The sequence below is a fragment of the Bradyrhizobium sp. SZCCHNRI3043 genome, assembly GCF_032377735.1.
Classification (GTDB): domain Bacteria; phylum Pseudomonadota; class Alphaproteobacteria; order Rhizobiales; family Xanthobacteraceae; genus Bradyrhizobium.
This window is the reverse complement of record NZ_JAUHID010000001.1, coordinates 692349-750019: the sequence shown is the minus strand read 5'-3', so window position 1 is coordinate 750019 and position 57671 is coordinate 692349. Positions and strand designations below refer to the sequence as shown.

Sequence of the window (57671 nt, the reverse complement as noted above, 5' to 3'; positions counted from 1 at the left end):
AGGCGGTGATGGCCGGATCCTTCTGCCGCAGCGAACCTGCGGCGGAGTTGCGCGGGTTGGCGAAGATGGTGTCGCCCGCTTCCTTCTGGCGCTCGTTGAGCGCGAGGAAGGCCTGCTTGGTCATGTAGACCTCGCCGCGCACTTCGCAGATGTCGGGCAGGTTGCGGCCGTGCAGCTTGTGCGGCACGTCCTTCAGGGTGCGGATGTTGGCGGTGACATCCTCGCCCTCGGCGCCGTCACCGCGGGTCGCGGCGGTGACCAGCTCGCCGCCTTCATAGCGTAGCGACATCGACAGCCCGTCGATCTTCGGCTCGGCCGAGAAATCGATGCGATCGTCGGCAAGCTTGAGGAAGCGCGCGATGCGGCCGACGAAGTCGCGCACGTCCTCCTCGGCGAAGGCGTTGTCGAGCGACAGCATCGGCACCGCGTGCCGCACTTTCTTGAACCGGCCGGAGGGAGCCGCGCCGACCTTCTGTGACGGAGACTCGCTGCTGACGAGCTCAGGGAAACGCTTCTCGATCGCATTGAAACGGCGACGCAGCTCGTCATAGGCGGCGTCCGAGATCTTCGGCGCGTCATCCTGATAATAGAGCCTGTCGTGGGTCTCGAGCTCCAGCGCCAGCCGCTTCCATTCCACCTTGGCCTGGGCCTTGGTGAGATCGGCAACGTCGACGGGCTGCTTCGGTTTTGCTGTCTTGGGCATGCTGCGTACTGTCTGCTCGTCATGGCGGGACGGCCCGAAGGCCGCCCCGAAACGACGGTTTACACAATGCGCACGCCGGAGCCAAAAGCGTTCGGCCCGATCCCTCGGCTTATGCCGCCGCAGCCTCCAGCAGCCGGTCGGCGGCGGCGCGGGCTTCGGCGGTGACCTCGGCGCCGGCCAGCATGCGGGCGATCTCCTCGCGGCGGTGCAGGGTGGCGAGCGTATTGACCCGGGTGACGACGCGCTTGCCGCGGTCGAGCGCATCCTTGGAGATCAACAAATGCTGGTCCGCCCGCGCCGCGACCTGCGGCGCATGGGTCACGGCCATCACCTGAACCCCGTGCGCGAGCCGCGCCAGCCGGGCGCCGATGGCATCGGCGACCGCGCCGCCAACGCCGGTGTCGATCTCGTCGAACACCAAGGTCGGCGCCGAGCCGCGGTCGGACAGCACGACCTTGAGCGCCAGCAGGAACCGCGACAGCTCGCCGCCCGAGGCGACCTTCATCATCGGGCCCGGCCGCGTGCCCGGATTGGTCTGCACCCAGAACTCGACGCGGTCGATGCCCTCCGGCCCCGGCGCCTCGGCGTCGCTGTCGACCTGGGTCATGAACTTGGCGCGTTCGAGCTTGAGCGGGGCGAGTTCGGCATGGACGGCCCGGTTCAGCTTCTCCGCCGACTTGGTCCGCGCCGCCGACAGCTTGGCCGCCGCCGCGGCATAGCGCGCATCAGCCGCCGCCGCCGCCGCTTCCAGCTTCTTCAACTGCTCGGCGCCGGCATCGATCAGGATCACATCGGCGGCATATTTGGCAGCCAAAGCAGCCAGACCGTCCACCGGCGTCGAATATTTGCGCGCGGCCGCGCGCAGCGCGAACAGCCGCTCCTCGATGCGCTCCAGCTCCAGCGGATCGAAATCGGTGGCCGCGAGCGCCACCGTCAGATGCTGATCGGCCTCCTCCAGGGCGTTGATCGCCGAATCGATAGCCCTCACCGCTGGATCGACCAGCGCGGGCGAGCTGACCGCGCGTCGCTCCAGCCGGCGGACCGCCGCAGCCAGCGCGGCAATCGGCGACTGGTTGCCGCTGACGGCATCCTGCGCGTCACGCAGATCGCCTGCGATCTTCTCGCCCTGCATCATGGCGGTGCGGCGGGCGGCGAGCTGCGTCTCCTCGCCCTCCTTTGGCGCCAGCTTCTTCAGCTCGTCCGAGGCATGCCGCAGATAATCGGCCTCGCGGGCCGCGCGCTCCATGCTCGCACGATGCTCATCGAGCGCCGTGACCGCGGTCCGGCGGGCCGCCCAGAGCGCCTCGACCGCGGCGACATCCTTCTCCAGGCCCGCAAAGGCATCCAGCAGCCGGCGGTGGGTGGCGGCATCGACCAGCGCACGTTCGTCATGCTGGCCGTGGATCTCGACCAGGGTGGCGCCGATCGCTTTCAGCGTCTGCACGCTGACCGACTGGTCGTTGATGAAGGCGCGGGTGCGGCCGTCGCCGTATTGAACGCGGCGCAGGATCATCTCGCCATCGGCATCCAGGCCGTTGGCGGCGAGGATCCTGGCGGCGGGATGATCCTTGCCGATCTCGAACACGGCCGTGACCTGCCCCTGGTCGGCGCCGTGGCGCACCAGGCTGGCGTCGCCGCGGCCGCCGAGAGCGAGAGCAAAGGCGTCGAGCAGGATCGACTTGCCGGCACCGGTCTCGCCGGTCAGCACCGCAAGTCCATGGGAAAATTCGAGATCGAGTCGTTCGATCAGGACGATGTCACGGATCGACAGTCGCGCCAGCATGGAACCGAAGTCCTTCGTAACGGGGCGGAACGCCCCTGAGCGAACGACTCAATGCTAGCAGCAAATAGAGAACAAAACAAGAATACAGAACAAAGCCAGACCGACCAGCCGATTTGGCCGACCGCTCAGCCCAGGCCCAGCTTCTTGAAGGCCCGAGAGATGTAGGAGCCCTTGTTCTCCTCGGGCTCGACGCCGCCCGACTTCACGAGATTGTAGGCGTCCTTATACCACTTGCTGTCGGGGAAATTGTGCCCGAGCACAGCCGCCGCCGTCTGGGCTTCGCCGACGATGCCGATCGTCATGTAGGCCTCGGTCAGGCGATACAGCGCTTCCTCGACGTGCCGCGTGGTCTGATACTGCGTCACCACCGCCTTGAAGCGGTTGATGGCGGCCGTGTAGTCGCGCTTCTGCATGTAATAGCGGCCGACATCCATCTCCTTGCCGGCGAGCTGGTCGCGGGCGCCCTCCATCTTGGCCTTGGCATTGGTGGCGTATTCGGAGGTCGGATATTTGCGTACCACCTCTTCGAGTGAGGCAATGGCCTTCTCGGTGCGGCCCTGATCGCGGCTGATGTCCGGGATCTGGTCGTAATGCGACGCGGCGATCAGGTATTGCGCATAGGCCGCGTCCGGGCTGCCCGGATGCAACGTCACGTAACGGGTGGCAGCGCCGATGCAGCCGTCGTAGTCGCCGGCCTGATAGGACGCGTAGGCCGACATCAGCAGCGATTTGCGGGCCCAGTCGGAATAAGGATGCTGGCGATCGACCTCCTCGAACTTCTTGGTCGCGCCTTTGACGTCCTTCTTCTCGTTCATCAGGAACAAGCCCTCATTGTAGAGCTTGTCCGCGGGCTCATCGACGAAGGTGTCGTCCTTGGCCAGGAATTTGTCCCAGAGTCCGCCGGTGCCGCAGCCGCTCAACAACGGCGCCAGCAGGATCAGCGACGCGGCGAGGCGGAGCCGGCCGATGCTTGCTGCGGGATGACGGAGGTCGCGCGTGAGACGCTGTATCGACATGCTTCTTTGGAACCCGATGCCTGTGATCTGATCTACGCCGCGCACCATGAAGGTCGCTTCATGACCGCGAAGGAAGAGCCCCGCCAGTGGCACGCATCACGCGGCCCCGGCCTCTCTAGCCGAAAACACTTCATCAACCAACCGCATAGGAAGCCAATCCGCCCGGATTAAGGCAAGATCGAGGCTGCCGCCGTGCATCATGGTTATCGCTGAAGAAGCCGCGGGAAAACCTGGAAATGCCGACAGCCCGTCCATGAGGAAGGATGCGGTCGGCAACAATCAATGACAAAAAATTCAGCGTACGAGATCTGCAGCCGAGCAAATACCGACAGCAGAATCGTGTTGCCCCATCGCGCCCCACGAGGGACGCTATCCGTTCGCTCGAGCCTCGCAGCAGGCGCTCAGGACACGTCCGGACCGTAGGCCGGGGCGACCATGCCACCGACCATGCCACCGACGGCGTCCGCGGCCACGCGGGGACGCCGCACGGTCTCGCCTTCGACGATCCGCCAGGCGGTGCGATCGGCCATCAGAGCGGTCAGGACCGCGTGGTTGAGCTTGTGACCGCCACGGACCGAACGATAGGTTCCGAGCATCGGCAGGCCGGCCAGCGCCAGATCACCGATCGCGTCCAGCACCTTGTGGCGGACGCATTCGTCCGCGTAGCGCAGACCTTCGGGATTGAGCAGACGGTCCTCGTCGAACACCAGCGTGTTGTCGAAGGAGGAGCCGAGCGCGAAACCGGCGCTCCACAGCCGCGACACGTCGCTCATGCAGCCGAAGGTACGGGCGCGGGCGATCTCGCGGCGGAAGCGCTCGGGATTGAGTTCGAAATGATAGGCTTGGCGGCCGATCACGGGATTGGTGAAATCGATCTCGGCTTCGACCCGGAAGCCGGAGTTGTTGGGACGCAGCTCGCCCGTCGAGGCACCCATGGTCACCTGGACCGGCTTGAGCACCTGAATGTAACGCCGTGGAGCCGACTGATTGACGATCCCGGCCTGGTCAATGGCAGCGACGAACGGCGCAGCGCTACCGTCCATGATCGGTACCTCGGGGCCGTCGACCTCGATCAGGGCGTTGTCGACGCCCATGCCGCGCAACGCGGCGAGAACATGCTCGGCGGTCGAGACCAACGGGCCGTTGCGGTCACCGAGCACCGTCGCGAGCTCGGTCGCGATCACCGAACCGAAGGAGGCCTGGACCTCGCGGTCGGCCCCATCGAGGCCGGTGCGGAGGAACACGATCCCCGCATCGATCGGCGCCGGGCCAATCGTCAGGCTGACAGGCGCACCAGAGTGGACGCCTACACCGGTGACGGTGGCTTGCGAACGAAGCGTTGTTTGCCGGCTGAATTTCATCGACGATCGCCCAAGACCCCGCCTGACCCTTCATCGGTCGCCCCTCGCGAACCGACTCACTTTCAGGCATCCCCAAGTCACGGCAGAACTTAACGAGAGCCCCAAAGAGCGCCAACTCACGCTTCTTTACGGATTGTTACCCCATCTCTGCCGTATTCGCGCCAACCCTTAACCAAACTGGAACGTGGCCTTAACCCTCCTGGTTCCCGATCCAAACACCGAAAGAATAATTAATCATTTAAAATCAGTTAGTTGAAGGGAGATCAGCGCGCGCCGCGAGACCAAAAAAAGGGCCCGGCTCTCGCGAGCCGGGCCTGTTCAGCACCGTCAGGGCTGTAACAATTCTCAGGTTGCCTGCCGGCGGAGGAAAGCCGGGATATCCAAATGGTCGTCTCCCTGTGGCGCCGGGGACACAGGCGCGGGACGGCCATGGACATCCAGCCCCTGCGGCGCGGGACGGCGGGCATACTCCGAGACGGGCGATTCGTGGCTCGCAACCTGCTGAGCAACGTTCCGCTGCGGCTTCCGTTCCGGCAGGGGCGGCATCTGCGGCATGGCAGGACCCGCGGTCCGCACCGGCAGCAGAGGTTCGGCGTCCTCGTCCCGGCGGCCGAGACCGACATTTGCGAGACGCTGCAGCAGCGACATCCGGGTCTTCTGCGGATGCTCGTCGCCCTCGTCGCCCCTCGCCTGACGAATCTCGGCCTGGGCCGGCATCGGCAGGTCCTCGAACTTCGGCATGCGCGGCGCGCGAACCGGAACCCGCTCGGCGGCCTGCGGAATGAAGGTCTCGGGCAAGGCCGCCGGCTCGATCGGAGCCGCGCGCTGCGCCTCGGGCTCCGGGAACAGCGACGGCTTCTGTGCAATCGGGCGCACCGTCACATCGCCATAGGACGCTGCCTGCGCCGGGGCAGCCGACGGACCGGGCTCGCTTGCCATCGCGGCCGCGACGGCGGCCAGCGTATCGCGCTCGAGATTCGGCGCCGGACGCGGCGCAGGCGCCATCGGCGCGGGTGCCGGAGCGGCGACGGCCGGAGCCTGCGACGCCTGCTGCTCGAGCTTGGCGGCGCGTTCAGCCAGGCGCTGATTGTCGGCGCGCAGGCGCGCGGTCAGATCGGCGAGGCGGCTTTCAGGAAGACCCGCAACAGCGGTCGGGGCGGCGGCAATCGGAGCGACAGCCGCCGCCGGCTGTGAGGTCGTAACGTTCCGGTTGAACTGCGCCTGCTCGATGCCGGTGGCAACCACCGACACCCGGATCAGGCCGTCCAGCGATTCGTCGAAGGTGGCGCCGACGATGATGTTGGCGTCCTGGTCGACCTCCTCGCGGATGCGGGTCGCGGCTTCGTCGACCTCGAACAGCGTGAGGTCCTTGCCGCCGGTGATCGAGATCAGGAGACCACGGGCGCCCTTCATCGAGGAATCGTCGATCAGCGGGTTCGCGATCGCGGCCTCGGCCGCGGTCAGCGCGCGCTTGTCCCCGGAGGCCTCGCCGGTGCCCATCATCGCCTTACCCATCTCACGCATGACGGCGCGGACGTCGGCGAAGTCGAGGTTGATCAGGCCTTCCTTGACCATCAGGTCGGTGATGCAGGCGACGCCGGAATAGAGCACCTGGTCGGCCATCGCGAAGGCGTCCGCGAAGGTGGTCTTCTCGTTGGCGACCCGGAACAGGTTCTGGTTCGGGATGATCAGCAGCGTGTCGACGACCTTGTGCAGCTCCGAGATGCCCGATTCTGCGGTGCGCATGCGGCGCGCGCCTTCGAAGTGGAACGGCTTGGTGACGACGCCCACGGTGAGGATGTTCATCTCGCGCGCGGTCTTGGCGATGACCGGAGCTGCACCGGTGCCGGTTCCGCCGCCCATGCCGGCGGTCACGAACACCATGTTGGCGCCCGAAAGGTGATCGCGGATCTCGTCGATCACCTCCTGTGCGGCGGCGGCGCCGACATCCGGCTGCGAGCCGGCGCCGAGGCCCTGGGTCACCTGCGTGCCCATCTGGATGATGCGCTGCGCCTTGGACATGGTCAGCGCCTGCGCGTCAGTATTGGCGACGACGAAGTCGACGCCCTGAAGGCCAGCCGTGATCATGTTGTTGACGGCGTTGCCGCCCGCGCCGCCGACCCCGAACACGGTGATCCGGGGCTTCAGCTCGTGGATATCAGGAGGGGTAATAGTGAGTGCCATGATTGCCTCTCGATCACGCGCGGGTGGGTTCGCCCCGGCCGCCGGCCGCGGTTGGTGTTGTTGGAAATCGCATGGGATGGAAACCGGTCATCAGAAGCCCTCGCGTAGCCATCGTCCGACCTTTCCGAAGTAGCCGTCGGTTCCTGTCCCGACCTGCCGCGTATGCCGCGGTTCGACATGTTCGAGGTGCGCGTATTGCGGATAGACCAGCAGCCCCGTCGGCACCGCGAAGGCGGCGTTCTTGGCCTCGTTGGGAAGACGGCCGAAGCCAAGCGGGCGGCCGACACGCACCGGGCGGTCGAGGATCCGGGTCGCAAGCTCGACCAGCCCCGTCAGCTGGGAGGCGCCTCCGCTGAGGACGACGCGCGCCTTGGGTTCTGCCGCAAAGGGCGAATCCTTCAGCCGGTCGCGGACCATTTCAAAAATCTCCTCTGCGCGGTGCCTGACGATGTTCGCGATGGTGGCGCGGGACACGATCTGCGGAACATCCCGCTCGTTGTCACCGGCCGTCGGAACAGACATCAACTCACGCGCGTCGGACCCGCCAGTCAGCACCGTGCCATATAACGTCTTGATTCGCTCGGCATCTGCAATGCACGCTGATAGTCCGCGCGCAAGATCCATGGTCACGTGGTGCCCGCCGAGCGCAAAACCGGAGGCATGGACGAAGCGGCCGCCGGAATATATCGCGATCGTCGTGGTGCCCGCCCCCATCTCGACCACGGCAGCGCCGAGATCGGCCTCGTCGTCGGTCAGCACCGACAACCCGGCAACATACGGGCTTGCCGCCATGGCCTCGACGTTGAGATGGCAACGTTCCACCACGAGCATCAGGTTCTTGGCCACGGTGGCGTCGGTCGTGACCACGTTCATGTCGACGCCGAACTGCCGCGCCAGCATGCCGCGGGGGTCGCGGATGCCCTTCACGCCATCGAGCGTGTAGCCGACGGGCAAGGCATGCAGCACCGCGCGCCCGTCGCCGGTGGCGTGATGCATGCCGGTTGAGGTCACGCGGCTGACATCGGCCTGGGTCACGGCGCCGCCGCGAATGTCCGAGGTGGCCTCGATCAGATGGCCCATGACGCGGCCGCCGGCGACCGGCAGCAGCACGGACTCGACCCGCACCCTGGCCATGCGCTCGGCCAGCGCGACCGCCTGCCGCACGGCCTGCTCGCATTCGACGGGATCGACGACGGCGCCGGCCTTGACGCCGCGCGACTGGATCTGGCTGTAGCCGATCAGCTCGACCGTGTGGGTGCGGCCGCGCAGCGCGTCGCTGGGCGGCGCCGGCTTCAGCCGCGCGATCATGCAGGCGATCTTGCTGGTGCCGACATCGAGAGAGGCCACAAGCGCGGTGCGCTTCTGGCCCATCGGGCGCGTCTTCGGAGTCTGGCGATCGAAGCCGGTCATGCGTCACCGGCCTTCTTCTTGGACTTCTTGTCCTTGAACAGCTCGTCGTGCGCCTTCGCTGCGTCCTCGGACAGTTGCACCGTCAGGCGGTCCGGCAGCCGCAAGTCGATGGCGACGATGTCGCGTGAGAACAGCCGATCGTCCTGATCGAGCTGGGTCAGGGTGGCGAGCGCGTTGCCGACATCGTGCTCGGGCAGGCGAATGTCGAGGCCGTCCTTGGTACGCAGGTTCCAGCGCCGCTCGCCGACGAACACGGCGGCCTTGGTGACGGCGCGCACCTGCGGGTAGCGGGCGAGCAGCGCCAGGAAATCGCGCGCGCGGCTCTCGGCCCCCTTGCCGACCACCAACGGCAGCGTCAGGAAACGGCGCGAGACATATTGCTCGAGCACGGCGCCGTCATCGGCGATGACCGAGAGGCGGCCCTCCTGCTGCCAGAGCGCGAACGCCTTGCGCTCGACGACGTCGATCTGCAGTTGGTTCGGAAAGAACTTCTGCACCGTGGCGTCGGCGATCCAGGGGTTGGCCTTGAGCCTGTCGCGCACGGCGGCGGCATCGAGGAACAGCAGCGAGGAGCGGCCGGTGACGCCGCCGACGGCGAGGATCTCGTCCTGAGTGAGCTGCCTGCGGCCATTGATCGCCACGGCCGTGATGCGGAAGCCGGCCGCATTGGCCAGCGCATTGCGGGTGTCGGACAGGGCCGCGCTGACGTCCTGGGCGTGGCCGCCCTTGACGATGCCGAGCCAGACGCTGCCGAACAAGAGCACCACGGTCGCCACGGTGCCGAGCCGGCGCGGCAGATAGCGCTCGACGAGCTCGACCACGCGCGGCGGCGCCTCACGCTCGACCATCGGCGCGAGCGCGGCCTGCATCGGCGCAAGATCTCTTCGGGTCGACCGCCGGCCCAGAGGTTGCTTCGTGTATCCCCGCGCGAAGCGGACACGCGGAAGGCGGGCCGAGACATACTCGCGCAGCAGGATTGCCGCGCCAAGGGCAGCGGCTTTCAGGTTCGCTTGAGGCCTCTGCGATCGAGCGAGGCGTCCTGCACCATCCATTGCACGAGCTCATCAAACTGTTGCGCCCGCAGATACTCGCGGACCCGCGCCTGCGCTCCCGGCCGGCCGGACACTGGTGACGTCACGACCCGGCAGCCGAGCACCACTGAGGCGCCAGCGTTAACCTTCGGACGTCCTGGTAAACAAAAAGTAAAATCGATCCGGAGAGACGAATTTTTTCTCCGATTTATGAGGACCTTGCCTGGAATTCTTAAGCATTTTACAGGTTACAGGAACCATCGGGGGACGCCGGGCCGGGGGACCTCCGGTGCGTCTACCGCACGTTTGATCGGCGACTGCGCCCCTCGGCCAAGGCGATCTGCTGATTGAGGAAATCGACGAAGGCGATGCCCTGTGCCGCGAGCGCCTTGGGATACAGCGAGGCCGCGGTCAGCCCGGGCAGCGTGTTGGTCTCGAGATAGACGGGGCCATTGGCCGAGACGATGAAGTCGGTGCGCGAATAGCCGCCGCAGGACAGCGCGCGATGCGCCTTGATCGCCTCCGTCTGCAGCGCGGCCGTCACCTCCGGACTGAAGCGGCCGGGACAGATTTCCTTCGTCGCCGCGGCGAGGTACTTCGCGAAATAGTCGAAGGCGCCGTCTGCGGGGAGGATCTCGATCGGCGGCAGCGCGATCAGCGCGCCATCGGATTGTTCGAGCACGCCGCAGGTCGCCTCCGTCCCGGTGACGAAGGGCTCGATCAGATACTCCTCGGTCGCGGCTGCCGCTTTGACGGCAACGAGGTCCTGGCTGGCGTTGACGAAGATCAGCCCGAAGCTCGATCCATCCTTCACCGGCTTGGCGATCAGCCTGCCGTAGCGCGCCAGCGCCGCTTCGGCGTCATCGAGCGCGACGCCCTCGGCCGCCGTCACCCCGCCGAGCACGGCGAAGCGCTTCGCCGCGACCTTGTCGAAGGCGAGGTGCGAGGCGGCCGAGCTCGAGCCGGTGAACGGCACGCCGCGAAGCTCGCACATCAGTTGAAGCTCGCCATTCTCCGCCCGGCCACCGTGGAGACCGAGCACCAGAACCCGATCCTCGGCCCTGGCGCGATCGAGAGCCTCGGAGAGCGTCCCGATCCGGGGGCCATCGGCGGTGAACGGCTCCTCGAACGGCTTCGCATGCGCGACCAGCGCCGTGCCGCTCGCCTGATGCACCGTGTCGTCGGCCTCCCAGAACCAGAGGTCAGCCTCGGGCAGCGCGGCATGCAGCGCCTTGGTGCTGGCGACCGAGACGAGGCGCTCCTTGTTGGAGCCGCCGAACAAAATCGTGGTGCGCATCAATGTCTTCTCGGTTGATCTCACAACCGCAGTCGCGATTGCGCTGACGTCACTTGAGCAAGCGGGGCGATCAGCTCGCCTTGACTCCGATCCGCTTGATCTCCCACTGCAGCTCGATGCCCGAACTCGCCTTGACCCGCGCACGCACGGTCTCGCCGAGCGTCTCGATGTCCTCGGCCGTGGCATCGCCGGTGTTGATCAGGAAGTTGCAGTGCATTTCGGAAACCTGGGCGCCGCCGACCTTGAGGCCGCGGCAGCCCGCGGAATCGACCAGCTTCCAGGCGGAATGTCCGGGCGGATTCTTGAAGGTCGAGCCGCCGGTCTTCTCGCGGATCGGCTGCGCCGTCTCACGATGCGCCTGCACCTCGGCCATGCGCGCCCGGATCGCCTCCGGCGCCGACGGCGTGCCGCGGAAGCGCGCTGCCGTGAAGATCAGCGACGGATCGGCGCCGCTCGCGCGGTAGGTGAACTTCATCTCGGCATTGTTGAAGAGACGGGTCTCCCCGCTGCGGTCGATCGCAATCGCCTCGACCAGGATGTCCTTGGTCTCGCCGCCATTGGCGCCGGCATTCATCCGCAACGCGCCGCCGATCGTGCCGGGGATGCCGAACAGGAATTCGAGGCCGGCGAGATTGGCGGAGGCTGCGACCTCGGCCACGCGCTTGTCGAGCGCAGCCGTGCCGGCCGTAACGATGTCGCCTTCCGCCTTGACCTCACCGAACGCGCGCGGCGCCAAGCGGATGACGATGCCGGGCACCCCGCCGTCGCGCACGATGAGGTTGGAACCGACGCCAATGACGGTGACCGGCAGATCGGCTGGAAGCCGCCTCAGGAAATAAGTGAGGTCGTTGGCATCGGCCGGCGTGAACAACACCTGCGCCGGACCGCCGACGCGAAACCATGTGAACGGCGCCAGGGTCTCATTGGCCAGCAGCCGCCCGCGCAGCTCCGGCATGACGGCTTTGAGGTCGGGGGTGATGTCGGGGAAGGTCATGCGGCCGCTCTCGCATCGTGCCCCGACATCGTCAGGGTCGGCACGCACTCTCCGTTCCCTGCCCCCTCGTGGGGGAGGGTCAGGGAGGGGGGTGAGCCCCAGGCGCCGGCGTGCGTGGTACGCCCCCCCTCTCCACCTCTCCCCCACAAGGGGGGAGAGAGCAGAGCGTACCGTGTGGCAGGGACCCGCTTCGTCAAGCTCACCTGGTCACCCCAGCGCCTTGAGCTCGTTGGGAAGCGCGTAGGCCCATTGCGTGATGTTGCCGGCGCCGAGGCAGACGACGAGATCGCCCGGCTTGGCGAGGCCCTTGACGATGCCGGCGAGGTCCGCGGCCTTCGGCAGCGGCACCACGTCGCGATGGCCGTGGGCGCGTAGGCCAAGCACGAAATGATCACGGTCGATGCCCTCGATCGGCGCCTCACCAGCCGGATAGACATCGGCGACGACGACGGCGTCGGCGTCGTTGAAGCAGGTGCAGAACTCCTCGAACAGCGACTGCAGCCTTGTGTAGCGATGCGGCTGCACCACGGCGATGATCTTGCCGTTGGTGGATTCGCGCGCCGCCTTCAGCACGGCCGCGATCTCGACCGGGTGATGGCCGTAATCGTCGATCACGGTCACGCCATTCCATTCGCCGGTGCGGGTGAAACGGCGCTTGACGCCGCCGAAGCCGGCAATCGCCTTGCGGATCGCCTCGTCGGACAGGCCAAGCTCCCGCGCGACCGCGATCGCCGCCGTTGCATTCGAGGCGTTGTGCCGGCCGGGCATCGGCAGCGCGATGTCGGCAATCTCGTGCGTCGCGCCGCTCTTGCGATTGCGGAACACCACCTTGAAGCGGGAGCCGCCGCCCATCGGCGTGAGATCGACGAGGCGCACATCGGCCTGCGGGTTGACGCCGTAGGTGATGATCCGGCGGTCCTCGATCTTGCCGACCAACGTTTGCACCACCGGGTGATCGATGCACATCACGGCAAAGCCGTAGAACGGCACGTTCTCGACGAAGGTGCGGAACGCCTCCTGCACGGCGTCGAAGGTCTTGAAGTGATCGAGATGCTCGGGATCGACATTGGTGACGATGGCGACATCCGCCGGCAGCTTCAGGAAGGTGCCGTCGCTCTCGTCCGCCTCGACCACCATCCACTCGCCGCCGCCGAGCCGCGCATTGGTGCCGTAGGCATTGATGATGCCGCCATTGATGACGGTCGGATCGAGCCCGCCGGCATCGAGCAGCGCCGCGACCATCGAGGTGGTCGTGGTCTTGCCGTGGGTGCCGGCGATCGCGACGCAGCTCTTCAGCCGCATCAACTCGGCCAGCATCTCGGCGCGGCGGACGACGGGGATGCGCTGGGCGCGCGCCGCCATCAGCTCCGGATTGTCGCGCTTGATCGCAGTGGAGACGACGACCACGTCCGCGCCGGCGACGTTCTCGGCCTTGTGCCCGACGCTGACGGTGATGCCCTTCTCGCGCAGGCGTGCGACGTTCGCATTGTCCGAGGCGTCCGAACCCTGCACCGTGTAGCCGAGATTGCACAGCACCTCGGCGATGCCGCTCATGCCGATGCCGCCGATCCCGACGAAGTGGATGGGTCCGATCTCGCGCGGCAGTCTCATGGGGCGTCTCGTCTCAAGGGTTCCGGGCGCCCGGCGGAGGGGCGCGACCGCGAATCATCAGCCCTTCTTGCAAGACATGACTGGCCTGGACAAGTCCGCCCCGGCCGTAAACATCGCCAAATTCGCAGGCGCCCGCCCGATTTTGGCCGATTTTGGCAGCTTCGCGGCCGCGATGGGCGAGCAGTTCCCGCCGGGGATGCCCGCTTCACAAATTGTTAAGCGCGATCCCACGCAAACCCGTCCCAACGGGATACCTGCAATTTTTGCGCGTTCACCGCGTCAGTTCGCGTGGCATGGGTAGTGCCGCGGCCGGCGTGCCGGTCGCGCATCTTTCAACTCTTGATGGAGAATCCCCGCCGATGTGCTCGCTGTGTGAAACGCACCCTCCCGTATTGTCCCGCCGTCGGCTGCTCGGCGGCGGCGCAGTGCTGGCTGCCGCGGCGCTCGGCGCGCTTCCGGCGTTTGCGAAGGAAGCCAAGCAGACGAGCGACATCGCAACACCCCCCAACGCGATCTCGCCGGACGACGCGATGAAGCGCATCGTCGATGGCAACGCGCGCTACGTCGCCGGCAATCTCGACAACAAGGATTTCTCGGCCGGCCGCGCGGCGCGCGCCGCGGCACAGTACCCGATCGCCGCGATCGTGAGCTGCGCCGATGCACGGGTCGCGCCGGAGCTGGTGTTCGATCAGGGGCCCGGTGAGCTGTTCGTGGTCCGGGTCGCCGGCAATTTCGTCAACGACGACGGTCTCGCCAGCCTCGAATATGGCGTCAAGTTCCTCGGCACGCCTCTCGTGCTGGTGCTTGGTCACAGCGGCTGCGGCGCCATCGATGCCACGATCAAGGTGCTCAAGGACGGCACCAAGCTGCCTGGCCACCTGCCCGCCCTGATCAATGCGCTCAAACCCGGCGTCGAGGCCGCGATCGCGAAGAAGCCGCAGGACCTGCTGGCCGAGGCCACCGCGGAGAACGTGCGCAACAATGTCCGGCGCCTGTCGACCGCCAAGCCGATCGTCGGCCGCATGGTCGCCGAGGGCAAGGTGAAGATCGTCGGCGGCATCTATGACATCGGCTCCGGCCGGGTCACGATGATCTGACGCGTCAAGCTGGCCGCAGCGCGCGATCCGCACGCGCGGCTGCGGCCGCGAGCCAGCACACCTGGTGGCAGAACCAGGCCTCCACGGAAGCCACGAAATCCGGCATCAGCGTCAGATGCCGGCGCCCGTCGCCAAAGCGCAGCAGACCGCGCTCCTCCATTGTCGCCAGCAGATTGCGGATATGGGAGCGCGAGACGCCCAGCGAGGTCGCAAGCTCCGCCGTCGAAATCTCGACGGCCTCGCGCCCAGCGGCGGAACGGGCGACGAGTGTCAGCGCCAGATGGATGCCGCTGTCGTGCTCGTCGGTCCAGGCGAGATCGGGAAATCCCGTCAGGGGCCGGTTGTCGCGGCAGAGCCAGCTCGCACATTGCCGGATCGTCTCCGCGTAGAACGCGGCGTCGTCCTGCAGACGAAGGCTCAGTCCGTCGGCATGCGTCAACAGCGCGTGGCAATCCAGATGCATGGCAAGCCAGCCTCGCAGACCCTCGAGGATGACGGCGCCTGGCACCAGATAGCGGATGCGGGCGTCCCCGGGATCGCGCTCGACGGTCACCAGCGACAGACCGCGCAACAGCGCGACGAACGCCGCCGTCTGCCGCGGTCCCGGCAGCCGCATCTGCAGGCGCGTCAGGGTCGGCCGCTCGGCCGACTTGCGCGCCGACATGTGCATCATCACGATGTGCGCAGCAATTTCCGTCGGGGCGCGCTGACCGAACAGCTTGATCATCAGGCGCTGACCGCGCAGGGGCGCAATCAGCTGATCGCAAAATCCGACGAACACGGGCACGAAGGACGGATGGCGTCGCAAACGCATCGGATGATCATCCGCCGCGATGGCGCCCTGGTCAGCGATCCGGTTCGTCATCGCATCACCGCGCACTCGATCAACTAGAGCGCCGCCGTCCTGATCACGAGGTCGGCCAGCCGCTCGGCGGCATCGAGCCGCCCGGCCGCGCGCGCAGCCTGGGCCATCGCTGCGAGACGCGTGGGCTCGGCGGCGAGCGCCGAGATCTCGGAGGCCAGCCTGTCGGAGATGAATTCGCTCTGCACGATCCGGATCGCGGCGTTCGCGTCCGAGAGCACGCCGGCATTGGCAAACTGGTCCTGGTCGATAGCGCCCGGCAGCGGCACCAGGATCGAAGGACGGCCGATCGCGGCGAGCTCGGCGACGGTACCGGCGCCGGAACGCGAGATCACGAGGTGATTGGCAGCAAGCCGCGCCGGCAGGTCGGTGAAGAAGGGTTGCAGGTCGGCATTGATCTTGAGCCGGTCATAGACCGCGCGCACCCGCACCATGTCCTCCTGCCGCACCTGCTGGGTCAGCACCAGTCGGTCCCAGAGGGCCGGCTCCAGCCGCTCGATCGCGCCGGGCACGATGTCGCTCATGATGCGCGCGCCCTGGCTGCCGCCGACGACGAGCAGCCGCAACGGGCCCGAAGTCTCCGGCGCCACATAGGGCATGGCCGCCGCTTCGAGGATGGCAGGACGCATCGGCGTGCCGACCGTGGTGGTCTTCGCCGAAAGCGCCGGATCGCGGTCGAGCACGCCAGGCAGCGACGTCGCGATCGCCTTCACATGCGCGGACAGGAAACGGTTGGCGCGGCCGAGCACGGCGTTGGCGTCGTGGATCAGGCTGGGCACGCCGGCGAGCCGCGCCGCCAGCAGCGGCGGCACGGTCGGATAGCCGCCGAAGCCGATCACGGCCGCGGGCTTGAGCCGCCGCATCAGGTTGAAGGCCGCGATGGTGCCGCTGCCGAGCAGCAGCGCGGTGCGGGCCAGCGCCAACGGCGAACGGCTGCGCACGGTCTCGCTCGGCACCACGTCGATCATGTCCGGGGTGAACAGGCCGCTGTATCGCAGCGCGCGCTCATCGGTGACGAGACGGACGCGATAGCCGCGCCTGATCAGCTCGACACCGAGCGCTTCAGCAGGAAACAGATGGCCGCCGGTGCCGCCGGCCGCGAGCAGAATGAGAGGCGCGGTTGAGGTCATGCGCTTGTTTACAGGCAATGTGCGGTCATTGCGAGCCAGGCGGCCTAGGCGTAATTGCGCAGCGCGCCGGCTGCGTCGCCGGCCTCGACCTCCATCCGCGGCCGCTGTCGGGTCAGCGCCAGCATCATGCCGACGCCATAGGCCAGCGACACGATCGAGGAGCCACCGTAGGAGATGAAGGGCAAGGTCATGCCCTTGGCCGGGATCAGCTGCAGGTTGACTGAGATGTTGATGGCCGCCTGGATGCCGAACAGGATCGCCAGACCCGAGGCCGCGAAGCGCGCAAAGCCGTCCTCGGTCGCATAGGCGCGCGACAGCGTGCGGATCACGATGAAGGCGAACAGCGCGACCAGCGCCAGACAGAGGATGATGCCGAACTCCTCGGCGGCGACCGCGAACACGAAATCGGTGTGGCTGTCCGGCAGGCTGCGCTTGGCGATGCCCTCGCCCGGCCCCAGCCCGAACCAGCCGCCGTTGGAGAACGCCTCCATCGCGGTGTCGACCTGGAAGGTGTCGCCCGATGCCGGGTTCATGAAGCGCTTGATGCGGCCGGCGACGTGCGGGACCAGCAGATAGGCGCCGAACAGACCAGCGGCCGCGGCGCCGGCGAGGCCCGCGACCCAGATCATGCGCATGCCGGCGATGAAGAACAGCGAGCCCCAGACCATCAGGACCAGCATGGTCTGGCCGAAATCCGGCTCCATCACCAAGAGCGACACGAGCATCATCAGCAGCACCAGCGCCATCGTGGTCGCCGGCATGTCGGGCCGCCGCGCCGATTCCGAGAACAGCCAGGCGGAAACCACGACGAAGGCCGGCTTCGCGGCCTCGGACGCCTGGATGTTGACGCCGATCAGCGTGATCCAGCGCCGCGAGCCCTTCACCTCCGGCCCGATCGCGAGCGTCAGCACGATCAGCACGATGGCGACCGCGAACACCACCAGCGCGCTGCGCCGGATCTGGCGCGGCGACAGGAAGGAGACGCCGATCAGCACGATGAAGGACGGCAGCAGGAACAGGACGTGGCGGTTGAAGAAGTGAAACGGATCGAGCCCGATCCGGGTCGCGACCGGAGGGCTGGCCGCCAGCGACAGGATCACCCCGCACAGCATCAAGGCGAGGATGGCGCCGAGCAGCGGGCGGTCCACCGTCCACCACCAGTCGGACAGCGGATTGCGTTCTTCACGGGAGAGCATCGGGCGTCCACCTGAGGCCTTAAGGAATCAGACCATTGGCGCCCAGGATGGTTATTGAAGGGTTAAGGATTCCTCCGCTGTCGTCCCGGACAAGCCGTGACGCGCCAGCGCGTCGCGGCGCCGATCCGGGACCCATACGCCGCGGCCATCGTGAACGGACAAAATGCCAACGACCCGCGTGCCTCAAACCGCTTCATGGGGGTATGGGTCCCGGCGTTCGCCGGGACGACACCGGTGTGTGCTGCTGCAGATGCGCGTCGTATCGTTCAAGCGTCCGGCCTGCTGAGCAAACACCGTCATCCTCCGCGCAGAGGAGAATCCAACACACCGTACCGTCGCGATGAAGCTACGCCACCGGGTTCACGCCCGGCAGAGCCTGCACCAGCTCGCGGAAGCGCGTGCCGCGGATCTCGAAGTTGCGGAATTGGTCGAACGAAGCGCAGGCCGGCGACAGCAGGACCACGGCCTCCTTCAGGCCGGAGGCTTCAGCGTCTGCAGCCGCCTGCGCCACCGCGATCTCCAGCGTGCCGGACATCTCGTGCGCCACCTTGTCACCGAGCGTGCCGGCGAACTCCGCGGCCGCCTCGCCGATCAGATAGGCCTTGCGGATGCGCGGGAAGAAGCCTGCGAGGCTGGTGATGCCGCCGGCCTTGGACTTGCCGCCGGCGATCCAGAAGATGTCGGCAAAAGACGACAGCGCATGCGCGGTCGCATCCGCATTGGTGCCCTTGGAGTCGTTGACGAACAGCACGTTGGCTCGGCGGCCGACCTGCTCCATGCGATGCGCCAGGCCGGGAAAGCTGCGCAGCCCCTGCTGCAGGACGTCCTCCTTGACACCGAGCGCGAGCGCAGTCGCCGCCGCGCAGGCCGCATTCTGCGCATTGTGCTGGCCGCGCAGCGAGCCGATGCCACCGAGCCGCACAACCTCGCTGCGCGCCCCGCCTGAGCTGCGCAGGATGGTCTCGTGCTCGACATACAGCCCGTCAGCCAGCGGATTTTTGACCGAGATGCGCACGACGCGCTTGCCGGCCTGGTCGAGCCGGTCGGCGATCGCGCGCGAAAAACCGTCGTCGACGCCGACGATCGCGGTGCCTTGCGGCTTCACGCCGGCGACGAGGCGCTCCTTCACGGCCGCGTAGTTCTCGATCGTGCCGTGACGGTCGAGATGGTCCTCGCTGACGTTGATCAGGATGCCGACGCTCGGATCGAGCGAGGGCGTCAGGTCGATCTGGTAGGAGGACATCTCGATGACGTGGACGCGGCCCATGCGCGGCGGCTCGAGCGACAGGATCGCGGTGCCGATATTGCCGCCCATCTGGGTGTCGTAGCCGGCGACCCGCATCAGATGCGCGATCAGCGCGGTCGTGGTCGACTTGCCGTTGGTGCCGGTGATCGCGACGAACGGCGCATCCGGCGCGTGCCGCCTGCGCTCGCGACAGAACAGCTCGATGTCGCCGATCACCTCGACGCCGGCCTCGCGTGCCCTGAGCACGCTCCAATGCGGCACGGGATGGGTCAGCGGCACGCCCGGCGCCAGCACCAGCGCGGCGAAGTTCGCCCAGGAGACGGTGCGCAGATCGGCGGTGATGAAACCCGCCTTCGCCGCTTCCGTCATCCGATCGGCGCCGTCGTCGGCCGCGATCACTTCGGCGCCGCCGGCCCGCAGGGCATGACACGAAGCCAGCCCCGAGCCGCCGAGTCCGAACACAGCGACGGTCTTGCCGGCGAATGAGGTGACGGGGATCATGGGAAGAACTCCGTCGTTCCGGACACCGCGCAGCGCTGATCCGCAATCTCGGGATTCCGGGTTCGCGCTGCGCGCGCCCCGGAATGACAATCCATGGCATACGGACCCATCAGCGCAGCTTCAGGGTGGAGAGACCGACGAGCGCCAGCATCACCGAGATGATCCAGAACCGGATCACGATCTGCGGCTCGGTCCAGCCGAGCTGCTCGAAATGATGGTGGATCGGCGCCATCCTGAAGATGCGCTTGCCGGTCAGCTTGAACGACGCGACCTGCACGATCACCGACACTGCTTCCAGCACGAACAGGCCGCCGATCACCGCCAGCACGATCTCGTGCTTCACGGCGACCGCGATCGAGCCGAGCATCCCGCCGAGCGCGAGCGAGCCGGTGTCGCCCATGAAGATCGAGGCGGGCGGCGCGTTGAACCAGAGGAAGCCTAAGCCCGCGCCCAACACCGCGCCGCAGAGCACGGCGAGCTCGCCGGTGCCCGCGACGTAATGGATCTGCAGATAGTCGGAGAACACGGCATTGCCGACGAGGTAGGCGATCAGACCGAAGCTCGCCGAGGCAATCATCACCGGCACGATCGCAAGGCCGTCGAGGCCATCGGTCAGGTTGACGGCATTGCCTGCGCCGACGATGACGAAGGCGCCAAAAATGACATAGAGCCAGCCGAACTTGAAGACGAGGTCCTTGAAGAAGGGAATCGCCAGCCCTGTCGAGGATGGATCGCGGCCGAGGCGAACCAGCGCATAACAGGCGACCAGCGCGATTGCAGCCTCGATCAGCAACCTGAGGCGGCCAGCGAAGCCCGAATGCGACTGCTTGGTGACCTTCAGATAGTCGTCATAGAAGCCGACGAAGCCAAAGCCGAGCGTGACCGCGAGCACGATCCAGACATAGGGATTGAGCGGATTGGCCCACAGCACAGTGGAGACGACGAGCCCCGAGAGGATCATCAGCCCGCCCATCGTGGGCGTACCCTTCTTGCTGATGATATGCGATTGCGGGCCGTCGGTGCGGATCGGCTGGCCTTTGCCTTGACGCAGCCTGAGATGATCAATGATCCAGGGGCCGAACAGGAACACGAACAGCGCGCCGGTGACGACGGCGCCGCCGGTCCGGAAGGTGATGTAACGGAACACGTTCAAGAGCCCGCGAAACACCGAAAGGCTCGGAAACGTATTCGTCAGCTCGATCAACCAGTAGAACATCCAACCCGCCTATGCCGCCTCACCGAGACTAAGCCACGCCAACACGGTTGCTCGTGCGCGAATCCGGTCCAGTCTCTTTTAACCATGAACGGGGCCGGGTGCGAATCGTAGCCCGACGGGAATGATCCGTCCGGCATGACCGCTTCGGCCACCAGTGGAAAACTATCCTTCTGCCGCGCCGCGATATCGCCCGATTTCAACCGACGCCCTGCAGCGCCGCGGCGAGCTTCGACACGAACTTGTTGACCCAGAAGATCTTCTTGCTGCCCTTGATGACGACGACGTCGCCCGGCGCAAGCAGCGCCGCGACCCGACCGGGATCCAACGTCACCGGATCCTCGTGCCAGCCGAGCCGCTTCGCTTGCGGCAGGTTGTCGAACAGGTGACGCATCAGCGGACCGACGCAATAGACGCCGTCGACCCCGGCGAGATGAGCGACCATCCCCTGATGATAGGCCGGCGCCTCGTCGCCGAGTTCAAGCATGTCGCCGATGATGGCAATGCGCCGCCTCCGCACCGGCCGTGCCTGCAGGCTGTCGAGCGCAGCCGCCATGCTGGCCGGATTGCCGTTGAAGCTGTCGTCGATCAGAACGATGTCGCCGATGGTCTGCTCGACGCCGCGGCCCGTCATGATGCCGACCTGGCCGAGCGTCGGCGCGAGCAGCGCCGGATCGAGCCCGGCTGCTGCGATGGAGGCGAGCGCCGCCAGCGCATTGTGCAGGCGATGCGGCGCCCCCGGCGTCACCGTGAAGGCGACGCGGCGACCGGCGATGTCTGCCGACACATCCCAGCTGTCGCCGCGCGAGGTGTGCGCGAGCTCGCGCACGTCAGCGCCGCCACCGAAGCGGGTCACTTTGCCCGTCCATTCCGGCGCAGCGAGATCGGCCGGCAGCACGAGAACGCCGTCAGCCGGCAGCCCGCACGCGATCGAGACTTTCTCTTTCCTGATCGCTTCCAGGCTGCCGAGCTTCTCCAGGTGCACCGGCTGCACGTTGACGACGAGAGCCACCGTCGGCTGCGACAGCTCCGTCAGCCGCGCGATCTCGCCTTTTTGATTCATGCCCATCTCGACGACCCAGACCGAAGCGCCCGGATCGGCATTGCACAGCGTCAGCGGCACGCCCCAGAAATTGTTGAAGCTCGACGGGCTGGCTGACGCTCCGGGATAGGCGGCGATGAACTCCTTGGTCGAGGTCTTGCCGGCGCTGCCGGTGAGCCCGATCACCGGGCCATGAAAGCGCGCCCTTGCAGCGCGCGCGAGTGTCCACAATCCATCGATCAGCGTGTCCTGCACCACGAGCTGCGGCACGGTGATGCCGTCGATCCTGTGCGGCACGATCATCGCGACGGCGCCGGCCGCTTCGGCGTTGGCCGCAAACTCCCAGCCGTCGCGGCTGGAGGCGAAGCTCGACACGAAGCCACCGCTCGGCGTGCCGCTCAGCGCAACGAACAGGCTGCCGGGCTTCACGGCACGGCTGTCCTGCGTCACGAAATCGATCGGGCTCTCCGGATAGTCACCGGCGAGGCCGAGCGCGCGCGCCGCCTCCGCCACGGTCCACAGCGCCTTCGTCATGGTGTCCTCGATGCCAACGCGTCCGCGACCGCTTCGTGATCGCTGAAATGCAGAACATTGCTGCCGATGATCTGTCCGGTCTCGTGGCCCTTGCCGGCGATCACGAGCGCATCGCCGGGCTGCAGCTCGCCAATCGCGACCTCGATCGCCTCCGCCCGATCGCCGATCTCGCGCGCACCGGGTGCGGCGGCGAGGATCGCGGCGCGGATCGCAGCCGGATCCTCGCTGCGCGGGTTGTCGTCGGTGACGATGACGCTGTCGGCCCCTTCAGCGGCGATCGCGCCCATCAAAGGGCGCTTGCCGGTGTCACGGTCGCCGCCGGCGCCGAACACGACGACGAGTTTTCGCGCAGCATAGGGCCGCAGCGCGTGCAGCGCCTTGGCAAGCGCGTCCGGCTTGTGCGCGTAGTCGATGAAGATGGGTGCACCATTGTGCTCGCCGACCAGCTCGAGCCGGCCCCTGGCGCCCTCGAGCTGCTCGAGAGATTCGAACACGGCTTGCGGATCGCTGCCGGTGCCGATCGCAAGGCCCGCCGCGACCAGCGCATTCTCGATCTGAAACGCGCCGACCAGCGGCAGGCGGACCGCATGCATGCGGCCGCAATGCTGGATCTGGAGCTGCTGAGCAAAGCCGTCGATTGCAGTGGCCACCAGCCGGATGCCCTCTCCAGCGCCGTCCCCATGCGTTCCCACCGTCATCAGGCGAAGACCGCGTGTCTGCGCCGCGGCGATGACCTCCGGCGAGCACTCATGATCAGCCGAGATCACGGCAGGGCCGCCCGGCGGCACGAGATCGCGGAACAGCCGCAGCTTGGCGTTGAGGTAGTGCGTGATATCAGGATGATAGTCCATGTGGTCGCGCGACAGGTTCGTGAACCCGCCGGCCGAGACCCTGACACCATCGAGCCTGAATTGATCGAGCCCATGCGACGAGGCCTCGAACGCCAGATGGGTGACGCCATCCTGCGTGATCTCGTCGATCTGCCGATGCAGCGCGATCGGATCCGGCGTCGTCAGCGAGCCGTAGACGGTGCGCTTGTCCGACACCAGCCCGACGGTGCCGATGCTGGCCGAACTGTGGCCGAGGCGCTGCCATATCTGGCGCGTGAAGGCGGCGACCGACGTCTTGCCGCTGGTGCCGGTGACGGCGGCAATGGTCGCCGGCTGGCGCGGATAGAACCGAGATGAAGCGAGCGCGAGCGCCCGCCGAGGGTTGGGCAGCGCGATGAATGGCACGGCCAGCTCCGTTCCAGGGCCCGCCGCGCCGGCCACGGCGACCGCGCCGGCCGAGATCGCCGCCGCGATGAAGCGGGCGCCATCGGTCTTGGTGCCGGACAGAGCAAAAAACAGGTCGCCGGGCCGCACGGCGCGGCTGTCCACCGCGAGGCCGGAGATCTCGACAGCGGCGATGCGGGCGTCGAGCGTCGCCTGATCGCCCAGGAGGTCCTGAAGTTTCATCCTGGTTCCGTGCCAGTCCTGGCCCCGCCCCGGGCGGCGGCAGCTCCAAAGCCCGCGATTCGACGACGGCTTACTGTGTCAGCCGCGATGCTGCAAGAATTTGGCGGTCGGACGGCGGCAGGTCGAAGCGGGGCTCGATTCCCAGCAGCGGCCCGATCCGGGAGATCACGGCACCAGCCGTCGGCGCGGCATTCCAGCCGGAGGTGATGAAGCCATAGGTTTCCTTCAATGACTGCGGCTCGTCCAGCATGATCAGGAGCTGGTATTTTGGCTTGTCTGCCGGGATCACGGCGGTGAAGAGGGTCAGCACCTTCTTCTTGGCGTAGCGGCCGTTGATGACCTTCTCGGCGGTGCCGGTCTTGCCGCCGATGTAATAGCCCTTCACGTCGGCCTTGCGCGCGGTGCCGACCTCGGCGTTCAGACGCATCAGGTAGCGCATCTTCTCCGAGGTCTCCGGCTTGATCACGCGCTTGGCGACCTGCATCGCCTCTGCCTCGGTGCGCTTCATGAAAGTCGGCGGGATCAGATAGCCACCATTGACCAGCGCGCTGACACCCATCACGCCCTGCAGCGGTGCCACCGCCATGCCGTGACCGAACGCGATCGTGACCGTGTTCAACTCGGCCCAGCGCTTGGGCAGGATCGGCGAGGCGCTCTCCGGCAACTCGGTGCGCAACCGGTCGAACTGGCCCATCTTGCGCAGGAACGCCTTGTGCGCGTCCACGCCCTGCGCCAACGCGATCCTGGCAGCACCGACGTTGGACGAGAAGTAGAACACTTCCCGCATGTTGAGGAAGCGGCCCTTTGGTTCGTCGTCGTGAATCGTAAACTTGCCGTAGTGCAGCGGTCCGCGCGCATCCCACAGCGAGTTGAGATCATACTTGCCGCTGTCGAGCGCCATCGCCAGGGTGAAGGCCTTGAAGGTCGAACCCATTTCGTACACGCCCGTGGTGAGGCGGTTGATCCGATCGGGATCGTGCGCTTCCTTCGGGTTGTTCGGATCAAAATCCGGCAGCGAGACCATGGCGATGATCTCGCCGGTCCTGACATTGACGACGAGACCGGAAGCCGCCTTGGCCTTGAACTTGTCCTTGGACTTGAGCAGCTCATCGCGCAGCGCGTGCTCGACGCGCAGATCGACCGAGAGCTCGATCGGGCGCTGCAGGCGATCGGTGGCGAAGCCGGCACGATGGAGGTCGGCGAGGCCCTGATTGTCGAGCCACTTCTCCATACCGGCGATGCCCTGGTTGTCGATGTTCACCAGGCCGATCAGATGGGCCACCTCGTTGCCGGTCGGATAGACGCGCTTGTTCTCGCGCAGGAAGCCGATGCCCGGCAGGCCGAGGCGATGAATGTCCTGCTGCTGCTTCGGTGTCATCTCGCGCTTCAACCAGACGAAGCCCTTGCGCGACAGCAGTCGGTCGCGGACCTCGCCCGTATCGAGATCCGGCAAGGTCGCCGTCAGAAGCTCGATCGCCTCGTCCTTGTCGATGAGGCGGCGCGGCTCGGCGAACAGGCTCGGCGTCTTGACGTCGGTGGCGAGAACGGCACCGTTGCGGTCGACGATGTCGGGCCGCGCGGTGGCGATGGCGTCCTGCTGCGCGGCACGCCGCGCGCTCGGACCATCCGAGCCGATCGCGAACATCACGAGGCGGCCGCCGATGATCGCGTAGACCGCGGCAAAGGCGACGATCGCGAGGCCGACGCGCACGCGCGCCTTCGCAGTGCGATCGACATCGCGCCCATACAGCAGCGTGCGCACCAGTCGCTGCCGCCAGGGCTCCTGCGGCTTGACGTGAGGCCGACGCTGATCGCTCATTGCTGATCCTCCGGGCGACGCACCGATCCGGTCACGGGGGGCTCTTCGTTGATCGCGTCGATCGCATCGATCATCGATCCGATCGGATCCGGATTGTCCGGTCGCGCAAATCGCGGCGGCCGCTCCGGCAGATTCTTCAGGCTGTCGTATTGTGTGGCGTTGAGCGGCTTCAGCGGCAGATGCCGTTCGACCAGCCCTTGCAGCCGCAGCGGCGCGTCGAGCTTGGCCCATTCCGCGCGCAACACTGCGATGGCCTCGCGCTGCTCGCGGATCTCAGCGCGCAATTGCAGCACGCGCTCGACCCGTGCCGTCGAGTCCATCTTGATGCGATAGACATAGGCCGCCGCGAAGATCAGCGAGCAGATCACGACGAGGTGCAGGAGGCGCATCGGTCACCCTCCTCGCAGGACGTCGGCCAGGCGCGGCCAGGGGGATGATGATGCCGAGGCGTGCGCCGGCGCGGCCGTGCGTTCGGCGCCGCGCAGCTTGGCGGAGCGTGCCCGGGGATTGGCTTCGGTCTCGGTCTCCGCGGCCACCACCGGCTTGCGGTTGAGCAGCTGGAAGCTGGGTGCCTCCTGGGCCACCTCGGGCCGATGGCGGGAGCCGCCGCCAGTCCTGCTGCGCTCGGCCAGGAACGTCTTGACGATGCGGTCCTCGAGCGAATGGAACGAGACGATCGCGAGGCGGCCGCCCGGCGCCAGCACGCGCTCCGCTGCCGCCAGCGCCTGTTCGAGCTCGTCCAGCTCCTCGTTGACGAGAATGCGCAACGCCTGGAACGTGCGCGTCGCCGGATGGATGTCGCCAGGCTTCGATCTCACCACGCGCGCGACGATGTCGGCGAGCTGCCGCGTCGTCGTGATCGGCTGCTCCTTGCGCGCGGCGACGATGGCCCGCGCCACGGCGCGGGAGTGCCGCTCCTCGCCAAAGATGTAGATGACGTCGGCCAGATCGCGCTCGGCAGCGTGCGCAACGACATCGGCAGCCGTCGGCCCCGTGCCGCCCATCCGCATGTCGAGCGGGCCGTCGAACCTGAACGAGAAGCCTCGCGCGGCGGAGTCGAGCTGCATCGAGGATACGCCGACATCCATCACGACGCCGTCGACATGTGTGAGGCCTTGCGATGCACAGATGTCGGCCAATGCCGAGAAGCGGTTCTCGACCAGTGTCAGGCGACCGCCCGCTTCGGCGAGGAGACTCGCGCCGCCGGCGATTGCGGTGCTGTCGCGATCGATCCCGATCACCCGTGTTCCCGCCGTCGCCAGGATCAGGCGCGTATAGCCACCCGCGCCAAAGGTCGCATCGACATAGGTTCCGCCGGCGCGCGGCGCCAGCATCTCGACCGCTTCGGGGCCGAGCACCGGGACGTGTCGCTGGTCAGCCGTGCTCACGCGGCCGCTCCGCAAGCGCGCCGTTGCTTCAGACTGACTTTGTTCGGCAGCGAGCCCATCGCGCCTTCGATCCTCGCGCCCGTCAATTCGCCAAGCCATCTCCCGGGACGGTCGGTCATCCGTCGAGCCGTCCCGACATCAGCGGCACGATCCGGCCTTGTCGAGACCCTCGATCCGACAGCGATCGCGCGGCGCCGGAGCGCCCCGGAACCGCTTTCGATCGTGATCTGCCGTGCAGGACCTTGCATCGTGGCGGCTTGCCGTCCCGAAAGCCGGCTTGGCTCTTCACCACTCAGTAACGGCGTTTAGCGTTAACAAACAGTTGACGGTCTGTGGCGGATGTTGGGCACTTGGACCGCGAGGCGGAGCTGCCCGGTAGACCGTTCGTCCTGCACGCCGTCGCGCCGTTCGGCGGACTGGCAATCGCCATACAACGGTCCGCTCAATAGCGAGGGCTCGCATGCGATTTCGATTGCGGCTGGGACATGTAAAAGAGTAGTGCCTGCCCATATTCGGTTTGAGCCATCGCCGCCGCCGTCCGCTTCGAGTCGTTCATGCCAAATCCATCCGACAAGCCGGAATCGAAGCGTCCCCGTGCGCTGCCGATCCCCAAGGGCGTTTCCGACCTGCCGGTCTTCACGCCGGACTCGTCGATCGCCTCCGACGTGATCCCGTCGGCCAATTTCGGCGAGCGCAAGGGTGGGCGCCAGCCGGACATGATCATTCTTCATTACACCGGAATGCCGGATGTCGAAGGGGCGATCACCAAGCTTTGCACCGCCGGCAGCGAGGTGTCCGCCCATTACGTCGTGCTTGAGGACGGACGCATCGTCCAGTGCGTACCGGAGGCCTTCCGCGCTTGGCACGCGGGTCTCTCGTCCTGGGGCGGCGACGAGGACATCAATTCCTGCTCGATCGGTGTCGAGATCGTCAATCGCGGCCACGATTGGGGCTATCCGGATTTCCCACCGCGGCAAATCGCGGCGGTCATCGCGCTGTGCCGAGGAATCATGCTTCGCCGCAATGTGCCGGCGCATCGCGTGCTCGGGCATTCCGACGTGGCGCCCGCGCGCAAGAAGGATCCCGGCGAGAAATTCCCGTGGCATTCGCTGGCGAATTCGGGCGTGGGCCACTGGGTGCAGCCGGCGGCGATCACCAAGGGCGAGACGCTGAAGCTCGGCAGCATCGGCGATGACGTCAAGGGCTTGCAGAAGGCGCTCGCCAAATACGGCTATGGCGTGCCGATCACGGGTAAATTCGACGGCATCACCATGGATGTCGTCACCGCGTTCCAACGGCACTTCCGCCCCGAAAAGATCGACGGCATCGCCGACCGCTCGACCTTGTGGACGTTGCATGCGCTGCTGACGAGCCTGCCTGCCGAGGATCAGGCGCCGCGCGTCTGACACGTCAGGCCTCCACATCGAGCTCCCCCAGCCGGCGAGCATAGAGACGCCTGAGCGGCGCGAGCTGCGTGGCCCCGCTCGCCTCGCGGTAGGCGGTGCGTGCCGCGTCGCGCCGACCGAGTCGCCGCAAGAGGTCCGCCCGCACCGCCGGTAGAAGATCGTACTGCTTCAATCCGCCGCGCGCGGCCAGCGCATCGACCAGCGCCAGTGCCCGCGCCGGGCCATCGACCATCGATACGGCGGCTGCATGATTGAGCTCGATCACGGGCGATGGCGCGATCCGCAGCAGAACCTCGTAGAGCCCCACGATCTGCCGCCAATCCGTTTCAGCGTAGCTGGAGGCCTGAGCATGAAGCGCGGCAATCGCCGCCTGGACCGTATAGGGCTGCGGGAGCCCCTTCATGCCCAGGGCCTGTTCGACCAGCCCCAGCCCTTCGGCGATCTGCTCGCGATTCCACAGCGCGCGGTCCTGTTCCTCCAGCAGGACGATGTCGCCCGCCGCATTGGTTCGGCCGGCGCGCCGCGCATCGTGCAGCAGCATCAACGCGAGCAGGCCCTTGATGTCGCGCGCCTCCGGCATCAAGCCAAGCAGCAGGCGACCCAGCCGGATCGCCTCACGCGCGAGATCTTCGCGAATCAGCTCGGTGCCTGAGGTCGCGAGATAGCCCTCCGTGAACACCAGATAGATCACGGTCAGGACGCCGCGCAGCCGCTCCTCGAGCGCGTCGCGTCCCGGCACCTCATAGGGAATGCCGGCGAGGCGGATCTTCTGCTTGGCGCGCACGAGGCGCTGCGCCATCGCCTCCTCACCGGCGACAAAGGCGCGGGCGACCTCGGCGGTGGTGAGGCCGCAGACCGTGCGCAGCGTCAGCGCCACCTGGACCTCCGGCGCGAACGACGGATGGCAGCAGGTGAAGATCAGCCGCAGCATGTCATCGTCGAGATCGGCCGGCGCGTCCGCGTCGTCGTTGGCGGCGTCACGCTCGATCGCATGAACGATCTCCGCCTCCTTGTCGCGAAAATTGCTCCGCCGCCGGATCCGGTCGATCGCCTTGTTGCGGGCGACGTTGACCAGCCACGCCCGCGGGTTGGCGGGGGCGTCGGACCCCCGCCATTTGAGCAGCGCCGCAGCGAACGCATCCTGCAGCACGTCCTCAGCCAGATCGAAGTCACCGACGAGCCGGATCAAGGTCGCGAGTGCGCGGCCGGCCTCATCGCGGAACACCTTGTCGATCGCATCAGGCGTCATCGGTGACCTTCTCGGCAGCGAGCCGCACCGGTCTCAATGATTGTACTGCCAGACCGGCCGCACCTCGATCGAGCCGAAACGGGCGCCGGGAATACGCGCGGCAATCCCGATCGCCTCGTCGAGATTCTTGGCCTCGATCATGTAGTAGCCGCCGAGCTGCTCTCGGGTCTCGGCGAACGGACCGTCCGTGGCGAGGATCTTGCCGTCGCGCACCCGCACGGTCGTCGACGTCGAGGTCGGCTGCAGCCGGTCACCGCCCTTGTAATTGCCGCTCGAGATGATCGATTGGGTGAACGTCTGGTACTCCGCCAGCATCTTGCCTTCAGCCTCCTTCTCGATCTTCGCGTATTCGGCCTCATTCAGGTAGATCATCAACAGATACTGCATCGGACTTGCTCCTCTCTTCGGCTGGATCGCCGACATCCAGTCGAACGGCGTCGACGCGGAACGACACGCGAAGGATAATATTTTCCGCCGGCATGGCGATGGCTTGACGTGCTGGTCGAGAAGCCCCATTCAAGCTGCATCAGTCGGCCGGACGGCCGCTCCGGCAGGTGCCGAAAGGCCGCCGGGGAGGAAAGTCCGGGCTCCATCGACATGCGGTGCCGGATAACGTCCGGCGGGGGCGACCCCAGGGATAGTGCCACAGAGAACGAACCGCTTCCTCCCGCGAGGGAGGCAGTAAGGGTGAAAAGGTGCGGTAAGAGCGCACCGCGGGGCCGGCAACGGAACCGGCATGGTAAACCCCACCGGGAGCAAAACCGAATAGGGATGGCCACGCGGAGACAATCGCCAAGGCAGATGATGCCAAGGCGATGACGTCCGCGGGAGCGATGTCAGGCTCGCCGTCCGGGTAGGTTGCCCGAGGTCGCGCGCAAGCGCGATCCCAGAGGAATGGCCGTCACGTATCGTCATGCGCAAGCATCACGGTGCCCTACAGAACCCGGCTTACAGGCCGGCTGATATGTTCATGAGGGGCTCGGCGCCGACAGCGCCGGGCCCCTCACCATTTTTGTTAACCAGCCGCCGAGAGCTGGCCGAACTCGGTGGCCTGGCGCTCGAACAGGCTGCGGTAGAGCCCGCCGGGTCTGCCGACCAGCGCGGCGTGGCTGCCCTGCTCGACGATGCGGCCGCGATCGAACACCAGGATGCGGTCGAGACTGCGCACGGTCGCCAGACGATGCGCGATCACGATCGCCGTCCTGCCCTTCATCAGCCGCTCCATCGCCTCCTGGATCAGCGCCTCCGATTCCGAATCGAGGCTCGACGTCGCCTCATCCAGGATCAGCACGCGCGCGTCCGCCAGGAACGCCCGCGCCAGCGCCACTCGCTGCCGCTCGCCGCCCGACAGCTTGACGCCGCGCTCGCCGACCAGCGTGCCGTAGCCCTTGGGCAGGCGCGTGATGAACTCATGCGCGTTGGCGAGCCGCGCCGCCTGCTCGATCTCGGCCTGGCTGGCGCCGGGCCGGCCATAGGCGATGTTCTCGGCCAGCGAGCGGTGGAACAGGATCGGCTCCTGCTGCACGATCGCGATCTGGCTGCGCAGCGAGTCCTGCTTGGCGTGCGCGATGTCCTGGCCGTCGATCATGATGCGGCCGCCGCTGACGTCGTAGAGCCGCTGCACCAGCTTGACGAAGGTCGTCTTGCCGGAGCCCGAGCGCCCGACCAGCCCGATCCGCTCGCCCGGCCGGATGTCCACCGACAGCCTGTCGTAGAGGGAGCTGCGATGGCCGCCATAGTGGAACGTCACCGCATCGAACACGATGTGCCCGCCGGTCACCGCGATCGGCTTCGCGTTCGCCGCATCGACGATGCCGATCGGCTCGCCATGGATCGCCACCAGCTCGTCCATGTCGTTGACCGCCCGCTGCAGGTTGTTGATGTGCATGCCGACGTCGCGCAGATAGGCATGGATCACGTAATAGCTGGTGAGCACATAAGTGACGTCGCCCGGCGAGGCCTTGCCTGCCATCCACAGCAGCACGGCGCCGCCGATCACCGAGGAGCGCAGGCACAAGAGCACGCCGAGCTGCACCGCAGCCGTGGTGTTGTAGCGCAGCCACGTGCGATTGACCCGCCGGGACCAGCGGCTGACGACGCGCATCAGCCGACCGTCCTCACGCGCCTCGGCGCCGAACGACTTCACCACCGCGTTGCAGCTCAACGCGTCGGCCAGCGTGCCGCCGACCTTGGTGTCCCAGGCATTGGAGATGCGCGCGGCCGGGGCGATGTAGCGGGTCGAGAACACGACGGTCATCGCGACATACAGCACTGCGCCGATCGCGATCACTCCGCCCAGCGCGCCCCAGTGCAGCCCGAGCAGCACCATCGAGCCCAGCAGCACCGACAGCGACGGCAGCAGCGCCAGCAGGATGGTGTCGTTGTAGAGGTCGAGCGCCCACATGCCCCGGGTGATCTTGCGCACCGTGGAGCCGGCGAAGCTGTTGGCGTGCCAGTCGGTCGAGAAGCGCTGCACGCGTACGAATGCGTCGCGCGCCACGTCGGACATGATGCGCAGGGTGAACGGCACGATCAGTTGCAGGCCCGACAATCGCAGCACGATCGAGGCGAAGCCGAGGGCTACGATGGCGGCGAACGCCACCAGCGCGCTGTGCCGTGCATCGGCATTGCCTGGGCCCAGAGTGAGCGCATCGACCAGCCGGCCAGAGAACAGCGGCATGAACAGATCGGCAGCGGTGGCGCCGAGCAGCGCGCACGCAATGCCGAGCGTCATGCGTGGCTGCTTCAGCCAGTGGCGGGTCACGAACGGGATCACGACGCGGATCGCGGCGGGACGCTTGTCGGCCTTCAGGCCGGAGACGTCGACGGTCATGGCATCATCCGGCCGCGCTCGTCGCGCCGGGCCGGCTCCAAATAGTGCAGACGCGACGCGGCGCGCGGTCTGCGGATGAGGAATCAGGCGTTGGGAAGTTAAGCGATGGTGCTCAAAGCGAGCGGCCGAACACCAGAACAGGCATCGAGCGGGTGCATGCGATCTGCAGATGCGATGTGGTCATGCAAATCTCCCCGGTTCGAGCGACAATTCTTGTTCCATACCATCGACGGTATGATTTGGCAACCCGCGGCGCGCGCAGGAGCCGCTCACGTCAATGTGCGTCGCCGCCGCCCGCCATCGGCGAGCTCGGCTTGTTGAGCAGCATGACCATGAAGCTGAGCGCAATGTAGAAGCAGGTCAGCATGAAGAAGGCATCGCCATAGCCCATCACCACGGCCTGCCGGTGCACGATCTGCGAGAGCTGCTTCATCGCCATCAGCGCGGAATCGCCCATGCCCTGCAGCTTCTGCTGCAGCATGTTGAGGGTCTCGACCGCGGTCGCATTGCCCCAGGTCACCCGCTCGTGCAGGCGCGAAATGTGCAGGTCGGTGCGGTCGTTCAGCACCTGGTTGATCACGGCGAGTCCGACCGCGCCACCGAGATTGCGCATCAGGTTGAACAGGCCCGAAGCGTTCTTGACGCGGTCCGGCGCCAGAGTGCCGAGCGCGATGTTGTTGGTCGGCACCATCGCGCACATCATGCCGACGCCACGCAGCACCTGCGGCACGAACAGCTCCCAGAAATCGTAGTCGCGGGTGATCCCGGTCATCTGGTAGGAGCCGATGGCGAAGATGACGAGGCCGAAGGCGATGATCAGGCGCATGTCGATCTTCACCATCAGCCGGCCGACCACGGGCGCCATCAGGAACATGGTCACGCCCGACACGAACATCGTCTCGCCGATCATCAGCGCGCTGTAGCCGCGCACCTCGGCGAGATAGCGCGGATAGATGTAGGTCAGGCCGTAGAGGCCGATGCCGATGCAGAACTGCAGCAGGCAGCCGACCGTGAAGTTGCGGTCGCCGAACGCATAGAGGTCGACGATCGGCTCGTCGACCGTCAGCACGCGCCAGAAGAAGCACACCGCCGAGACGGCGCAGACCGCGGCGAAGATCGCCACCGACGTGTCCTGCAGCCACTCATATTGCGGCCCTTCCTCCAGCACGTATTCGAGTGAGCCGAGGAATCCGGCCATGAACAGCAGGCCCCACCAGTCGAAGCGGTCGAGCAGCTCGAAATGCGGCTCGTCGAAATCGACCAAGGCGAGCACGCCGACCGTGATGAGGATGCCCGGCGGGATGTTGACGAAGAACAGCCAATGCCAGGACATCGCGTCGGTAATGTAGCCGCCGACCGTCGGGCCGACCGTCGGCGCAAGGGTGGCGACGAGCCCGATGATCGGGCCGACGACGTTGAACTTGGAGCGCGGGAACACCGTGTAGGCCGAGGCGAACACGGTCGGGATCATGCCGGCGCCGAGAAAGCCCTGGAGCGCGCGCCATACGATCATCTGCTCGATCGAGGACGCGAAGCCGCACAGGAAGCTGGAGATGGTGAATCCCGCGGCCGAGATCGCGAACAACAGCCGCGTGCCGAGCGCGCGCGACAGAAAGCCGGACAAGGGAATCGCGATCACCTCGGCAATCAGATAGGCGGTCTGCACCCAGGACACTTCGCTGGAGCTCGCCGACAGTCCGGCCTGGATCTCGCTGAGCGACGCCGACACGATCTGGATGTCCAGGATCGACATGAACATGCCGAACACCATGATCAGGAACGCGATCAGCCGCCGCGGCGCGATGCGGTCCGACGGCGCCGCCGGTGCGCTCATGGTGGGATTGGCTGTGGTGGCGGTGGCCATGGTCTAATGAGTCCGCTGGAGTCGATGACCGCGCCGCGTCACAGGTGCGCTCCCCTCCCCCGCGCGAAGCGGAGCTTCGCTAGGCGGGGAGGGGTCGGGGGTGGGGGTCCCCAACGGCGGTCTCGCCCGGAGACCCCCCACCCCAACCCTCCCCGCAAGGGGGGAGGGAGCTGACTTCCGATGACGCGACAGCGAATGCAATCGCGCCGGTTAGATCAACTTGCTACTTCCCCTGCACCGTCGCCGGCGCGTCGAGATCTCCGTCACTGTCGGCATCCTTGGCGCCGTCGGTGGTGTCCACCGTGACGTAGACCGACATGCCGGCGCGCAAGAGGTTCTGCCGCGCCACGTCCTTCGGCACGCGGATGCGCACCGGCAGGCGCTGCACGATCTTGGTGAAGTTGCCGGTCGCGTTGTCCGGTGGCAGCAGGGTGAACACCGAACCCGCGGCCGGCGAGATGCTGTCGACCACGCCCTTGAAGCCGCGCGCGCCGTAAGCATCAACCTTGATGGTCACCGGCTGGCCCGGACGGATACGCTTGAGCTGGGTTTCCTTGAAGTTGGCGTCGATGAACACGTCGTCGAGCGGCACGACGTTGCCGAGCCGCTGGCCGACCGCGACGAAATCGCCGGTGTTGACGAGGCGGTTGGAGAAGGTGCCGTCGACCGGCGCGCGCACGGTGGCAAATTCGAGATCGCGCTCGGCCTTGGCGAGCGAGGTCTTGAGCTCGGCGAGCTGCGCCTGGGCCTCGACCTGCTGCGCCTTCGTCACCTCGACATTGTCGCGGGCGGCGTCGAACGCGGCGCGCGCTGCGCGCACCCCGGCCATGCCCTGATCGCGCGTGGCTTCCGACTGCTCGAAGGTCGCATGCGAGGCAAAACCCTTGCTGCTCAGCGCCTGCTGGCGCTCATAGTCGAGCCCGGCGCGCTTCATCGCGGCTTCGGATGAGGTGAGATTGGCCTGCGCCTGCTCGACGGCGCTCTGCTGCGCGGCGACCTGGCGGCCGATGCGCGCGATGGTCGCCTCCTGGGTGGCGATCTTGCTGCGCGCGGCGTCGACTGCGATCTTGTAGTCGCCGTCATCGATGCGGAAGATCACGTCGCCCTTGCGGACCACCGAATTGTCCCGCGGCACGATCTCCTGGATGTGCCCGGAGACGCGCGCGCCCAGCATGGTGTTGTTGGCGCGGACATAGGAATCGTCGGTCGAAACCATGAAGCGGCCGACCAGATAATAGTGCGTGGCATAGCTGGCGGCGGCGAGCGCGAGCAGCACGCCGATGCTGGCGAGCACGCGCTTGCGCTTGCCGGATTTCGGCGCGGCGGCGGGCGCGGCTTGCGGCTTCGCTGCGGCAGGAGCGCCGGCCGGCGCGGGCCGTTCGGATGGCGCCTCGGTGCTGACGTCTGCCTTCAGCTCAGCCGGCTTGGCATCAGCCGGCTTGCGCTGCGCCATGTCGCTGGGCTGCGGCCGGACCGACTCAGCGCTCGGCTGTTTCGACGCTTCCTCGGCGTCCGGACGGCGCGCCCGTACAGCCTGATCTCTCGCAGCGGCCATCAGAGACTCCCACCCATGACAGCGGGGCCGCTCAGGCCCCGAAAATCCCGACCGAACCGTACGGTCAATCCACATCTACCATTGACCGAACCGTTCGGTCAATATACATCTTCGCTATCGCAACATATCCGCGCGGATGCCTTGGTGACGTTGGCGCCGGCCAAATCTTCGGGAACAGCCTAAACCAATGATTGAGGCGGACCACAATACCACCCAAGCGACGTCGGACGACGATTCCTCGAAGCGCCGGCAAATCCTCGAAGGCGCCCGCAAGGTGTTCATGGACATGGGCTTCGACGGCGCCAGCATGGGCGAGATCGCGCGCGTGGCCGGCGTCTCCAAGGGTACCCTCTACGTCTACTTCGCCGACAAATTCCGCCTGTTCGAGGCGATCGTCGCGGAGGAGACCGTGCATCGGGGCGCCTCGAACTTCAGCTTCGATCCCGCCCGCGACGCCGCAACCGTGCTGTACGAATTCGGCACCGCCTGGATCGCGGTCGTCTGCCGCCCCGGCGGCGGATCGGCGATCCGCACCGTGATGGCGATTGCCGAACGCATGCCGGAGGTGGGGCGGCGCTACTATGATTGCGTCATCGAGGGCACGATCGGCCGGCTCGCCGCCTATCTGCAGGCGCGCGTCGATGCCGGGGAGCTCGCCATCGACGACTGCCACCTCGCCGCATCGCAATTCCAGCTGATGTGCCAGGCCACGCTGTTCCTGCCCTTCATCTTTCAGGGAGCCCCCGCCCCCTCGCCCGACGAGGTACACAAAGTGGTGGCGAGCGCCGTCCGCATGTTCCTCGCGACCTACGGCATCAAGAGTTGAGACGCCGCTGACCGCAGCGATGCGCGCGGCGATGTCGGCACAACAGATATCGGCGCAAGACATGTCAGCCCGAGATATGCCAGCATAAGACATGCGCTCTCCTTCTCGCGGCTGGTGACGCCCGAGCTTTGCGTTCGGATCACCCTCGGATCGATCGGAGGGTGCAGGGAAGGCCGGGCGCTGGCCGCGCCCGTGGCCCGCCTGCTCAAAAAAAATGCAGGCGGCAGGTACCACAGGTCTGGCCGAACACACCCGGCCCTCCCCGCGCGATGGGCTTACGATTTATACGTAATCTCCCCGGTGTCCGGGCTTGTAGCCACCGTCGCCCGCGCAGATGCGCGAGCATCTGCTGCGAACTTGACGCCAGCATCGGGGCGCCAGGACCATACGACTTCATCGTCCTGCCGATCGCGTTCGTCCGCTCGCGATAAGCGCGCTGCGCGCCGACAGGCCACCGCTCCCCGCCTCCAACGCTCGTGACGACCGCGAAACGTCCCTCTTCGATCGAGGCGGGATGGGGGTAGACAACCATGAAATTCGGAAAAATGGAAGATGAAAATTTTTGCGCGAGGGACTGGACAGGGCAAATCAGCTTGAGCGGACTGACAAATTTAGTTTTTGCGCGCACATAGACTTTAAAGCGCATGACAGCAGCAGTGCGGCGTCATCGCGACCGAAGCGACGCGATCCAGGGGCCGCACCAACGGTCTGGATTGCTTCCGCCTACGCCCGATCGGCTTCGGCGGACACGTCGGCGCAAGGGCGCCTTGCAATGACGTGGACGATGCAAGGCGCGCAGGGTGGACAAACGGCGCCTTGCTCCGCTGCAGCCGCGGGGGACGATGCAACGGCGCCGCCCACCCTTCCAAAACCGATGCACCTGCCTGAACTGGACAGCCGGCCGGAGCCTAAAGTCCGAGAAGGGCCACTAGCCGACGCCAGTTCGTCAGTCATGCTGCTAGACGGGGTACCGCCACCGCAGAGCGCGACGGACGACAACCAGCGCCAAAACGTTTGCCGGGAGACTTAACCAAAGGATCGCCGGGACTGACAACGCGATGCATGCGTGGATCAGGTAAATGAACTGCCCAATCAGGCCGGCAAGAAGCGCAACTCTGGTCCAGCCCAACAGCGTTCGCGGCATCCAATCATCGGACTCGCCGATTAGATGTGACGCGATCCATGCTCCCAGGAATTCCATGCTCTGCCCTAGCACCCCGTCGTTTGAGGATATGTAACGAGCTAGCTTCAATATTGATCAAGCCCGCTCTGGGTCAATAGCTGAGACTGTTGACTAAGCCGCTGCTTAACGAGAACTGTCGTCGCCAACAACGTCTCGCTGCTGGTCCAAAATGCGCCTCAGCTCCGACGAGGGTCGACGAATTGCTCGCTTGGCGCGTCGGCCAATCGATCTGCTGTGTCGGAAAAACGCATAACCAGCGAGCAGAATTGCAGTGACGCCAGAAATCACGTGACCAGCCGCTAGAGTCGCAAAGCAGAGCGGCCCACCGACGCAGATCACGCCGGTCCATAGTAGACAGAATCCAAGGTAAGTCTTGCCTGTCGGGATGCCGCTGCTCATGGTCACAACCGTAGCGCCTTTATGATCTCTCGGCCCGGCAAAATCGTCCGCGCCGCATCCGCACGTGGCCAATGGTGAATCTAGGATTGACGCTATCTGCCATTGTCCCGGTCGGACCAGGCGCTAGGTGTTTCGCCGACGGCATCCGCAGGCGCATGACCGGGCGCTAGCCCGCCGGCTCTGGGAGCGCTCGGAGCAGTTGCTCGACGCAGCCCCGACGATGTCACACGCAGCCGTGCGGGCCATCTGATGGGTGTCGGAAACATCAGTTGTAGGGTGGGCAAAGTAGCCGCCTGCAGGTCGGTCGCGTGCCCACCATCGCTCCGCGCACGAGAAAGCGGGTTGGTGGGCACCGCGCGACGCATCACGTACTACCCTGTCGCCAACACAAGCGAAGCAATCAGAGGCGCGGGAAGAGTCTGGATTGCTTCGGCGCAAGAGCGCCTCGCATTGACAGAGAGTAGGCAGGCTCCGCGCCAAAACCTCAACTGTCGTCGCCCGGCTCGACCGGGCGATCCAGTATTCCGCGGCGGGCTGTGATGACACGCGACGTCACGGCGTACTGGATGCCCGCCGGAGCCTGCCCTCGGGCTCGCCAAAGGCGAGACCCGGGGGGCGGGCATGACATCGGAGGATTTGGCCGGCAGTGTGCCAAATCTCTTTCTGCTCTACTTCTTCCCGCTCTTGGTCGTGTGGGAATGTGAATGGCTGTGACTATGGGCGTGGCTATGCGAATGCGCATGCCCGTGATCCTGCGCCGCCTCGACCGGCATCATCGCGACGTGGCCGTGGCGGACGCCGCGCTCGGCGATGACGTGGTCGGCGAACGCCTTGACCTCGCGCCGCTCGCCCTTGAGCACGGTGACCTCGAGGCAGCTCTCCTGGTCGATGTGCACGTGCAGGGTCGCCTGGGCGAGGCCGGAATGGTCGTGCGCCTCCTGGGTGAGGCGCTTCGGCAGCTCGCGCGCGGCGTGGTCGTAGACGTAGCTGAGCGTCGCGATGCAGTGCCGGCTGTCGCTGGCGCCGGCGTCAGCCGTCTCTAAGCCGCTGCGCAGCAGATCGCGAAACGCCTCCGAACGATTGTCGTAGCCGCGCCGGGCCATGAAGGCGTCGACCTCGGCGAGCAGATCGTCGTCGATCGTGATCGTCAGGCGCTGCATGTCCGTCTCCTCGAGCTGCGCGGCAAGCGCCTATCCACCGCATGAGTATGATGTATTCACGTTGACATCATACCGGTGTCACCTTAGCGTTCTTTAACATTCGACAGTAGGGCGATCCAAGCGAGCATGACGCGGGCCAACGAAGGCGCGCGGCAGTTGAAGATGCATGCCCTGTGGCGAGCTCTAGGGGCGTGACGATGCGGTGGCGTGGGGCGAGTGTTGGCGTGCTGATGGCGGCATTGGCGCAGCAGGCACACGCCCATCCGGAACGGGCCGCCGCCGAGCTGCCGACGGTCGACGTGGATGCTCCCCGACGCACGGCCAAGCCGAAGCCGCAGGTCCGGCGTGAGGCACGGCGGCCGAAGCCGGCCGCCGCCGGTACGGCGACGCATGCGACGCCGGCCGCCACGGCCGCGGCTGCACCGTCCGGCGCGCCCAATGTCGGCTCCGGCCCGGCGCGGCCGCAGGGCATGGCGAGCGAGGTCGTGATATCCGGCGAGGAGATCAACGCCCGCCCGGCCACGCGGCCCGGCGAGGTGCTCGAAGCGGTGCCCGGCCTGATCGTCACGCAGCACTCGGGCGAGGGCAAAGCCAACCAGTATTTCCTGCGCGGCTACAATCTCGACCACGGCACCGATCTCGCGCTCTTCGTCGACGATGTGCCGGTCAACATGCGCACCCATGCCCATGGCCAGGGCTATGCCGATCTCAACTGGCTGATGCCGGAGACGATCGGCCGCCTCGACGTGCGCAAGGGGCCCTATTTCGCCGACGAAGGCGACTTCGCCTCGGTCGGCAGCGTCCATATCGGCCTGGTCGACAGCGTGCCGAAGGCGATCATGCAGATGACGGCGGGCAGTTTCGGCTATCGCCGCTTCTTCGGCATGGACTCGGTGCATGTCGGCGAAGGCCATCTGCTGATTGCCGGCGAGGCGGGCCGCTATGACGGACCGTGGACCGCGCCCGATGATGCCAAGAAGCTGAACGGCCTGATGCGGTATTCGCAGGGCACCGCGACCGACGGCTTCTCGATCACCGGCATGGCCTATGCGAACCGCTGGACCTCGACCGACCAGGTGCCGGAGCGCGCCATCACCTCCGGATATCTCGGCCGCTACGATGCGGTCGATCCGACCGACGGCGGCAAGACCAACCGCTTCGCGCTGTCCGGCCGCATCGCCGGGTCAGACGATGCCGGCTCGTGGAAGGCCAACGCCTATGTGGTGAAGAGCCAGCTCGATCTCTACAACAACTTCACCTATGCGCTCCGCGACCCCGTCAATGGCGACCAGTTCCACCAGCACGACGACCGGCTGATGGTCGGGGCCAACGCGTCGCGCACCTTCGACGGCAGCCTTGCCGGGCGCCCGGTGGAGACGACCGTCGGCGTCCAGACGCGCTATGACGGCATCGCGCTCGCCTTGACCAACACCCGTCAGCGGGTGCTGCTCTCCGACATCGATGCCAACAACACCGGCGTCGTTCGCGCCGACAAGGTCGGCGAAGGCAGCGTCGGGCTCTATGTCGAAAACACGGTGCGCTGGACCGACTGGCTGCGCACCACGGTCGGCTATCGCGGCGACTATTATCAGACCCACGTGTATTCGCTGACGAACGGCAACAACACCGGCGATGCCGCAGCCAGCCTCGGCAGCCCGAAATTCAGGATGGAGATCGGGCCGTTCAACAAGACCGAGTTCTTCGTCGGCGCCGGCTATGGCATGCACAGCAACGATGCCCGCGGCGCGACCACCACCGAGGATCCGGCCGATCCGACCAACAAGCTCGCCTCCTCGCCGCTTCTCGTCCGCACCAAGGGCGCCGAGGTCGGCGTGCGCACGCGCATCATTCCGGGACTCGACTCGTCGCTGAGCGTGTTCATGCTCAACCAGGATTCCGAGATCCTGTTCTCCGGCGATGCCGGCGACACCGAGGCGAGCCGGCCGAGCCGGCGCTACGGCTTCGAGCTGACCAACCATTACCGGCCGGCGTCGTGGATCGACATCGATGCCGATCTGGCGATGACGCATGCCCGCTTCGTCGGCGACAACACCGACCAGGCGGCGGTCTACACCTCGCTCGCCGGCTACCCCCAGGCACAGCTTGGCAATGCACCGGGCAACTCCATCCCGAACGCGCCGTCGATGATCGCCTCGGCCGGCATCACGCTCGGCGAGAAGACCGGCTGGTTCGGCGGATTGCGCTGGCGCTATCTCGGATCGACGCCGCTGACCGAGGACAACTATTTCCGCTCGACCGCGACCAGCGTGTTCAACGGCCGCATCGGCTTCCGCGACGCCAATGGCTGGCGCATCCAGCTCGACGTGCTGAACCTGCTCAACACCAAGGCCAGCCAGATCTCCTACGGTTACGGCTCGCTGCTGCCGACCGACCAGCTCTACAAGGACTGCTATGTGTCGCCGCCCGCGACGCCGGTTCCGGCGCAGGTCTGCCAGACCGGCGTCATGGACCGCGTGCTGCACCCGATCGAGCCGCTGACGTTCCGGGTGACGGTGGCGGGGACGTTTTGAGGACTTGATCGTCGTAGCGGCATGACCGTTCCGGCAGCTCGTTCAACGCACGCTATCGCCGCGCAGGCGGTGCGCTCCCCTCCCCTTGCGGGGAGGGGTTGGTATTCACGGGTCCCGCCGTTGATGAGAGCCAGCGCGCCCAGGCACGACGCTTCGTTGCGTGTCGCATTACGCACCCCATGAATTCTCGACAGATGGTGGGGATCTCACCTCGTTCAGCGCGTGGGGACCCCCACCCCCGACCCCTCCCCGCAAGGGGGAGGGGAGCCCACCACCGCCTGGGCAAGAGTTCGAGCCGTCGCGTGCTATAATGTGTGCCTCTCCTCGGGACCGAAACCATGTCCGACCGCACCACCCATTGGCAGAACGTCTACACCACCAAGGCCGAGACCGAGGTCAGCTGGTACCAGGACGATCCGGCGACCTCGCTGCGGCTGATCCGCGAGGCCGGCGCGACGCCGACATCGCGGATCATCGATATCGGCGGCGGCGCCTCACGGCTGGTCGATGCGCTGCTCGCGGCCGGCTACAGCGCGCTCGCCGTGCTCGACATCTCCGATGCGGCACTGGCGACGGCGCGCCGCAGGCTCGGCGCGGCGGCAGCCGGGGTCACGTGGATCGCCTCCGACGTCACCACCTGGACGCCGGACGCGCGCTACGACGTCTGGCACGACCGGGCCGCCTTCCATTTCCTCACCGCGCCTGAGGACCGCGCCGCCTACGTCGACCGCCTGCGCGCGGCGGTGGTGCCCGGCGGGGCCGTCATCATCGGCACGTTCGCGCCCGATGGTCCGGAGAGGTGCAGCGGACTGCCGGTCGTCCGCTACGACGCCCACAGCCTGGCCGCAACGCTGGGTCCTGCTTTCACGCTGGAGGACAGTTGCACCGAGGCGCATCGCACGCCATGGGACTCGACGCAGCAGTTCCAGTTCTGCCGCTTCCGCGCCGGTTAGTCAGCAGCACAGAGGCGGGCCATCCGACACGACGAGAACCTCGATGTCGGTATCCTCGCTGCGCGCGGCATCGTCCGCTCCGCCAGCCGACGTCTCACTCTGCGGCGGCGTGCGCCAGGGAATCGGCTTCGGCGGCATCCGCTCCAGACGCTGCGCATCGGCGACGGCGCGACGTGCCGTCTTCAGCGAGCGGCAGACCAGCACGGCCTGCTCGGCGGTGCCGACCTCGAAGCCCGAGCCAATCGCCTTGATGCGATACGATACCATCTCCGCCTCTCCCAATCCGGCAGCAACCAGAACCCCGCGCGCCTTGTTCCTGGCGACTGTGGCAGGTCTAGTGTCGGCCAATGGCGGACGGCAAAACTGGTCAACGGACTCCTAATGCGCAGCGCGTGACATCGGCGTTTCCGTTTCGCGGCGGGACAGAGTGCCTTCACGCGCGGCTGACGGCGGGAGAAATCCACAGCCGCGCACAGGCGCGAGCGAATGGCGAATGGCGACCGGGCGATCGTCCCGATCCCGATTCGCTACTCGCTATTCCCTATTCGCTCCTCTCAATAGTCCCGGAATTCGTCTTCCTCGTTGATCAGCTGGCCGATGCTGCGCGGCTGCTTGCGCGACGGGATCGAGCTGGTCACGTCGGGTTCGCGCTGGCCATAGCCATAACGCCGCTGCTGCGCGCGCGCCGCCACCGCCTCGCCGGACTGCGCGGCCGGCTGGCAGATCAGGCGGCGGCTGGCGCGGCGCATCAGGTCCACATGGATGTGGTCGTAGTGATAGACGTTGGAGCCCGGCGCCAGCACGGTGGTGAACTGCTGGCAGGCGCCCCCCTGGATGTCGCGCAGAAAGCCCTGCTCCTCCGGCAGGCCGATCCAGCCATCCTTGACGCTGATGCGACGGCCGTCGGCGAGCGTGAAGGCGGCGATGTCGAGCGCGTTGCCGAAGGCATGCTCGGAAATATGCGCGCTCGGATTGCCGTTCATGCCGCGGCAGGAATAGGCCGAGATCTGCTTGATCTCGACGACCTTGGTGCCGAACCAGCGCTGGGCCGCCGGCTGCACCGATTCCGCAAGCCAGCGGTCAAGCGCCGAGACGATCGGACAGGCGAGCGTCGCGGTCGGCTTCACCGCGACCGGGCCGACGGTGCCGACCGGATCGCGCGACGGTCCGAGCCGCGGCGGCGGTTCCTGCGGCGGATAGGCGGTGCGAGCGGCCGGCTGACCGCGATAGGGCGAATAGGCCGCGTCGGCCGGCTGATCGACGTCGTCCTCGCCGACCGGCGGCTCGAGCTGCAGTGGCGCGCCGGGAGGAGCGCCATAGGACGGCGATGCGGAATTCGGATAGGCCGCGCTCGACGCGGGATAGGCCGGCTGCGGCGCGGCCTGCGGCTGATAGGTCGCGGGCGGGGCGTAGCGTTGCGGCGGCTGGTTGATCGGCCAGCGCGGCTGGCCGCCGATCGCGGCCGGTGGACGCAGGCTTTCATCGGCGAAGCCATAGCTCGTGGTCGCTTCGCCGAGCGCTGCCACCTTCAGCGGATAGTCGGCGCCGCACATGCCGGGGCCGGAGATCGGATTGATGCGGACGATATCCGCGCTCTCCTTCACCGCGCCCGATTTCAGGCAGGCGATCTCGGCCTCGGCCCGCCACGGCTCGCGCTCCTGGAAGAATCCACGGCCGCAACCCGCAAGCGAGACAAGGACGATGGAGCCGACGAGATACAAACGAACTCCGCGCGTCATATGCAGAGGTTTGCGGCAATTTGCTTAAGGACCTGTCAATGCCGTCCATTTACGGCGCGCAAACCATTGTGACGTGAAAGGCAGTCCATTTACGGGGAAGCGACAACCGCGCTGTCATTTTTGCCGATGCCGATCGGATATGTGTGGCGCGCGCTCCGCGGAACGCCTGCGTCAGAAGCGACGCGCACGAGAGATACGAAAACGGGAGCCGTCCCATGAGCCCTGCCGATCGGCTGAGCATGGTGGTCACGTATATCGTGTTTGCATTCGTCGGCGCCATCGTCGTCGGGATGATCTGATCGCTGAGATCCGATCTCGATCAATCGACGGGCGGCTGTCGGCCGGCGGCGTGCCATCGCCCACCTTCCCGCGCGGAGTTGTCGTCTTCAGACGCGCATCCGTCGGCTGTGATCTCTGTCACAGATCGCGCCGGCGCCCGCGTTTAACAGGTCCCTCAGGTTCACGACGCCGTCCCGAGGGAGCTCATCCATGAAGACCGTCTTTCTGGCCGCAGCAGCCGTTCTGATCGCGAGCAGCGCCGCGCAGGCCGGCAGCTCGATCGCGTTCAATTTCGACGGACACAAGATCCGCGTCACCGTGCCGCGCAACTGCCAGTCGCTGTCCTGCCTGCAGGTGTCCGGCATCGACCTCAGCGGGCTGACATCGTCCAAGCTCGACGATGATGCGCCGGCGAGCAGCGCGCCTGCGGCCAGCGCTCCGGCTCCCGCCGCCGCGGCGCCTGCTGCGCCGGTCGTGAATGCGCCAGCGCCCGTCGCCGCCGCGCCAGCCGTGGCCGCGCCCCCCCCCGCAGCGCCCGCTTCCGTCGCGCCATCCACGACGGGGCAGATGCCGGTGCCGCCGGCACCGGTCGCGGCGACCGCGCCTGCTCCCCAGCCTGCTCCGGCACCCGCGCCGGTCACCGTCGCCGCGGCGCCTGCCGCAGTTCAGCCCGCCCCGGCGCCGGCGGCCGATCCGAACTCGCCGCTCGGCCTGTGGGCCACCGAGGGCGGCAAGGGCAACGTCGTGATCGAGCCGTGCGGCGCCAACATCTGCGGCTTTGCCGAGAAGACGCGCGAGAAGATCCTGATCAACATGAAGCCGAAGGACAGCAAATGGGTCGGCCGCATCCACGATCCGGACGGCGGCGGCAATTACGACTCCACCGTCGTGCTCAAGAGCCCGAACACCCTGCGGGTCCAGGGCTGCGCCTTCGGCGGCCTGTTCTGCGGCGGCCAGACCTGGAAGCGCGTGAGCTGATCGCCGTCCCTCGACATCGGCAAACGCAAAGGCCCCGCCGGGATCAGCACCGGCGGGGTTTCTTTCTCGTGGCGTCTGCTACGCCACCTTGGCGGGGATCGCCGAGGGCATCGCGATGCGCAGCGGCAGCGACAGCCGCACCCGCAGACCGCGCGGGGCGTTGGGCATCAGCGCGATGCCGCCGTCATGCTTCTTCATGATCTCCTGCGCGATCGACAGCCCGAGGCCGAAGCCGCCGGCGGAGCGCGCCTGGTCGAGCTTGACGAACGGCTCCAGCGCGCGCGCCTGCAGCGCCTGCGGAATGCCCGGACCGTCGTCGGCGACCTCGATCGCGATCATGCCGTCGGCCAGGGTCGACAGGCTGACCACGACCTCGCTGCCATGCTTGACCGCGTTCTCGACCACGTTGGTGACGGCGCGCGACAGCGCCCGGGCCCGGCCCTCGCAGACCAGCCGCGACGGTCCATCGAAGGTGACGGCGTGGCCGACATCGGCGAAGTCGCAGCAGATCGTCTCGAGCAGGCTCGCCAGCTCGATCCGCGCCGGCTGCTCGGCCTTGGTGTCGTCGCGCAGATAGTCCAGCGTCTCGTCGAGCATGCGGCTGACCTGGTCGATGTCGCGCAGCATCGCGCTGCGCATCTCGCCCTGTCCGATGCGCTCCGAGCGCAGCCGGAGCCGCGTCAGCGGCGTGCGCAGATCGTGGCTGATCGCGGCCAGCATGCGCGTGCGGTCGTCGAGCAGCGCGCGGATGCGCGCCTGCATCTCGTTCAGCGCCTCGGCGACCTGGGCGATCTCCCGGGGCCCGCGCCGGCTCAGCGGCTCCTGCGCTCCCGGCGAGCGGCCGAACGCCGCCGCCGCGCGCGCCATCTCCGACAGCGGCCGGATGATCGCCCGCGCCGCGTAGATCGACAGCAGCACGCCCAGGATCAGGATGAGGAACAGGAACACCGCCGTCGGCTTCAGCACCATCGACCAGAATTCGAGGCGCGGCACGTCGTCGAACACCAGCGCACGCTCGCCGTCGACCTGAACGATGATCTGGGTCGGCGGCGACGCGCCATAGCCGACGCCGTGGAGCAAGGTGATGTCACGCAGCACGCTGAGCTGACGGCGGGCCAGCCGCGAGGTCCATGGCACGTCCCTGACCGGCTTGGCGAGCAGCGTGAGCGAGGTCAGCGGCACGAGCTCGACCTGGATGCCGGAGCTGCGCAGGCTCGACAGGCTGCTGTCGACGGCCACGGGGTCGTTCGCGGCGCGGACGAAGTGCACCGCCTCGGCCACGCGCGCGATGCCGTAGGCCGGCGATTCCTGCTCGTCGGGCGGATCGAGGAACAGCAGCGCCGCCGCGATCATCACGACCATGCCGAACAGCACCGACAGCGACGCCAGCGTCACGATCTGCGTGGTGAGGCCGAGGCGCGGGCACGGCTTGCTATCAGGCGTCATCGATGCTCTCGACTCTTGGCGTGAAGACGTAGCCGCCGAGGCGCACCGTCTTGATCAGGGTCCAGCTCCTGGCGCCGGGCTCGATCTTCTGGCGGATGCGGCTGATGTGAACGTCGATGCTGCGCTCGACCGGCCCGGCCTGCCCGCCATGCGCCAGCTCGATCAGTTGCTCGCGCGACAGCACCCGGCCGGCGTTGCGGCAGAACGCCAGGAGAATGTCGAACTCGGCGCTCGTCAGCGTGATCTTGACGCGGTCGGGATCGAACAGCGTGCGCGTCGCCGGCTCGATGCGCCAGCCGTCGAAAGTCATCGGCGCCTGCCGCGCCGCGATCACGGCGGGATGCAATTGCGAGCGGCGCAGCAGCGCGCGTATCCGCGCCACCAGCTCGCGCGGATTGAACGGCTTGACGACGTAGTCGTCGGCGCCGAGCTCGAGACCGAGGATGCGATCGATGTCCTCGCCCTTCGCCGTCACCATGATGATCGGCACGGTCGAGATCTGGCGAAGGCGGCGACAGATGCTCATGCCGTCATCGTCCGGCAGCATCACGTCGAGCATGATGAGGTCGACCTGCTCGCGCTGCAAGAGGTCGTTCATTGCGGCCGCGGAGGACACGAAGCGCGGCGCGAAGCCGTGCTCCTGCAACAGCTCGGTGAGCAGCGCCGCAATCTCCCGGTCATCTTCGACGCAGAGAATGCGCGCAGCTGCCGGTATGTTTGCGTCTGCGGCCACGGCGGTATTGTGTGACGACATCATGCGCGGAACATGGTCGATTTGAGTCCAAAAGAACAGCCCGAAGCGAGCTCCGATCGTGGCAAAAGTAAGCTGTATTGTTAAGGCGGAAACATTTCTTCACGCGACTTAATCCTGCGAAATTGGTATCACGCCTAGGCTTTACGCATCAGACAAGCATCAACAGGGAAGTCCTGCGGCATGGCTCTTCAGCCGGCGCGGCCCTCTTCCGAACCGCGATCGTCTCAGCCACCGTGAAGCCTCTCCTGCTCGCACTCTGCCTGGCCACACCGCTGCTCGCCGGCTGCGCCGTCGGGCCCGACTACGTGAAGCCGGATTTCGGCATGCCCCAGAGCTGGAGCAGCGACCGCAACAAACCCACGCAAGCGCTGAAGCTCGCACATTGGTGGCGCAGCCTCGGCGATGTCATGCTCGATCAGCTGATCGCAGACGCCGTCAGCGGCAATCTCGACGTCGCCGCCGCCAAGGCGCGCATCCGCGAGGCGCGGGCGACGCAGCGCCAGGCCATCGGCGCACTGTTTCCCACAGTGAGCGGCACCGGCACGGCGACGGAGACCCGCAGCGCCGGCAGCTCGACGAGCGGCATCGCGATCGCTCCTACCACATACAGCCAGTACCAGGCCGGCTTCGATTCGAGCTGGGAGCTCGATCTGTTCGGCGCCAACCGCCGCGCGGTCGAGGCGGCGGGCTATGGCGTCGACGCCGCGGAGGACGATCTGCGCGCGACCTTGCTGACGCTGATCGGCGACGTCGCCTCCAACTACATCGATGCCCGCGCCTATCAGGCGCGGGTGGCGCTGGCCCGGCGCACGGCGGCCTCGCAGCGCGAGACCGCGGCGCTGACCGAGCGCAAGCAGACTGCCGGCTCGGCGTCGGCCGTCGACACCGCCAAGGCCTCCGCGCTCGCCGCCAGCACCGAAGCCACCATCCCGACCTATGAGAGCAGCTATCAGCAGGCCGTGCACCGGCTCGGCGTGCTGCTCGGCCGCGACCCGGCCGCACTGAGCCTGCGCCTGTCGCGCACTGCGGCGATCCCGGCGCCACGCCTGCCGTTGCCGAAGGGCATCCCGGCCGACGTGCTGGTGATGCGGCCGGACGTCCGCAAGGCCGAGCGGCAGCTCGCACAGTTCACCGCGAAGATCGGACAAGCGACGGCTGCGCTGTATCCGGACGTCAGCCTCAGCGGCTCGGTCTCGACCAGCGCGCTGAAGCTCGGCGATCTCGGCAAGAGCTCGACCATCGGCTGGTCGATCGGCCCCAGCGTGTCGGTGCCGATCTTCAACGGCGGCAAGCTGCAGGCGGCGGTGGAGATCGCCGAGGCGCAGCGCGACGAGTACCACGTCGCCTGGCAGAGCGCCGTGTTGAGCGCGCTCGAGGACGTCGAGAACGCCATCGTCAATCTCGCCCAGGAACGCATCCGCATCCGCAGCCTGACGGAGTCGGCGCGACGCTATGGCGAGGCTGCACGGCTGTCGCGCTCGCTCTATCAGACGGGGTCCAGCACTTTCCTCGACGTGCTCGACGCCGAGCGCTCACAATTCACGGCCGAGGACAATTTGCTCGCCAGCCGCGCGACCTTGGCGAAAAACTACGTCGCACTGGCCAAGGCTTTGGGCGGCGGTTGGACCGGCGCGATCGACAGCTCGCGGCCCGAGGTCGTCGACAGCGGCACCGGGCCGCATCTCGCGCAGTCCGTCGACCCCAAATAGCCCACGTCCTGAATTCCAAAACGTGTTTCCGAAATGATCCGATGAACGCACCCTTGTCCCACATGCCCCGAGCGGTCGCGGTCGATGACGGCCACGCGCCGGGACCGAAGCCCAAGCGGCCGCGCCGCTGGCCGCTGCTGATCGTGGGAGCGCTCGTCGTTCTGGCCGCCGCGATCGTGCTGGTCATGAGGCTGACCAGCAATCCCAACGCCAATCTCGTCACCGCACCCGTCACGACCGGCGACATCGAGCAGACCGTGCTCGCCACCGGCACGCTGAAGCCGGTCAAGCTCGTCGCGGTCGGTGCCCAGGCCTCGGGGCGCCTCGTCGCGCTCAACGTCAAGCTCGGCCAGAAAGTGAAGGCCGGCGACCTGATCGCCGAGATCGACTCGCTGACGCAGCAGAACACGCTGCGCACCAACGAGGCGAGCCTGCGGAACGTGCGGGCGCAGCGTGACGAGAAGGTCGCCACCCTGGCGCTGGCCGAGGCGAACCTGGCGCGGCAGCAGGTTACGCTGGCGCAGAAGGCGTCGTCGCGCGCCGACTATGACAGCGCCGAGGCGACCGCGAAGCAGACCCAGGCCCAGATCGCGCAGCTCGACGCGCAGATCGTCGAGGCCGAGGTGGCGATCGAGACCGCGCGCGTCAATCTCGGCTACACGAAGATCACGGCTCCGATCGACGGCACCGTGCTGTCGATCGTCACCCAGCAGGGCCAGACCGTGAATGCGGTGCAGTCGGCACCGACCATCGTCGTGCTCGGCCAGGTCGAGACGATGACCGTGCGGGTGGAGATTTCCGAGGCCGACGTGGTCAAGGTCCGGCCCGGACAGAACGTCTATTTCACCGTGCTGGGCGAGCCCGATCATCGCTACGAGGGCACGCTCGGATCGATCGAGCCGGCGCCCGAATCGATCAAGAGCGATTCGAGCTTCTCGTCGAGCACGACGACCACGTCGAGCAGCAGCTCGTCCTCGTCCACCACGTCGTCGGCGATCTACTACAACGGCGTGTTCGACATCGCCAATCCGGACGGGCGGCTGATGACCTACATGACGGCCGAGGTCCACATCCTTCTCGGCGAGGCCCGCAAGGTCCCGACCATTCCGTCGTCCGCGCTTGGCAACGCCAATCCCGACGGCAGCTACACGGTGCGCGTGCTGACCGGCGCAGGAACACTGGAGAAGCGCACCACTCACATCGGCCTCAACAACAAGATCCGGGCCGAGGTGCAGTCCGGCCTGCGCGAGGGCGAGCGGGTCGTCATCTCGACGCCCGACGAGGGGCCGAAGCGAACCGTGATGCCGCCGCCGGCCTCCTCCGGAGGTCCGTGATGGCGGAGGTGCTGATCGATCTGCAGAACGTCGGGCGGTGCTACGCCTCCGGCGAGAGCACCGTCCATGCCTTGCGCGGGGTCGACATCCAGATCGCGCGCGGCGAGATGGTCGCCATCATCGGGCAATCTGGCTCCGGCAAGTCGACGCTGATGAACATTCTGGGCTGCCTCGACCGCCCGACATCCGGCAGCTACCGGATCGCCGGCCGCGAGATGGGCTCGCTCGATCCGGACGAACTGGCGGCGTTGCGGCGCGAGCATTTCGGCTTCATCTTCCAGCGCTACCATCTGCTGGGCGAGCTCACGGCCGCTGAGAATGCCGAGGTCCCGGCCGTCTATTCCGGGCTCGGCCCCAATGCGCGGCGCCGGAAGGCGGCGGCGCTGCTGCAGCGGCTCGGCATGGGCAGCCGTACCGACCACAAGCCGGGTCAGCTCTCGGGCGGCCAGCAGCAGCGGGTCTCGATCGCCCGCGCGCTGGTCAACGATCCCGACGTGATCCTGGCCGACGAGCCGACCGGCGCGCTCGACCGCGCCAGCGGCGAGGAGGTACTGCGCATCCTCGACGAGATCAGCGCCTCCGGGCGCACCGTCATCATCGTCACCCACGATCCGAGCGTCGCGCAGCGCGCCCGGCGCATCATCGAGATCGAGGACGGCCGCGTCATTTCCGACCGGCTCAACCCGCGCACTTCGGGACCAGCACCAGCCGCAGCGGCCGAAGACCACGCAGCGCAGGCGGCGTCGTGGTGGCGCAGCCAGCTCGACCGTTTCCGCGAGGCCGCGCGGATGGCGCTGCTCGCCATGAATGCGCACCGGATGCGCGCGTTCCTCACCATGCTCGGCATCATCATCGGCGTCGCCTCGGTCGTGCTGGTGCTGGCGCTCGGCAAGGGCTCGCAGGCCAAGGTGCTGAAGGACATCAACCGGCTCGGCACCAACACGCTGGAATTCTTTCCCGGCAAGGATTTCGGCGATACGCGCTCCAGCAAGATCAGGACGCTGGTGCTAGCCGACGCCAAGGTCATGGCGCAGCAGCCTTATGTCGATGCCATCTCTCCGACGGTCTCGACCACCAGCACGTTGCGGTTCGGCGCGATCGAGGTCAGCGCCCAGATCTCCGGCGTCGGCGAGCAGTATTTCCGGGTCAAGAACACCGAGCTCGCCGAAGGCAGCTATCTCGATGCCGATACCGTGCGCTCCTACGCCCAGGACGCCGTCATCGACGACAATGCGCGCAAGGCACTGTTTCCCGATTCCGACGTCAGCCCGCTCGGCAGCGTGGTCCTGATCGGCAAGGTGCCCTGCCGCGTCGTCGGCGTCACCAAGCAGCAGCAGGCCGGGTTCGGCTCCAGTTCCACGCCGATCGTCTATCTGCCCTACACCACCGTGCAGGCGCGCTTCCTCGGCAACCAGGTGCTGCGCAGCATCAGCGTCCGCGTCGACGAGGCGACGCCGATGGCTGCGGCCGAGCGTGCCGCAACGGCGCTGCTCACGGAGCGGCACAACGCCAAGGATTTCTTCGTCCTCAACACCGACGACATCCGCAAGACCGTCGAGAGCACCACGCAGGTGCTGACCCTGCTGGTGGCGGCCATCGCCGTCATCTCGCTGCTGGTCGGCGGCATCGGCGTCATGAACATCATGCTGGTGTCGGTGTCGGAGCGCGTCGGCGAGATCGGCGTGCGCATGGCGGTCGGCGCGCGGCGCAGCGACATCCTGATGCAGTTCCTGATCGAGGCCGTTCTGGTCTGCCTGCTCGGCGGCGCGCTCGGCCTTGCGCTCGCGGTCGGCTTCGGCACGGTCTTCAACGCGCTCGACGTCGGCTTCCAGCTGATCTATTCGCCGCTCGCAATGGTCGGCGCCGCCGTCACGTCGATGGCGATCGGCATCGGCTTCGGCTACATGCCCGCCCGCAGCGCCTCGCGGCTCGATCCGGCAACGGCTCTGGCAAGGGAGTAGGTCGGAAAGAATGAGCTCCACTCCTCCGGACAACAACCGTATCGATCTACTTCACCGGGCGTTTCTCCAGCTTGCGCGCGAGCGTCCGGCGATGCATGCCGAGCCGTCTTGCAGCTTCGGAGATGTTGAAGTCGGTCTCGATCAGGGTCTGGTGGATGCGCTCCCATTCCAGCGTCTTGATCGAGGTGGAGCGCTCGGCCAGGGCCACTTGCGCATTGCCCTGCGCCTTGCGGAACGCCTCCTCGATGTCGTCGGTGTTCGACGGCTTGGCCAGATAGTGGCAGGCGCCGAGCTTGATCGCCTCGACCGCCGTCGCGATGCTCGCGAAGCCGGTGAGCACCACGATCAGCATCTCCGGATCATGAGCATGCAGCTTCTCGACGCAGACGAGACCTGAGGCGCCGCCGAGCTTGAGATCGACGACGGCATAGCCGAACGTCTTTTCTTTGAGGATCTCGTCGACGTCCTCGAGCGAGCCGGCGACGACGGCCTCGTAGCCGCGCCGTTCGAACGACCGCTTCAGGGTGCGTGCAAAACCGTCATCATCCTCGACGATCAAGAGGGACAGGTCATTCGCCATCGCGCTCTCCAATGACAAGCGTCGACAACGGCAGTGACAGCCGCACGGTCGCCCCACGTCCTCGGTGGTTCCAGGCCGATACGCTGCCGCCCAGCTTGCGGATCACGTTGACCACCAGGAAAAGGCCGAGGCCGCGGCCCGGGCGGCCCTTGCTCGACTGATAGGGACGTCCGAGTTGACCTAGCATCGCCGGATCAAAGCCCGGCCCGCGATCGCTGACGCTGAGCAGCAGCTGATCACCATCTCGTTCGGCCACGAACTCCACCCACTCGCGCGAGACTTCGAACGCGTTGTCGAGCACGTTGACGATCGCCTGCTTCAGCGCGACGTCGGAGACGATCGCCGGATCCGAGCCGAACTCGTTGCGGAACATCAGATTGCGTGCCGAGCGCGCCACGCTCCATTCGGCGACCAGCGTCGTCAGGAACGCCTTCAACGTCGTGGGCGCCGAGCCTTCGCCGCGCGCCTGACCGGCCGAGACCAGGATGTCGGTGACGATCGACTTGCAGCGCTGCACCGCCGCTTCCATTTCGGTGAAATCCTCCGCGAGCGCCGGATCGGCAGAGATCGCGGTCATGCGGTGCCAATCGTTCAGGATCACCGAGATCGACGCCAGCGGCGTGCCGAGCTCATGCGCGGCGCCTGAGGCGAGCAGGCCCATGCGGATGATGTGGTCCTGCTCGACTGCGTGCTGGCGCAGATCGGCAAGCTTGGCGTCGCGCTCGCGCAGGTTCCGGTTGATGCGGGTGACGAAGACGACGAGCAGCACGGCGTCGAGCACGAAGCCGACGAACATGCCGGTGATGTGCAGGGTGAATGCATCGCTGACGTGACGCTGCGGCAGTTGCAGGGGACGGTACTCGATGGTGAGCCAGATGAAGCTGAGCACCGTCAGCGCGACCAGCGACCAGGACGAGCGCGCATCGAGCAGCACGGCCCCCAGCGTGACCTGCAGCAGATAGAGGCACGTGAACGGATTCGACGCGCCGCCGGTGAGATAGAGCTCCGATGTCAACGCCACGACGTCGAGCATCAGGGCGATCAGCAGGTGACGATTGCCGACGTCGTCATGCGTGCGCAGCCAGATATGGCTGGCGATATTGAGCGCCACCAGCGCGCAGATGATCGCCGCCATCGGCAGCAGCGGCAACGCAATGCCGAACCAGGTGGTCACGAAGCCGATGGTGACGATCTGACCGACCACGGCGATCCAGCGCAGCTGGATCAGCAGCACCATGTTCTTGCGGTTGGTCGCGTCCTTCGTCGGCAGCGGCGCGTTGATCTCGGGTGTGGCGATCGCGGCCACGGCTCCAAACGGCAGATTAGGGGCCTCGCTTCTCATGAGGCCACGTCCGATCTCCGCCGGCAGAACGGCGAGCTTCGATCCCTCAAGACGCCGCCCCGCATCCACCCATGTCCTGCCGCCGCTGATCCCATTCCACATCCTGCGCTGCCGGCGCTTCGCGCTCACTCTGCCCGCGGCGGAGCCGCTGCAGCCCGGCGCCGGCCAGCATGAGGGCCAATGTAAACCAGGTCAGCGCGTAAACCAGATGGTTGTTCGGAAACGAGATCACCGTGAGTCCCCCGATCGGAAGCCCGCCGGGATTCGGGGTCGCATCGGCATCGACGAAGAACGGTGCGACGTCGGACAGACCGCGCGCCGCCGCGATCGCCGCGACGTCACGTGAATACCAGCGATTCCCCGCGGGATCGTTGTGGCGCAGGAAGCCGCCGCCAGGCTCGGAGATCCGCAGCAATCCGGTCACGTTGACTGCGCCATTCCGGTTCCCGGCGCTGCGGCTTGCGGGGTCGCGGCGATCCGCGGGCACGAAGCCGCGATTGACGAGCACGGCTCCGCCGGCGGTCTGCAGCGGCGTCACCACCCAATAGCCGGAGCCCTCGACCGTCAGCGCCTGGACCAGCGTCTCGCGGTCGTTGAGGAAGCGGCCGCTCAACGTTATCAGCTTGTACTCGTCGTCGCTGCGATCGATGGCCGGCCAATCCGCCGGGCTCGGCGCCGGCACGGGCGCGGCATGAACGCGGCGCTCGACGCGATCGATCAGGTCGAGCTTCCAGGCCCGCCGCTCGATCTGCCAGACGCCCAGCGCCAGCAGCATCGCGACGCAGGCAACCCACGCCGCGCCGATCGCGAGCCGCAGCGCGCCGAATCGCCCGCGGCTGGCCTCGTCGCGTTCCCCTGCCCCGTCGGCAGGAGCTGACATCACGGCGTCTGGCCCATCTCGTGCACCGGCATCATGTTGGTGGTCAGGTGATGCATGACCCAGAGCGAGCCGCTGAGCGCGATCACCACCATGATGATCGTGAAGATCAGCGCCATCATGGTCCAGCCACCCTCGGCCTTGGTGTTCATGTGCAGGAAGAAGACCATGTGGACGACGACCTGCACGGCCGCGAACGCCATGATGATCAGCGCCGTGGCCTGCTTGTCGAGCGAGCCGGTCATGACCAGCACGAACGGGATGGCGGTGAGTACGACCGAGGCGCCGAAGCCGATCAGTTGGCCCGAGCGCGTGCCGGCATGGTCGTCGGCGGAACCGTGCGCGTGAGCATGGACATCAGAGCTCATCGAAGCATTCCCATCAAGTAGACGAAGGTGAAGACACCGATCCAGATCACGTCGAGGAAGTGCCAGAACATGCTGAGGCAGACCAGCCGCCGCCGGTTGGCCTCGATCAGGCCGTGGGTCCTGACCTGCACCATCAGGGTGACCAGCCAGACCAGACCGAACGTCACATGCAGGCCGTGGGTTCCAACCAGCGTGAAGAACGACGACAGGAAGGCGCTGCGCTGCGGCGTCGCGCCCTCATGGATCATGTGCGCGAACTCGGTCAGTTCGATGCCGAGGAAGGCGAGGCCGAACAGCCCCGTCACCACGAGCCAGGCCTGCATCGCGCCAACGCGGTTCCGCTGCATCGACAGCATCGCGAAGCCATAGGTGAGCGACGACAGCAGCAGGAACGAGGTGTTGACCGCGACCAGCGACAAGTCGAACAGATCCTTCGGCGCCGGCCCGGCGGCGTACTTGGCGCCGAGCACGCCATAGACGGCGAACAGGATCGCAAAGATGAGACAGTCGCTCATCAGATAGATCCAGAAGCCGAGCATCGTGCTGCTGCCTTCGGGATGCTCGTGCTCGTCGACGACGTAGAAGACCGGCTCGCCGGCCTTCAGAGTGCCCATCGCAACGGTCATGACTTGGCTCCTGCGGCGAGCAGCTCGGTGCGCGCACGCTCGGCGCTGACAACCTCATCGGCCGCGATGTGGAAGCTGCGGTGATAGTTGAAAGTGTGGCCGATCACGACCGCGAGCAGCGCCAGGAAACTTCCGGCCGCCATCCACCACATGTACCAGATCAGGCCGAATGCCATGGTGGTGCTGAGGCCCGCCAGGATCACGCCGGTACCGGTGTTGCTCGGCATGTGGATCGCCTTGAAGCCGGCGAGCGGACGCGCGTAGCCGCGGCGCTTCATGTCCCACCAGGCGTCATTGTCGTGCACCACAGGCGTGAAGGCAAAATTGTAGGCCGGCGGCGGCGACGACGTCGCCCACTCCAGGGTGCGCGCATTCCACGGATCGCCGGTGACGTCGGCGAGCTGCTCACGCCTGACAATGCTGACCGCGATCTGGATCAGGAAGCTCGCGATGCCCAGCAGGATCAGGAACGCACCGATGCCGGCGACGACGAACCAGATCTGCAGGCTCGGATCGTCGAAGGTGCGCAGCCGACGGGTCACGCCCATCAGGCCGAGCACGTAGAGCGGCATGAACGCGAAATAGAAGCCCACCGTCCAGAACCAGAACGACATCTTGCCCCAGAGCGGGTCGAGCCTGAAGCCGAACGCCTTCGGGAACCAGTAGGCGATGCCGGCGAACAGGCCGAACAGCACGCCGCCGATGATGACGTTGTGGAAATGCGCGACCAGGAACAGGCTGTTGTGCAAGACGAAGTCGGCCGGCGGCACCGCGAGCAGCACGCCGGTCATGCCGCCGATCACGAAGGTCAGCATGAAGGCGACCGTCCACATCATCGGCAGCT

Annotated in this window: 47 protein-coding genes and 1 other RNA gene (2 of these 48 cut by a window edge); 11 read left to right on the top strand and 37 right to left on the bottom strand. The window is 66.7% G+C overall.

Annotated elements, in window-relative coordinates; translation table 11 throughout:
• The 10 genes from ligA to murC form a co-directional block, all read right to left on the bottom strand.
• Positions 1 to 703, bottom strand: the 5' portion of a protein-coding gene (gene ligA, locus QX124_RS03485; RefSeq protein WP_315796291.1) for an NAD-dependent DNA ligase LigA. The gene continues 1445 nt to the left of window position 1, outside the view; the window shows 703 of its 2148 coding nt (coding positions 1–703); the start codon lies at positions 701 to 703; its stop codon lies off the left edge, out of view.
• A 109-nt stretch (positions 704 to 812) separates the two neighbouring features.
• Complete coding sequence (recN, locus tag QX124_RS03480) at positions 813 to 2486, bottom strand: DNA repair protein RecN (RefSeq protein ID WP_315736793.1); 1674 nt, start codon at positions 2484 to 2486, stop codon at positions 813 to 815.
• 125 nt (positions 2487 to 2611) lie between these two features.
• On the bottom strand, positions 2612 to 3502 hold the full coding sequence (locus tag QX124_RS03475) for an outer membrane protein assembly factor BamD (RefSeq protein WP_315736792.1): 891 nt from the start codon (positions 3500 to 3502) through the stop codon (positions 2612 to 2614).
• Between the two features lie 401 nt (positions 3503 to 3903).
• Positions 3904 to 4863, bottom strand: coding sequence for a UDP-3-O-acyl-N-acetylglucosamine deacetylase (lpxC, locus tag QX124_RS03470; protein ID WP_315771405.1), 960 nt, complete (start codon positions 4861 to 4863; stop codon positions 3904 to 3906).
• Positions 4864 to 5208: 345 nt separating this feature from the next.
• Positions 5209 to 7047: a cell division protein FtsZ gene (gene ftsZ, locus QX124_RS03465; RefSeq protein WP_315736790.1), complete on the bottom strand. Its 1839-nt coding sequence runs from the start codon at positions 7045 to 7047 to the stop codon at positions 5209 to 5211.
• Positions 7048 to 7137: 90 nt separating this feature from the next.
• The gene (gene ftsA, locus QX124_RS03460; RefSeq protein WP_315736788.1) at positions 7138 to 8457 is read right to left on the bottom strand and encodes a cell division protein FtsA; all 1320 of its coding nucleotides are present in this window, start codon (positions 8455 to 8457) and stop codon (positions 7138 to 7140) included.
• On the bottom strand, positions 8454 to 9509 hold the full coding sequence (locus QX124_RS03455; RefSeq protein ID WP_315771403.1) for a cell division protein FtsQ/DivIB: 1056 nt from the start codon (positions 9507 to 9509) through the stop codon (positions 8454 to 8456). The genes ftsA and QX124_RS03455 overlap by 4 nt, the downstream gene beginning before the upstream one ends.
• Positions 9510 to 9783: 274 nt before the next feature.
• The gene (locus tag QX124_RS03450) at positions 9784 to 10785 is read right to left on the bottom strand and encodes a D-alanine--D-alanine ligase (protein ID WP_315796287.1); all 1002 of its coding nucleotides are present in this window, start codon (positions 10783 to 10785) and stop codon (positions 9784 to 9786) included.
• A gap of 70 nt (positions 10786 to 10855) precedes the next feature.
• Positions 10856 to 11779 carry a UDP-N-acetylmuramate dehydrogenase gene (murB, locus tag QX124_RS03445; protein WP_315796284.1) on the bottom strand — a complete coding sequence of 308 codons (924 nt, stop codon included), beginning with the start codon at positions 11777 to 11779 and terminating at the stop codon, positions 10856 to 10858.
• A 207-nt stretch (positions 11780 to 11986) separates the two neighbouring features.
• Positions 11987 to 13390: a UDP-N-acetylmuramate--L-alanine ligase gene (gene murC / locus QX124_RS03440; protein ID WP_315796282.1), complete on the bottom strand. Its 1404-nt coding sequence runs from the start codon at positions 13388 to 13390 to the stop codon at positions 11987 to 11989.
• Between the two features lie 359 nt (positions 13391 to 13749).
• Between murC and QX124_RS03435 the strand changes: the two genes are divergently transcribed.
• Positions 13750 to 14487 (top strand): carbonic anhydrase, encoded by a 738-nt coding sequence (locus tag QX124_RS03435; protein WP_315771395.1) that lies wholly within the window; start codon positions 13750 to 13752, stop codon positions 14485 to 14487.
• Positions 14488 to 14491: 4 nt separating this feature from the next.
• Here QX124_RS03435 and QX124_RS03430 read toward each other — a convergent pair whose 3' ends face one another.
• Positions 14492 to 15151, bottom strand: coding sequence for a helix-turn-helix domain-containing protein (locus tag QX124_RS03430; protein WP_315796280.1), 660 nt, complete (start codon positions 15149 to 15151; stop codon positions 14492 to 14494).
• Here QX124_RS03430 and QX124_RS03425 point away from each other — a divergent pair, their 5' ends adjacent.
• Complete coding sequence (locus QX124_RS03425; protein ID WP_315796278.1) at positions 15152 to 15379, top strand: hypothetical protein; 228 nt, start codon at positions 15152 to 15154, stop codon at positions 15377 to 15379.
• Here the strand turns inward: QX124_RS03425 and murG are convergent.
• From murG to rsmH, 9 genes are all read right to left on the bottom strand, one after another.
• Positions 15376 to 16479 (bottom strand): undecaprenyldiphospho-muramoylpentapeptide beta-N-acetylglucosaminyltransferase, encoded by a 1104-nt coding sequence (gene murG / locus QX124_RS03420; RefSeq protein ID WP_315796276.1) that lies wholly within the window; start codon positions 16477 to 16479, stop codon positions 15376 to 15378. The genes QX124_RS03425 and murG overlap by 4 nt on opposite strands.
• A 44-nt stretch (positions 16480 to 16523) precedes the next feature.
• Positions 16524 to 17675, bottom strand: a complete 1152-nt coding sequence (gene ftsW, locus QX124_RS03415; protein WP_315736776.1) for a putative lipid II flippase FtsW — start codon at positions 17673 to 17675, stop codon at positions 16524 to 16526.
• Positions 17676 to 18021: 346 nt separating this feature from the next.
• Entirely contained in the window at positions 18022 to 19422 is a 1401-nt protein-coding gene (murD, locus tag QX124_RS03410) for a UDP-N-acetylmuramoyl-L-alanine--D-glutamate ligase (RefSeq protein WP_315796275.1), read from the bottom strand.
• A 109-nt stretch (positions 19423 to 19531) separates the two neighbouring features.
• Positions 19532 to 20638: a phospho-N-acetylmuramoyl-pentapeptide-transferase gene (gene mraY, locus QX124_RS03405; protein ID WP_315736774.1), complete on the bottom strand. Its 1107-nt coding sequence runs from the start codon at positions 20636 to 20638 to the stop codon at positions 19532 to 19534.
• A gap of 196 nt (positions 20639 to 20834) precedes the next feature.
• On the bottom strand, positions 20835 to 22211 hold the full coding sequence (murF, locus tag QX124_RS03400) for a UDP-N-acetylmuramoyl-tripeptide--D-alanyl-D-alanine ligase (protein ID WP_315796274.1): 1377 nt from the start codon (positions 22209 to 22211) through the stop codon (positions 20835 to 20837).
• Positions 22208 to 23668 (bottom strand): UDP-N-acetylmuramoyl-L-alanyl-D-glutamate--2,6-diaminopimelate ligase, encoded by a 1461-nt coding sequence (locus QX124_RS03395; RefSeq protein ID WP_315796273.1) that lies wholly within the window; start codon positions 23666 to 23668, stop codon positions 22208 to 22210. Before QX124_RS03395 ends, murF begins: the two co-directional genes overlap by 4 nt.
• A gap of 70 nt (positions 23669 to 23738) precedes the next feature.
• Positions 23739 to 25487: a penicillin-binding protein 2 gene (locus tag QX124_RS03390; RefSeq protein ID WP_315736771.1), complete on the bottom strand. Its 1749-nt coding sequence runs from the start codon at positions 25485 to 25487 to the stop codon at positions 23739 to 23741.
• Positions 25484 to 25876 carry a hypothetical protein gene (locus QX124_RS03385; RefSeq protein WP_315713444.1) on the bottom strand — a complete coding sequence of 131 codons (393 nt, stop codon included), beginning with the start codon at positions 25874 to 25876 and terminating at the stop codon, positions 25484 to 25486. Before QX124_RS03385 ends, QX124_RS03390 begins: the two co-directional genes overlap by 4 nt.
• A 3-nt stretch (positions 25877 to 25879) precedes the next feature.
• Complete coding sequence (gene rsmH / locus QX124_RS03380) at positions 25880 to 26875, bottom strand: 16S rRNA (cytosine(1402)-N(4))-methyltransferase RsmH (protein ID WP_315736770.1); 996 nt, start codon at positions 26873 to 26875, stop codon at positions 25880 to 25882.
• A 554-nt stretch (positions 26876 to 27429) separates the two neighbouring features.
• Between rsmH and QX124_RS03375 the strand changes: the two genes are divergently transcribed.
• Positions 27430 to 28281 (top strand): N-acetylmuramoyl-L-alanine amidase, encoded by an 852-nt coding sequence (locus tag QX124_RS03375; protein WP_315736768.1) that lies wholly within the window; start codon positions 27430 to 27432, stop codon positions 28279 to 28281.
• 4 nt (positions 28282 to 28285) lie between these two features.
• Here the strand turns inward: QX124_RS03375 and QX124_RS03370 are convergent, their stop codons facing one another.
• Positions 28286 to 29530, bottom strand: a complete 1245-nt coding sequence (locus QX124_RS03370) for an RNA polymerase sigma factor (protein WP_315796270.1) — start codon at positions 29528 to 29530, stop codon at positions 28286 to 28288.
• A 33-nt stretch (positions 29531 to 29563) separates the two neighbouring features.
• Positions 29564 to 29917 (bottom strand): YciI family protein, encoded by a 354-nt coding sequence (locus QX124_RS03365; protein WP_315796269.1) that lies wholly within the window; start codon positions 29915 to 29917, stop codon positions 29564 to 29566.
• Positions 29918 to 30056: 139 nt separating this feature from the next.
• Here QX124_RS03365 and rnpB point away from each other — a divergent pair.
• Positions 30057 to 30497, top strand: an RNA gene (gene rnpB / locus QX124_RS03360) — RNase P RNA component class A.
• 48 nt (positions 30498 to 30545) lie between these two features.
• Here rnpB and QX124_RS03355 read toward each other — a convergent pair.
• The 3 genes from QX124_RS03355 to QX124_RS03345 all read right to left on the bottom strand — a co-directional run bounded on the left by QX124_RS03355 (position 30546) and on the right by QX124_RS03345 (position 35782).
• Entirely contained in the window at positions 30546 to 32363 is a 1818-nt protein-coding gene (locus QX124_RS03355) for an ABC transporter ATP-binding protein (RefSeq protein ID WP_315796267.1), read from the bottom strand.
• 274 nt (positions 32364 to 32637) lie between these two features.
• Entirely contained in the window at positions 32638 to 34227 is a 1590-nt protein-coding gene (locus tag QX124_RS03350) for a DHA2 family efflux MFS transporter permease subunit (protein ID WP_315771381.1), read from the bottom strand.
• Positions 34228 to 34450: 223 nt separating this feature from the next.
• A complete protein-coding gene (locus tag QX124_RS03345) occupies positions 34451 to 35782 on the bottom strand; it encodes an HlyD family secretion protein (protein WP_315771379.1) in 1332 nt (443 codons plus the stop codon).
• Positions 35783 to 35969: 187 nt separating this feature from the next.
• Between QX124_RS03345 and QX124_RS03340 the strand changes: the two genes are divergently transcribed.
• Positions 35970 to 36608, top strand: a complete 639-nt coding sequence (locus QX124_RS03340) for a TetR/AcrR family transcriptional regulator (protein ID WP_315771377.1) — start codon at positions 35970 to 35972, stop codon at positions 36606 to 36608.
• A gap of 205 nt (positions 36609 to 36813) precedes the next feature.
• On the opposite strand, the gene QX124_RS03335 is transcribed toward QX124_RS03340, so the two are convergent.
• Positions 36814 to 37254 (bottom strand): hypothetical protein, encoded by a 441-nt coding sequence (locus QX124_RS03335; RefSeq protein ID WP_315796265.1) that lies wholly within the window; start codon positions 37252 to 37254, stop codon positions 36814 to 36816.
• A 1604-nt stretch (positions 37255 to 38858) separates the two neighbouring features.
• A complete protein-coding gene (nikR, locus tag QX124_RS03330) occupies positions 38859 to 39350 on the bottom strand; it encodes a nickel-responsive transcriptional regulator NikR (protein WP_315796264.1) in 492 nt (163 codons plus the stop codon).
• Between the two features lie 197 nt (positions 39351 to 39547).
• Here nikR and QX124_RS03325 point away from each other — a divergent pair, with 197 nt between their 5' ends.
• Both QX124_RS03325 and QX124_RS03320 read left to right on the top strand, forming a co-directional pair.
• Positions 39548 to 41881, top strand: coding sequence for a TonB-dependent receptor (locus tag QX124_RS03325; protein ID WP_315796262.1), 2334 nt, complete (start codon positions 39548 to 39550; stop codon positions 41879 to 41881).
• 338 nt (positions 41882 to 42219) lie between these two features.
• Positions 42220 to 42834: a class I SAM-dependent methyltransferase gene (locus QX124_RS03320; RefSeq protein ID WP_315796261.1), complete on the top strand. Its 615-nt coding sequence runs from the start codon at positions 42220 to 42222 to the stop codon at positions 42832 to 42834.
• Here the strand turns inward: QX124_RS03320 and QX124_RS03315 are convergent, their stop codons facing one another.
• Positions 42835 to 43101 carry a hypothetical protein gene (locus tag QX124_RS03315; protein WP_315796259.1) on the bottom strand — a complete coding sequence of 89 codons (267 nt, stop codon included), beginning with the start codon at positions 43099 to 43101 and terminating at the stop codon, positions 42835 to 42837.
• Between the two features lie 287 nt (positions 43102 to 43388).
• Positions 43389 to 44573: an extensin family protein gene (locus QX124_RS03310; protein WP_315796257.1), complete on the bottom strand. Its 1185-nt coding sequence runs from the start codon at positions 44571 to 44573 to the stop codon at positions 43389 to 43391.
• A 489-nt stretch (positions 44574 to 45062) separates the two neighbouring features.
• Between QX124_RS03310 and QX124_RS03305 the strand changes: the two genes are divergently transcribed.
• Entirely contained in the window at positions 45063 to 45830 is a 768-nt protein-coding gene (locus QX124_RS03305; protein WP_315796256.1) for a DUF2147 domain-containing protein, read from the top strand.
• 78 nt (positions 45831 to 45908) lie between these two features.
• On the opposite strand, the gene QX124_RS03300 is transcribed toward QX124_RS03305, so the two are convergent.
• Together QX124_RS03300 and QX124_RS03295 are read right to left on the bottom strand one after the other, a co-directional pair.
• Positions 45909 to 47276 carry an ATP-binding protein gene (locus tag QX124_RS03300; RefSeq protein WP_315796255.1) on the bottom strand — a complete coding sequence of 456 codons (1368 nt, stop codon included), beginning with the start codon at positions 47274 to 47276 and terminating at the stop codon, positions 45909 to 45911.
• On the bottom strand, positions 47266 to 48033 hold the full coding sequence (locus QX124_RS03295; RefSeq protein ID WP_315796253.1) for a response regulator: 768 nt from the start codon (positions 48031 to 48033) through the stop codon (positions 47266 to 47268). The genes QX124_RS03300 and QX124_RS03295 overlap by 11 nt, the downstream gene beginning before the upstream one ends.
• A gap of 230 nt (positions 48034 to 48263) precedes the next feature.
• Here QX124_RS03295 and QX124_RS03290 point away from each other — a divergent pair, with 230 nt between their 5' ends.
• The 3 genes from QX124_RS03290 to QX124_RS03280 are packed head-to-tail and all read left to right on the top strand — an operon-like array spanning position 48264 to position 53034.
• Positions 48264 to 49739: an efflux transporter outer membrane subunit gene (locus tag QX124_RS03290; RefSeq protein WP_315796252.1), complete on the top strand. Its 1476-nt coding sequence runs from the start codon at positions 48264 to 48266 to the stop codon at positions 49737 to 49739.
• 41 nt (positions 49740 to 49780) lie between these two features.
• Complete coding sequence (locus QX124_RS03285) at positions 49781 to 51073, top strand: efflux RND transporter periplasmic adaptor subunit (RefSeq protein WP_315796251.1); 1293 nt, start codon at positions 49781 to 49783, stop codon at positions 51071 to 51073.
• Positions 51073 to 53034: a MacB family efflux pump subunit gene (locus QX124_RS03280; protein WP_315796250.1), complete on the top strand. Its 1962-nt coding sequence runs from the start codon at positions 51073 to 51075 to the stop codon at positions 53032 to 53034. The genes QX124_RS03285 and QX124_RS03280 overlap by 1 nt, the downstream gene beginning before the upstream one ends.
• A gap of 46 nt (positions 53035 to 53080) precedes the next feature.
• Here QX124_RS03280 and QX124_RS03275 read toward each other — a convergent pair whose 3' ends face one another.
• The 6 genes in view from QX124_RS03275 to cyoB are tightly spaced (at most 46 nt apart) and all read right to left on the bottom strand, a layout consistent with a single transcriptional unit that may run on beyond the window.
• Positions 53081 to 53614, bottom strand: coding sequence for a response regulator transcription factor (locus QX124_RS03275; protein WP_315713466.1), 534 nt, complete (start codon positions 53612 to 53614; stop codon positions 53081 to 53083).
• On the bottom strand, positions 53604 to 54956 hold the full coding sequence (locus tag QX124_RS03270) for an ATP-binding protein (RefSeq protein ID WP_315796249.1): 1353 nt from the start codon (positions 54954 to 54956) through the stop codon (positions 53604 to 53606). Before QX124_RS03270 ends, QX124_RS03275 begins: the two co-directional genes overlap by 11 nt.
• Positions 54957 to 55002: 46 nt before the next feature.
• Positions 55003 to 55836 carry an SURF1 family protein gene (locus tag QX124_RS03265; protein ID WP_315796247.1) on the bottom strand — a complete coding sequence of 278 codons (834 nt, stop codon included), beginning with the start codon at positions 55834 to 55836 and terminating at the stop codon, positions 55003 to 55005.
• Positions 55836 to 56201 (bottom strand): cytochrome o ubiquinol oxidase subunit IV, encoded by a 366-nt coding sequence (cyoD, locus tag QX124_RS03260; RefSeq protein ID WP_315796246.1) that lies wholly within the window; start codon positions 56199 to 56201, stop codon positions 55836 to 55838. The genes QX124_RS03265 and cyoD overlap by 1 nt, the downstream gene beginning before the upstream one ends.
• Positions 56198 to 56827 (bottom strand): cytochrome o ubiquinol oxidase subunit III, encoded by a 630-nt coding sequence (gene cyoC, locus QX124_RS03255; RefSeq protein ID WP_315736742.1) that lies wholly within the window; start codon positions 56825 to 56827, stop codon positions 56198 to 56200. The genes cyoD and cyoC overlap by 4 nt, the downstream gene beginning before the upstream one ends.
• Positions 56824 to 57671, bottom strand: partial view of a cytochrome o ubiquinol oxidase subunit I gene (gene cyoB / locus QX124_RS03250; protein ID WP_315796244.1) — the 3' portion only. The gene runs 1162 nt beyond the window's last position; 848 of the gene's 2010 nt are visible here — the last part of the coding sequence; its start codon lies beyond the right edge, outside the window — the gene reads right to left on this strand; its stop codon occupies positions 56824 to 56826. Before cyoB ends, cyoC begins: the two co-directional genes overlap by 4 nt.

Excerpts from the sequence above, each read along its gene's own strand:
- QX124_RS03475 (WP_315736792.1), bottom strand. The coding sequence starts at position 3,502 with ATGTCGATACAGCGTCTCACGCGCGACCTCCGTCATCCCGCAGCAAGC.
- QX124_RS03280 (WP_315796250.1), top strand. The coding sequence starts at position 51,073 with ATGGCGGAGGTGCTGATCGATCTGCAGAACGTCGGGCGGTGCTACGCC.
- QX124_RS03315 (WP_315796259.1), bottom strand. The coding sequence starts at position 43,101 with ATGGTATCGTATCGCATCAAGGCGATTGGCTCGGGCTTCGAGGTCGGC.
- murF (WP_315796274.1), bottom strand. The coding sequence starts at position 22,211 with ATGACGAAGGCGCTGTGGACCGTGGCGGAGGCGGCGCGCGCGCTCGGC.
- QX124_RS03355 (WP_315796267.1), bottom strand. The coding sequence starts at position 32,363 with ATGACCGTCGACGTCTCCGGCCTGAAGGCCGACAAGCGTCCCGCCGCG.
- cyoD (WP_315796246.1), bottom strand. The coding sequence starts at position 56,201 with ATGAGCTCTGATGTCCATGCTCACGCGCACGGTTCCGCCGACGACCAT.
- QX124_RS03430 (WP_315796280.1), bottom strand. The coding sequence starts at position 15,151 with ATGTCGGCGCGCAAGTCGGCCGAGCGGCCGACCCTGACGCGCCTGCAG.
- QX124_RS03375 (WP_315736768.1), top strand. The coding sequence starts at position 27,430 with ATGCCAAATCCATCCGACAAGCCGGAATCGAAGCGTCCCCGTGCGCTG.
- QX124_RS03295 (WP_315796253.1), bottom strand. The coding sequence starts at position 48,033 with ATGATGTCGTCACACAATACCGCCGTGGCCGCAGACGCAAACATACCG.
- nikR (WP_315796264.1), bottom strand. The coding sequence starts at position 39,350 with ATGCAGCGCCTGACGATCACGATCGACGACGATCTGCTCGCCGAGGTC.
- murC (WP_315796282.1), bottom strand. The coding sequence starts at position 13,390 with ATGAGACTGCCGCGCGAGATCGGACCCATCCACTTCGTCGGGATCGGC.
- QX124_RS03340 (WP_315771377.1), top strand. The coding sequence starts at position 35,970 with ATGATTGAGGCGGACCACAATACCACCCAAGCGACGTCGGACGACGAT.
- mraY (WP_315736774.1), bottom strand. The coding sequence starts at position 20,638 with ATGTTCTACTGGTTGATCGAGCTGACGAATACGTTTCCGAGCCTTTCG.
- QX124_RS03270 (WP_315796249.1), bottom strand. The coding sequence starts at position 54,956 with ATGAGAAGCGAGGCCCCTAATCTGCCGTTTGGAGCCGTGGCCGCGATC.
- QX124_RS03435 (WP_315771395.1), top strand. The coding sequence starts at position 13,750 with ATGTGCTCGCTGTGTGAAACGCACCCTCCCGTATTGTCCCGCCGTCGG.
- QX124_RS03345 (WP_315771379.1), bottom strand. The coding sequence starts at position 35,782 with ATGGCCGCTGCGAGAGATCAGGCTGTACGGGCGCGCCGTCCGGACGCC.
- QX124_RS03275 (WP_315713466.1), bottom strand. The coding sequence starts at position 53,614 with ATGGCGAATGACCTGTCCCTCTTGATCGTCGAGGATGATGACGGTTTT.
- QX124_RS03300 (WP_315796255.1), bottom strand. The coding sequence starts at position 47,276 with ATGACGCCTGATAGCAAGCCGTGCCCGCGCCTCGGCCTCACCACGCAG.
- ftsZ (WP_315736790.1), bottom strand. The coding sequence starts at position 7,047 with ATGGCACTCACTATTACCCCTCCTGATATCCACGAGCTGAAGCCCCGG.
- QX124_RS03395 (WP_315796273.1), bottom strand. The coding sequence starts at position 23,668 with ATGAAACTTCAGGACCTCCTGGGCGATCAGGCGACGCTCGACGCCCGC.
- murB (WP_315796284.1), bottom strand. The coding sequence starts at position 11,779 with ATGACCTTCCCCGACATCACCCCCGACCTCAAAGCCGTCATGCCGGAG.
- QX124_RS03310 (WP_315796257.1), bottom strand. The coding sequence starts at position 44,573 with ATGACGCGCGGAGTTCGTTTGTATCTCGTCGGCTCCATCGTCCTTGTC.
- QX124_RS03325 (WP_315796262.1), top strand. The coding sequence starts at position 39,548 with ATGCGGTGGCGTGGGGCGAGTGTTGGCGTGCTGATGGCGGCATTGGCG.
- lpxC (WP_315771405.1), bottom strand. The coding sequence starts at position 4,863 with ATGAAATTCAGCCGGCAAACAACGCTTCGTTCGCAAGCCACCGTCACC.
- QX124_RS03335 (WP_315796265.1), bottom strand. The coding sequence starts at position 37,254 with ATGCGCTTTAAAGTCTATGTGCGCGCAAAAACTAAATTTGTCAGTCCG.
- recN (WP_315736793.1), bottom strand. The coding sequence starts at position 2,486 with ATGCTGGCGCGACTGTCGATCCGTGACATCGTCCTGATCGAACGACTC.
- QX124_RS03450 (WP_315796287.1), bottom strand. The coding sequence starts at position 10,785 with ATGCGCACCACGATTTTGTTCGGCGGCTCCAACAAGGAGCGCCTCGTC.
- QX124_RS03365 (WP_315796269.1), bottom strand. The coding sequence starts at position 29,917 with ATGCAGTATCTGTTGATGATCTACCTGAATGAGGCCGAATACGCGAAG.
- murD (WP_315796275.1), bottom strand. The coding sequence starts at position 19,422 with ATGATCCCCGTCACCTCATTCGCCGGCAAGACCGTCGCTGTGTTCGGA.
- QX124_RS03385 (WP_315713444.1), bottom strand. The coding sequence starts at position 25,876 with ATGCGCCTCCTGCACCTCGTCGTGATCTGCTCGCTGATCTTCGCGGCG.
- QX124_RS03455 (WP_315771403.1), bottom strand. The coding sequence starts at position 9,509 with ATGGATGGTGCAGGACGCCTCGCTCGATCGCAGAGGCCTCAAGCGAAC.
- ftsA (WP_315736788.1), bottom strand. The coding sequence starts at position 8,457 with ATGACCGGCTTCGATCGCCAGACTCCGAAGACGCGCCCGATGGGCCAG.
- QX124_RS03305 (WP_315796256.1), top strand. The coding sequence starts at position 45,063 with ATGAAGACCGTCTTTCTGGCCGCAGCAGCCGTTCTGATCGCGAGCAGC.
- QX124_RS03390 (WP_315736771.1), bottom strand. The coding sequence starts at position 25,487 with ATGAGCGATCAGCGTCGGCCTCACGTCAAGCCGCAGGAGCCCTGGCGG.
- QX124_RS03285 (WP_315796251.1), top strand. The coding sequence starts at position 49,781 with ATGAACGCACCCTTGTCCCACATGCCCCGAGCGGTCGCGGTCGATGAC.
- QX124_RS03350 (WP_315771381.1), bottom strand. The coding sequence starts at position 34,227 with ATGGCCACCGCCACCACAGCCAATCCCACCATGAGCGCACCGGCGGCG.
- QX124_RS03265 (WP_315796247.1), bottom strand. The coding sequence starts at position 55,836 with ATGTCAGCTCCTGCCGACGGGGCAGGGGAACGCGACGAGGCCAGCCGC.
- murG (WP_315796276.1), bottom strand. The coding sequence starts at position 16,479 with ATGACCTCAACCGCGCCTCTCATTCTGCTCGCGGCCGGCGGCACCGGC.
- QX124_RS03370 (WP_315796270.1), bottom strand. The coding sequence starts at position 29,530 with ATGACGCCTGATGCGATCGACAAGGTGTTCCGCGATGAGGCCGGCCGC.
- ftsW (WP_315736776.1), bottom strand. The coding sequence starts at position 17,675 with ATGCTCTCCCGTGAAGAACGCAATCCGCTGTCCGACTGGTGGTGGACG.
- QX124_RS03320 (WP_315796261.1), top strand. The coding sequence starts at position 42,220 with ATGTCCGACCGCACCACCCATTGGCAGAACGTCTACACCACCAAGGCC.
- cyoC (WP_315736742.1), bottom strand. The coding sequence starts at position 56,827 with ATGACCGTTGCGATGGGCACTCTGAAGGCCGGCGAGCCGGTCTTCTAC.